This window comes from Anabaena sp. 4-3 (genome assembly GCF_001597745.1).
GTDB lineage: Bacteria > Cyanobacteriota > Cyanobacteriia > Cyanobacteriales > Nostocaceae > Trichormus.
Map to the genome: position 1 here is coordinate 1 of NZ_LUHJ01000012.1, position 57,671 is coordinate 57,671.

The following is a 57,671-nucleotide window of genomic DNA, read 5'->3' on the forward strand; positions in this document are numbered from 1 at the left end:
CCTGTCATTCATCTCATCACTTCCGCTATCGCGGTAAGTGAGAGGCTTCTGTCAGTTCAAGCTAAAAATTAACGGATTTTTCACACCTGACGCACCCTAGTAAATGTCAGTGACGTAAGTTCTGAAAAAGTTCTGTAGAGACGTTGCATGCAACGTCTCTACAACCCCCATTCCCTTGTAATAAGAATTACCCGAACTTGATATTACTACTCAACTACAGGTAATCCCGCTAGTGCCATTGCTACCTCATCAGGATTATATTCGGTATCAATAAGCCGTCCCGCTTGATAATCCATGTAAGCTTGCATATCAAAGTGTCCATGTCCACAAAGATTAAATAGGATAGTTTTACTCACTCCTTCTTCTTGACAACGTAAAGCCTCATCAATCGCTGCTTTAACTGCATGGTTCGCTTCTGGTGCTGGTAAAATTCCTTCGGCGCGTGCAAATGTTAATCCGGCGGCAAAGCAACTGTTTTGATATTCAGCACGGGATTCCACTAATCCTAAATTCACAATATGACTAACTAGGGGAGCCATACCGTGATAGCGCAAACCGCCAGCGTGAATTCCGGCTGGCACAAATGAGCTACCTAAAGTGTGCATTTTAGTCAGTGGAGTTAGGTGAGCAGTATCACCAAAGTCATAAGCATATTTACCACGAGTTAATGACGGACAAGCGGCTGGTTCTACGGCTATGACTTGTATATCTCTTTCTCCTCGCAGTTTAGCACCGATAAATGGAAAGGCAATCCCAGCAAAGTTACTACCGCCACCTGTACAGCCAATGACAATATCTGGATAATCTCCCGCCATCTCTAATTGAGTCAATGCTTCTTGTCCAATCACAGTTTGATGTAGTAGGACGTGATTGAGTACACTACCTAAAGCATACTTAGTCTGTTCATCAGCAGCAGCTACTTCCACCGCTTCACTGATGGCAATGCCTAAACTACCTGTACTATTAGGAGATGCTGCCAAAATTTTACGTCCGGCTTGGGTTTCATTGCTGGGGCTGGCTACTACCCTAGCCCCATAACTTTCCATTAAGGCTCGGCGGTAAGGCTTCTGCTGATAGCTGACATTAACCATGTAAACTAAAACTTCTAGACCAAATAGCGCACCAGCAAAGGCTAAAGATGAACCCCACTGTCCCGCACCTGTTTCAGTGGTTAATTTTTTAACACCAGCTTGTTTGTTGTAATATGCTTGAGCCACAGCAGTATTCGGTTTGTGACTTCCAGAAGGGCTAACACCTTCATATTTGTAGTAAATTTTGGCTGGTGTGTTCAAAGCTTGCTCTAAACGACGGGCGCGATAAAGCGGGGTTGGTCGCCATTGGCAATAAATAGAGCGCACTTCTTCCGGGATTTCAATCCATCTTTGTTGACTAACTTCTTGCTCTATCAGTGCTAAGGGAAACAAAGGTAATAAGTCATCTGGTGTAATTGCTTTCCCTGTGCCTGGATGTAAAACTGGTGGTAATCCTTGCGGTAAGTCAGCTTGTATGTTGTACCAAGCTGTGGGCATTTGCTTTTCAGTCAGAGTGTATTTAATTGTGTCCATATCACGAGTAAATGCAGGTATTTTAGCGTACCTCTCATTTTCCAAGAAAAAGGCAGGACTTAGGCAATTGGCTTATTAGTAGTGGACTAACTTGACTAATAGGTTGGGGTGCGACTGCCGTGCATGGTTTCGCGGCTTGGGGCGAATGACATCCTAGTTGGGTTGCGCTGCGCTTAACCCAACCTACATCTTGGGTTGGGATGAAAAATGTTAAAATCTCTCCAGCACAAATGCTTTCAGGCATCTTTTGATGATTTCTGATTTTGCCGATTCTGTAAGACTAGATACAGCCCTTTCCGTATCTGGGTTAACTGACTATATTCGCTTGCTGTTGGAGCAAGATGAGTCACTGCGACAAGTTTGGGTAACTGGTGAAGTTTCCAGTGCTAATAATCATCGGAGTGGGTTGTTCTTTACGCTACAAGATACTGATGGCACAGCCGCTATTAAGTGTGTGGCTTGGAGTAGTCAAGTGGCAAAACTCGCCCAATTACCTGTGTCTGGGGAACAAATCATCGTTTTGGGTAGTATTCGTCTATACCCACAACGGGGAGAGTATCAATTAACAGTCTGGCAAGTTTTACCTGCTGGTGTGGGTTTGCAAGCTCTACGCTTTCAACAATTACGCAATCGGCTATTAGCTGAGGGTTTATTTGATACTGCAAGAAAGCGATCGCTTCCCTTGCATCCCCAGACTATCGCCGTTGTCACTTCTCCCACTGCTGCGGCTTGGGGTGATATTCAACAAACCCTCAAGCAACGATATCCAGGGTTACAGGTTTTATTTTCTCCGGCTATTGTTCAGGGTGAGCAAGCACCAGACTCTATTGTAAAGGCGATCGCACGAGTAGAAAAAGATGGACGCGCCCAAGTGTTAATCTTATCTCGCGGTGGCGGTGCGGTTGAGGAATTGGCTTGTTTTAATGATGAACGGGTAGTTAGAGCCGTTGCTAATTGTTCTATACCAGTAATTACGGGGATTGGTCATCAAAGAGATGAATCTTTAACTGATTTAGTCGCAGATGTTTGCGTTCATACACCTACGGCAGCAGCAAAAACAGTTGTACCTTCACTGACAGAGCTATATACTCAACATCGGCAACGACTAGCAGCTTTAAATGAGGCGGTGCTGACTTCTCAGACAAAAGCTGTGAACCGACTGCAAACATTACGTAACCGTTTGCGAAATCTGCGGTTAGATAGACAAGTTAGAGAAGAACTGCAAAAATTAACTTGGCAACGTCAACAATTGTTACAACTGACAATGAGGCGATCGCAGCAAGCCGAGCAACATTTAGAAATGTTACGCCAAAAATTAGCCACCCTCGATCCCAAAGCGGTGTTACAGCGTGGTTATGCCGTAGTCAGACAAGAAAATGGTGCGATCGCTCGTACTGCTCATGACTTAATTGTAGGGCAAGAGTTGTCAATTCAATTAGCACAAGGTGAGGTAACAGTAAAAGTTATAGAAGTCAAAAATCAACAACCACCAAAGCGCAAAGGACGGAAAAAAACTCATCATGAAACGTAACAATTCTTCTAATTCTGATGCTGTATTTAATGGTAATTATGAGGAAAAAGTTGCAGAAATAGAAAAAATTATTTCTCGCATAGAATCAGGTAATTTAGAACTAGAGGCTGTGTTTGACCAGTTTGCAATTGCTGTTGAACATTTACGTCAATGTGAAACATTTTTACAGCAGCGACAGCAACAAGTTGATTTATTGATTGAAACTTTGAGCGATGATTGAAGTTTCAGGATGTAGATAAATTTGTTTGAACTTATATTAATGAATGTGAAAATATTATAATTTTGTTCGTAGTAAGCGGCTCTAGCCCTTTTCTTATTACTACGAAGCTTTTATTATTTACACGAGCTTTATTAATTATTAAGATACAAGGGATAAAGACATAATCATGAGTTAGAGTAGTGCGAACATCTCCAGCCCTTAAATACCAGGTTATGCGTCTTTTTTTATGTTCTTTACTACTGCTGCTCACCTTTGCATTTTCGTTCGCACCAGCAGTTAAGTCAACACCACCGACTTCACAAATTGAGCAATATCTAATTAATGCACAATTTCCAGAGGGAAAAGCGGCTCTTGAGGCGAAACTCCAGCAAAATCCTAATGATGATCAAAGTCGATTTGGTTTGGGTGTTGTGCAACTGATGGGGGCAACTGAAAAGTTAATGCAGTCGCTTTATACTTATGGTTTACAGCAAAATGGTATTACTCAATTTTTCCCGATTTTACGGCTTCCTGTTCCGGTAAATCCCCAACCGCAGCCAGTCACCTATCAAGATACTCGTCAAATTCTGCAAGACTTACTGAATAATTTAACTGCTATCGAAACTACTCTCGAACCTATCAAAGATAATACAGTTAAACTGCCTTTGCGAATTGGTTTAACGCGGATGGATTTTAATGCTAATGGCAAGCTAGAAGAAGATGAATCTTTCTGGAAAACTTTCAGCTTATTGACAGGGATACAAGCAACAGAAGAAGCTGCCCAAAATTTTGCGATCGCGTTTGATATGGGCGATGTCGTATGGCTCAAAGGATATTGCAATTTACTCTCAGCAATCATTCAGGTTGTTTTAGCTCATGATGAAAGTAAACTGTTTGATTCTACTGCTCATTTAGTTTTTGCCAATCCACAAACTCCTTATTCCTTTCTCGCTAATGGTACAGGAATATTTAGTTTTGGTAATGTCGATATTAGCGACATTGTGGCATTAATTCATTTGATTAATTTTCCAGTTGTAGAACCACAACGTTTAACTGCGGCTTTGCAAAATTTTCAAACAGTCACAGCCTTAAGTCGTGAATCTTGGAATTTAATTTTAGCGGAAACTGATAATGATCGAGAATGGCTACCCAACCCCCGACAAAAAGCGGTAATTCCGAATGCAGTAGTTACTCAAGCTATGATTGATAGTTGGTTGAATTTTTTAAATGAAGCAGATACCTTGTTCACAGGTAAAAAGTTAATTCCCTTCTGGCGAAAACGGGAAGTAAGAGGGATTAATTTAAATCAAGTCTTTACCCAACCCCGTGGGTTTGATTTAGTGCTGTGGGTGCAAGGAACTGCTGCTGCACCCTATCTAGAGTTTGGTAAGCAAACAGATACAGCTACTTGGCAACAATTATTGCAGGTTTTCCGAGGACAATTCTTTGAGTTCGCTGCTTGGTTCAATTAAAATTAGGAACATTAGGAAAATGTTAAGCTATAGGTGAATTATTCAGATATCGTTGGTTAGTAATTACCCCAGAAAAACTATGACTAGCTTAATCACAACTAGCCCATCTTCAAGTATTCAACTGCAAGAACAGATTGAATATCCCAATGCGGGAGTTCTCAGTAAGGTTATCTTTCAAGACCAAGCTTGTCAATATACTTTATTTTGCTTGGCTGCTAATACAGAAATTTCTGAGCATACATCAACTCGTAATGCCACTATCAACGTGATAGCAGGTAAAGGTTTACTCACTTTATCAGGAAATAATATCACGTTAGAACCGGGAATTTTTGTCTTTATGCCAGCTAATGCACCCCATGCTTTAAAAGCTGAGGAAAATTTAGCATTTCTGCTGACACTTTCTGAGAAAGCAGCAGGTAGTAACTGATAATTTGAGGATTTTTGGCTAATGCAATTATTACAAACAACTTTTGCTCAACATTTAGATTTATCCCCTACTCAGATAGACGCAATTCTGACTAAGCCACTCAATCAGGTTCTAGAATCTCCTGAATTACAGCACGAACTCAACAGTTTAGATACTGATTTACTCAGACAAACCTTACCAACAGCAGGTACAGTTTTAGCGCAGGAATTACCACCTTTTTATAACTGGCTAAAACATGAGTTGCATGTGCAGCGTGTTCCTGATACTCCAGAACACACGACAAAATGGGTAATTGGTTTTCTCAACAATCAAGAAAGTTTAACTAACTTAGTGAATTTACACCGCCCAGTACCCCGTTTAGCTTTGGAAGCTGCTGTTCCTCGCTTAGTTGAGTTATTCGCCGGAGTGGAAGATGATAGAGTTAAGCAGGAATGGCAAAAGGCGATCGCAGCTTTATGCTTAATTTTAGTTGTGGATGCTCGTGAACAACATCCTTAGTCCGTCATTGCTTAACTTTGCCAGTAATAATTAACTTAAGTTTATCACAGTTTGTAATAGTTGATTTACTTAGACTGAAGTTTATTGTAAAATCATACCATTGACAAAATAAATCATACTTAAGACTTAGGTCATTCTCAATGGTTATTGATTGCAATAAATCTTATCCCAAGAGATTAATTTTGTGTTTAGGTGTTTTGTGTGGTGCTGCGGCTGCTGTGATTTCCCAGCCAGTTTATTCACAGCAAAGTAATAATGTACCTGCCCTGAGAATTTTAAGAGTCACTTCTACGGGCGGTACTACTTTTAAGCTCAAAGACAATTGGTTTCTTCAATCTAGCGAAATTAAAGAAAATAATAAAAAGTGTGCTGTTAGAGCAGGTGACAAATTTTTTGTTGCGTCTATTAATGATAATCGCAACAGTAATACACAGTACCGTGAAGGTAATAGCTTAAAAAGTCTCACAGATTACTATACTGTCACTTTTGACAAAACACTGGCTTGTAATCAGCAAAATCAAACATGGTATATATTTAAAAAACATGTTCAACAATTACAAGCCGTGCCGATGCGCTAGCCTAAGATTTATTGCTTACAAGTATAGCTATTAATCTTGCTAACAATTTCTCTGCTAAATCTGAGCTTTCATCGTCGCCTAAAAGACTTTTCACAGCAGTTAACCTGTTGTTTGGGGAAGTAATTCTCCAAATTTCTTCTAGGTTTACTGCTATATCAAAAAGTGAGCGATCGCCTAAATCTTGGCGTAATCTGACAGCCACAGCATCATCACTGACCAAATATTCTTTAATTCTATCAAATACCGCATTGCAAAATAGTTCCTCATGTTCCCAGTTTTCTAACCAATCTCCCTCGACATCTTCAATGTAAAGATGGATAAAATTTACTCCATAACTCAGCCAGTCTTGTTGCATTTGTCTGGCTGTAGCTAAAGCTTCGGTAAATGTGTCCATCTGATTTGTGTAGCTATTGGTTGGGTTATTGTGAGCCATATCAAGCTGTGATGGGCAAAGAAATTATGTATTTTCAGTCAAGACAACAATTCAGAATCTTACATGATTAGGACATTTTTAAATATTTACCCCTAGCCAGATAATCACTGTTATAAAGTGCTATATTTACTAGCTTATGAATAAAATTAGCATCCTGGGGATTATAGCTAAAAAACAATCCTCTTTCTATTTCCCAAGCACGTAGAGTATTTTCCCATGCTAGGTACTTTTGGTGATTTAGTTCGTCACTCACACTGGTAACTTGAATGCAGAGTGGTTGCTCGTGATGATTACTAACAATTAAATCTGTTGCCATAGATAGGTCTGCAATATAACGCTGCCAAAAATTTCCGTTTCGATTGGCAATATTCTGCGCTATAGCTCTAATTATATCATCATCTTCTTGGTTGAATTCACCTGACATTAATTTTTGTTTCCAAATATAAAACTTGGAGTCACTCGCATTAATCCACCTAGGAAACAGATAACCATACCAGTATCTTTCATTCGGTGTCATTTGCTCAAATTTGGCTGTTTGTTCTTCTCTAGATGGCAGTGATTGAATCATCAACCAAATCGTAGAATCTGTAATCACCTGCAACAAAAACGCCAGCACAAAGGGTTTAGCAGTCAGAGAACCAGGCTTAATATCTTTTACCCAACGATTAATCTCATCTAATTTTCTGGCTAAATTAGGATCTATCGAGGAGGCTTGCTCGATCAGTGATTTGATTTTTTCTTTAATCTCTTTTGCTTGCAAGCGATCGCCTACTTCCTATTACTAAAGCTTCTTACCAAAAATATCAATATCTCAGTGAGTAATATTTATTTTCTCCCAAAAATTTAATTAAAATTTTATATTTTTGTATACATGAGCATTAAGTGGTCATCAGGTCAAAAGTCAGGAATTTTACCTTGGGTAGATTTAGTCATTATAACTTCTGATCATACTAGGTGACTAATATTCAGCGTGATTAAAACTGCCATTGAGCAGTATGGCATCAAGTCTCACCCCTAGCCGTGAATAAATTTCCCTGCTTAACGAAACTAAAAGCACTTGTGTATAACTTTGGGTACAAAATAGTTTTCAGTTACAACACCGTTACAAACGATAGTTATGTCTCAGCCAACTATAGAATCAATCCTACAAGAGAAGCGTTTATTTCATCCTCCGGCGGAATTTGCACAGCAAGCCCATATTAAAAGCTTAGAAGATTACCAACATCTCTACGACAAAGCCAAAGCTGATCCGCAAAAATTCTGGGCGGAATTAGCCGAAACTGAGTTACATTGGTTTGAAAAATGGGATACCGTGCTGGATTGGCAACCACCTTTTGCCCAGTGGTTTGTTGGCGGTAAAATTAATATTTCTTACAACTGTCTTGACAGACACCTGACTACATGGCGTAAAAATAAAGCTGCATTGATTTGGGAAGGAGAACCGGGAGATTCGCGGACTCTCACCTATGCCCAACTGCATCGGGAAGTGTGCCAATTTGCTAATGTACTCAAGCAACTGGGAGTCCAAAAAGGCGATCGCGTCGGAATTTATATGCCGATGATACCAGAAGCAGCGATCGCTATGTTAGCCTGTGCCAGAATTGGCGCACCCCACAGCGTTGTCTTTGGTGGTTTCAGTGCCGAGGCGTTACGCGATCGCTTAATAGATGCTCAAGCTAAATTAGTGATTACAGCTGATGGCGGTTGGCGTAAAGATGCAATTGTACCACTAAAAGAACAAGTAGACAAAGCGATCGCTGATGGTGCAGTCCCCAGCGTTAAAGATGTCCTCGTCGTCCAACGTACCGGACAGAAAACCCAGATGGAACCCGGACGTGACCATTGGTGGCATGATTTACAAAAGGGCGTATCGGCTGACTGTCCCGCCGAACCGATGGACAGTGAAGATATGCTATTTATTCTCTACACCTCTGGCAGCACAGGCAAACCCAAAGGCGTTGTCCATACCACAGGCGGTTATAACTTATATAGTCACATCACCACCAAATGGATTTTTGACCTCCAAGACACAGATGTTTATTGGTGTACTGCCGATGTAGGTTGGATTACCGGACACAGTTACATAGTTTACGGCCCCCTGTCCAACGGTGCAACCACATTAATGTATGAAGGTGCGCCTCGTGCTTCTAACCCCGGTTGTTTTTGGGATGTGATCGAAAAATACGGCGTAAGCATTTTCTACACAGCACCAACCGCAATCCGGGCATTTATTAAAATGGGTGAACACCATCCCAAAGCCCGCAATTTGTCATCCTTGCGCTTGTTGGGAACAGTCGGCGAACCCATCAACCCAGAAGCCTGGATGTGGTACTATAAAATTATTGGTGGTGAACGCTGTCCCATCGTTGATACTTGGTGGCAAACAGAAACCGGCGGGATTATGATTACACCGCTACCAGGAGCAATTCCCACCAAACCCGGTTCAGCAACTCTGCCCTTCCCTGGGATTCTTGCTGATATTGTAGATTTAGATGGTCACTCCGTCGGTGAGAACCAAGGCGGTTACTTAGCCGTGCGTCATCCCTGGCCGGGAATGATGCGGACAGTCTACGGCGACCCGGAACGCTTCCGCCGCACCTATTGGGAACACATACCCCCCAAAGATGGCAACTATACTTATTTTGCTGGGGATGGTGCGAGAAAAGATGAAGACGGCTATTTCTGGGTGATGGGGCGTGTGGATGATGTATTGAATGTTTCAGGACACCGCCTGGGTACAATGGAAATTGAATCAGCCTTAGTGTCTCATCCGGCTGTAGCTGAGGCGGCTGTGGTTGGTAAACCAGATGAACTCAAGGGTGAGGAAGTGGTAGCCTTTGTGACATTAGAAGGTACTTATCAAGCCAGTGAGGACTTGAGTAAGGAATTGAAAAAGCACGTAGTTGCAGAAATTGGTGCGATCGCCCGTCCTGGTGAAATTCGCTTTACTGACGCATTACCGAAAACGCGATCGGGTAAAATCATGCGGCGGTTACTGCGAAATCTCGCCGCCGGGCAAGAGGTGGCTGGTGATACTTCCACATTAGAAGATAGAAGCGTCTTGGATAAGTTACGCGAAGGTGCGTAAATCATTCCAGATTCTTCATTATTTGGGGTAGGCGAAACAGCCTACCCTTGATTGTGCTGGTGATCAGGACTAAAGTCCCGACTACAAACTATATACACCTACTACTAAGTAGTTCACCTCGCTGTATCATGGGGATCAAAGCATGATGGAGGGATGGGACGATGCAGCACAGCAGCCAAGTAATATCAGTAATTGTTCGACCTCTTAGCTATGTGTGTTTGAGTGTCATTACTGTAATTAGTGTATTGTCCTATAGTTCCATCACTGTCAAAGCACAGGAACAATTGCCGCATAAGTTAGCTTGTGAAGAAGTTTTAAATAACCAACGGCAAAAATGGCAAGCTAAACCAGTACAAAAACTAGCACAATTTACTGATTCAGTACAAGAGCGATCGCAACTAATTCAACAAGCAAATGATTTATACAGTCGGCGCGACTTCCAAAACGCACAAGTTAGTTTATGTGAGTTAGTTAAGAAATACCCCAAAGATGCTTTTGCACACTTTCAGTTAGGTAATGTATTGTTTCGCCGCAAGCAACCAGAAGCAGCAATTAGTGCCTACAGAGAAGCCATTCGCTTTAATTCCAAATATGCCCTAGCTTATAATGCCATTGGTATGGTTTATGCGAGTCAAAATCGTTGGACAGATGCGATTTCTGAATATGAAAAAGCTTTAAAAATTAACTCCAATTATGGCGATGCAATGATGAATTTTGGTCAGGCGTTGTGGCAAGTAAATAAGAAAGATGAAGCAAAATCTGCATTAGAAAAAGCTTTAAATATATTCAAGTCACAAAGTAGGAACGAGAAAGTTTACCAAGTTGAGCAAATTTTACAGCAGATAAAAACACTAGATAACCCCAGTGTTTCTTAGAGGTTATTTGACAAGCATTGTTATTCACATCAAAATCGATTAAACCTAACCCCCCTTACCCCCTTCCATACAAGGAAATGGGCGAAAATGTAGAGACGTTGCATGCAACGTCTCTACATTTTATGTTCAGAGGTTTGGAGAGGGTTTTCTAGTATAATATGAAGCTTTATAAACATCACCTGAGCCACAGTTTTGCGCTGCGAGTAAGCATCAGCCAAGTGTCATATCTTGCAGCATTCTCAATAAGCTACTGGCGATGCACAGCCAACAACGTAAAACTAAGGCTTTAAGCAACTTGCAAGCAATGCCCACCCTACAAAAATTATCATCAAGGAACAGGTGCAAGATGTGTGAAGTTCAATAATATCACAAAACCTTAAGTAAATATACTGTTAATTATCCTATTATTTCAGGATATTTTTATGATAAGTATGGCACTGGTTAATAAGAGAAACTTGTTTAATCATGCCTAAGCACGAAAATTTGAGAATATAAACCGAGTCCTTATATAGACTTTAATCTATTCTAAATTTTTATGCCGTACCTCAAAGCCAAACATTTAACAGCATCCTCTAAACGCTTTAATGATGAACTAGAGAAAGTCAATCCCCACTTAATATACGTAGGGGGAAAAATCAACTTTCAGTCAGAATCGCATTTGGAAGATTATATTGAAGCTAATTTTGAAAAAATCTTTCCTGAATTAGTTTTAGTCAAGCGTCAGCATAATATTAAAATGCAGCGATGTGATTTACTAGGTTTTACTAAATCAGGCAAACAGCCAGTAATAATTGAGTTAAAGAATGAGGAGGATAGAGGTTTAGTTTCTCAGTTAACTCGTTATCGAAAGGCGATTTTGCAAGAACAACCATTTTCAGATATTATAGATTACTCTTTGCCAGTCAAGTTAATAGCGGTTTCACCTGCTTTTCATGAAGATAACTATACAGACAAAGAGGCTTCAAAATTTGAGGATGATATTTGCTTTTATGAGTTTAGTATTGAAAGAAGTAATAACTCAGCTAAATTCAAACTCTGTAGTCAAACTTATGATATTTCTTACCCTATCTTTGGTTTACCTGATAGTCCAACAAGTCCTGAGTTATCCCAAAGAAGTTTATCAGCTTTTATTATAAATTTTAGAAATAATTTGCCTCAAGAATATTGGGATGATTTTACAGCTTTGCGAACACTGCTAATGGCTCAACCAAAAGTAAAAGAAATGGTTAGCTCTAGCTATAGAAAGGTACTATATGCAACTGGTGAAGGAGAGAATCATAAGAAGTTAGCAGAAATAACAAATACTAGCAAAGAAGTTAGATTATATTTGTGGTTGCCCACAATGGTAAAAACAAATATAAAAATCCCTGTTGCACGATTTGGACTGCTTTTAGCTAAAGATAACAATCCTTTCTCTGAAAATTCTCTTGTTGAATGGTTGGTGTATACTAAAAATACTATTGATATGAAAAATAAACCTATTAAGAATATCTGCCCATCATTTAATAGGGATGGTATGCCAATATGGACTAAACCTAACTTATACCTATATTACGCTTCATTAGGATCACCAAATACATTTCAGTTGTTGATATATCTTTTGAAAGGTATTACACCACCAATTGATGAGGCTACTTTGGCATGGTGGACTTCTTTTGAAAAACAAAGTCCTGAAAATTTAGGTTGGTATATTGATTTAGCGATAAAGACTTGGAACTACAGGTTGAAATAGGGTACTGACATTTTACACCAGTTGCTTTATTGCCATCACAGTGCGGCGATGCACAGCTTACACTTCGCTTAAAACCTGATTTTTACATTGCGTGCATTGCCCACCCTACGATTGATGAAGATGCACTTGATTCTGCAATGTAGAGACTAGCTATGCTTAGTCTCTACATTTTAGGGGAATTATACCTGTTTTCAAATCAGGGTGAATTAAGCAAACGAAGAAAACCCGAAATTGGGGGGAATATCTTGAATGCGTCCAGAGCCGATCGCCTGTAAAGCTTCTCTTAAGTTAATATCACCAGTATATAACGCCCGTCCCACTATTACACCTGTAACACCTTGGGGTTCTAACGCCAACAAACTCAATAAGTCGGTGACAGAACTTACCCCACCTGAAGCAATCACTGGTATAGAAATTGCGTCCGCTAGTTCCCGCAAAGCTTCTAAATTCGGGCCTGACAGAGTACCATCACGGTGAATGTCAGTATAAATAATTGCGGCTGCTCCTAGTTCTTGCATTTGTACTGCAAGTTGGGTTGCTAATACTTGCGAAGTTTCCAACCAACCACGAGTAGCTACCAGTCCATTGCGCGCATCTATCCCGATGATAATTTGTTCTGGGTATTTTTGACACAGTTCTTGTACTAGCTGGGGTTGTTCAACGGCGACAGTACCGAGAATCGCCCACTGTACACCAAGATTAAACACCTGTTCTACACTAGCTTGGTCGCGTAATCCGCCGCCAATCTCAAGTGGTACAGAAACAGCTTGAGCGATCGCTTCTATTGCTCCTAAGTTTACTACCTTACCAGCTTTTGCCCCATCTAAATCTACAATGTGCAGCCTGGTTGCACCTTGCTCTACCCATTGTTTGGCAACATCAGCCGGATTTTCACTAAAAACTTGTGAGCGATCGTAGTCTCCCTGATACAGTCGCACACACCGACCATCTAATAAATCAATCGCTGGAATTACGTCCATAGAAATTTCCCCTGTTTAATTAACATAGTTATTAATCATGGGGCATCAAACAAGTCAAAAGTCAAAAGCAATATTTTTGAATTTTGAATTTTGAATTTTGAATTGATTTGTCCCCAATCCCTTATATTTCGCTTTTACGCTCTTGTAATTTCTTGACAGCTTGGTGAAAACCCAAGACAATCAAAATATTAGAAAGGGTCAAAAAAACTTCCGCACCACCGTGTAGCCAATCTATGTTAGCTAAAGCTTCGCCATAATGGACTTTGGCATAAATCCCGGCGGGAATCGTCACACCTACAAATACGAGAGTGCCGTAAAATCCATATAATGCTAAACGGGGCATTTGTTGACTGCGGCTGATAAACCACAAGAAACCCAAATACGGAAACAGTGACAAAGCAAATAGGGTGTCTTTAGATATCATCGCTCTGATTTGATAGGTTTTGCATCAAAAGAATTAGCGGCTGTTTTGCTGTTGCGGGAATCCAGCCAAATCCACACCGCCGCCGCCCATAAGGTAAAATTACCAACTACAGTCATACTAGCTTGCAGCGTCACTAACCATTCTAAAGCTTGGGAGTTGTCGAAATAATGCCAGGTACAAGCACACATAGCACTCACCAAAGCTGGTAACATCCCAAAGGATAATCCCCACCAACGGCGATTACCAGTGAGTTCGCCATAAGTCCAGATTAACCAAATTGCGACAATCCACTCAATAACGCTAGAAACATGAATAATCCAAGTCGGAATTGAAAGAGGGTGCATAGAAATTCAAAATTCAAAATTCAAAATTCAAAGTTGTTGACTGTTGACTAGGTAAAAATTTTTCTCCTCTGCTTCCTCCGTTTCCTCTACTCCCTCTACTCCCTTGTCCATCTTCCCATAAGCCAATTCAACTTTTTGTAGCAAGATGGCTGACTTGTGATTAACTATTGGGAAAAAGCTGATAAAGTTAAATCCAACATCCACAATTTTTCATGGTGACGATGCGATCGCTCTTATCTGGATATTACGGCAAAGGTAACGGTGGTGATGAAGCTTTACTAGCGACACTGCTACAGATGCTACCACCTGATGTTACTCCTGTGGTGCTGTCTGGTAATCCAGAAGAAACACGCGATCGCTATCATGTAGAAGCATACAATCGGATGGCTCCCTTGGCTGTACTGCAAGCTTTACGTTCCTGTGATGCTTTCATTTGGGGTGGGGGAAGCTTAATCCAGGATGTTACTAGCACCATTAGCCCCTTTTATTATGGTGGGTTGATGGCATTAGCGCAAAGCATGGGCTTAAAAACTATCGCTTGGGCGCAAGGTATCGGCCCTTTGTTGCGTCCTCAAACACGCTTGTTAGCTAGACAAAATTTTGCAGGTTGTACCAAAGTTAGTGTACGCGATCGCGCCAGTGCGGCTTTATTATCTGAGTGGCAAATTCCTCATATCTTAGCACCTGATCCAGTTTGGGCTTTGGCAGCTCAACCAGTACCAGAACTAGAAAACTTACCCGCGCCCAGAGTTGCTGTCACCTTAAGAAAGCACCCCCAATTAACACCAGCCCGGTTAGCTAATTTAACTCATGCTTTAGTAGAATTCCAAAAAACCACACAGACTTTTATTCTCTTGCTGCCATTCCAAAAAAGCGAAGACTTAGAAATTGCTCAAACCATACAACCACACCTGACTGATGTTAGCCAAATATTGTGTCTAGAAGACCCACAACTTTTAAAGGGTGTGTTTCGTGGTGTAGAAATGGCTATTGGAATGCGGTTACACAGTTTAATTATGGCTGCTGCTGAAGGCTGTCGCTGTTTTGCTCTCAGTTATGATCCCAAAGTCAACCGTCTCATGGAAGATTTAGCCATACCTGGCTGGGATTTAGCAACTTTACCAGATGATACCAATTTAATTAGTCAAACTTGGATAGATCATTACACAAATGGTCAGCAGCTTTCAGCAGCAAAAATCCAATCTTTAGTAAATGCAGCGTTGACACATCATGAATTATTAACTCAAGCCCTCATTTAGAGGTTTTTAAGCTAATTCGGTAAATTGTCATCTATCTTTTAGATGATATTTTACTAATTTATCGTCTAATCTTATTTAATGTAATTCATATTACATTTTTGAGGAAAAAGTCTATTTTTGAGGAATCTTTTTTAGTAAGTATAATTTTTACATACAAAGATAGACAATATTACGGTTAATTTTCACCACAAATAAATATTAAAAAAGAATTAAGCAGTTTAAATATTTCATGTAGAAACCGGATTTAGTTCAGCAACAAATACAGTAAAGCATCAGGAAAAATTAGCAATTTCATTCCTGTACTATTGGCATGAATTATTGTCGAAATTGAATCATAAAAGTGAGATAGGGTTTAAAAATGAAAGAAATCCTTGCATTGATTACAACTAAAAAGCAAGAATTTGCCCAGTTACCCTTATTAAAATTCATGCAAGATCAAAGCATAGACCCTAGAAAAAGATTAGCCTGGGGTAAATGTGCTACACCTTTTATCATGGGTTTTTCAGACTTAAATAAATACGGATTTCGTGACTTAAACAGTAATGCTCCTATTCAGGTATTAATTAACAAACATACTGAACAAGATGATTATCACTGGCGATGGTTTTTATCGGATATAGAAAAACTTGGATTTGACTGCTCATTAAAATTCAGCGACACTGTAAAATTTTTATGGGGTGAAGAAACCAAAACCCCACGTTGGGTAATTAATCAGTTATTTCGTTATGCTTTAAATGCAGAACCACTACAAAAGCTACTGATTATTGAAGTTTTAGAGATAACGGGAAATATTGTCTTTGGGAATGCTGCACAAGTGGCTGAAGAATTGCAAGCAATTACAGGAAATAAATACCTGTTTTTTGGTTCATCCCATGAAAATGTAGAAGCTGATCATATCATTGATATAGAAAATTTTCTGCCAACTATCGAACTGACTGAAGAACAAAATCAAGAGGCTTTGAAGTTAGTAGAAAAAATCTTCGAGCTAATCACAGAATTAGTAAATGCTCTGTTTGTATATGCCACAAATTATGATGAGCAACAGGCATTTATGCAAGGCTGAAAAATTGATGATGCTGTCACCGTCGCTTAACTGAATTATTATCCAGGTGTAGCCCATCAAGATTACACCTTCCATAACAGATGTAATAGCAAGGGATTACAGCAAGTTATTACTTGAGAGTAATCTAAATTTCTGTGCCTGAATATAGCAGAATTATTATGTTTAGCATCTACCCCAATTTGCAAATCTAAGGAACAAAATCATGTCTAATATTCAAGAAGAAACCATTCAAATTTTTCACACTTGGACAGAAAACTTAGATATTTCTCACACTTGGACAGAAAACTTAGATATTTCTCACACTTGGACAGAAAACTTAGATATTTCCCACACTTGGACAGAAAACTTGGATATTTCCCATCCCGCTATGGATGCAGAAAAACCCTTAACTGCTAATGCTTAAAAGTTAAAATTGCATACTGAAATTTGATTATGGGTAGGTGCTATTTTCAGTATGCTTTTTTCATGCAGAAAACTCTAATTAATAGTTGTTTGATGATTATCAATAAATGTCAGGCGATGCACAGCCAACAACTTCAAACTAAGGATTTTAGCAACTGGCAAGCAATGCCCACCCTAGAAAAATTTCGCAAATAGAAACTTACGTATTATTCACAATTCCTCAGTCTTATGAATCATTATGATGTTGTAATTGTTGGTGGCGGCCCGGCTGGTAGCACAACCGGGAGTTTATTGAAGAAATATAATCCTCAACTGCGTGTATTGATTTTAGAAAAGGAAAAGTTTCCACGAGATCATGTAGGCGAAAGTCAGCTACCACAAATTGGTGAGATTCTCAATGAAATGGGATGTTGGGATAAAGTAGAAGCTGCTAATTTCCCGATTAAAGTCGGGGGTAACTATCGTTGGGGAAATGATCCAGAACCTTGGGAGTTTAACTTTTTGCGACTAGAGGAGTTTAAAGAAGAACCTCGTCCGGCTAAGTTTGCCGGACAACGCAAACAAACAGCTTTTCAAGTTGACCGTGCAGTTTATGATGAGATTTTACTACGTCACGCCGCAGAATTGGGGTGTGAAGTGCGGGAACAAACAGCAGTAGTGAAAGTAGAGACACAAGGCGATCGCCTCTGGCGGGGCTTTGCCCATCGCATCACAGCCTTACACTTAAATACTGGGGAACAAGTCACCGCAACTTACTATGTCGATGCTTCTGGCCATGTTGGCGTATTACGAAAGGCTTTAGGTGTAGAAACTGAATGTCCGACACAACTGCAAAACATCGCCATTTGGGACTATTGGCATAACGCCGAGTGGGCGGTAGAAATTGGTGTAGGCGGTACACGTGTCCAGGTAATGAGTTTAGCACACGGCTGGATTTGGTTTATCCCTCTAGGCCCAACCCGCACCAGTGTAGGTTTTATTTGTCCGGCTAGCTATTACAAACAAGCGAAAAAACCAGCCGCAGATATATATAATGAAGCACTGCAAGCCGAACCGCACATTGCTAAATTGCTTGCCAATGCTAGCAGAAGAGGTAAAATTGAGACTACCAAAGATTGGTCATTTTTCGCCCAGAGAACTACCGGAGAAAACTGGTTTTTAGTCGGAGAAGCCGCAGGTTTTGCTGATCCTATATTAGCTGCGGGGATGACTTTAACCCATGTTGGCGGTCGGGAACTAGCCTACACTATCTTGGCATTACATCAGGGCAAACATAACGCAGAATGGTTAAAAAACCAATACGACCAAAATCAACGCCGTCGAGTACAACAACATATTCGCTTTGCTGATTATTGGTACGCTGCCAATGGTCAATTTACCGATTTGCAAGCACATTGTCAAACCATAGCCAAAGAAGCCGGGTTAAATCTTAGTCCCACTGAAGCGTTTCGGTGGTTAGCACAAGGCGGTTTTACTAATGATATCCTTGGTCAAGCCGTGATTGGTGGCTTTGACTTAGGCGCAATGAAACAGATGGTACAGCGTTTTTCCCAAGAAGAATTACCTTGGGAAATTAGCGATAACAATGTGTTTGAGTTAAACCTAGAGAACAGCAAAGAGGAATGTGTGGCTGTCTACAACAATGGTGAGATTAGCCAAGTTAAATGTTACGTCCGAGAAAATGGCGATCGCTTGCCGATTACTGGTCTTTATGGTTTACTAATCGATATTCTCAGCCGTACCTCTGACATCGAACACATTTATCATTACTTAGTTAGTTTATTCAAGACGCGCTTTGCACCCGAACACCTCCGCGTCGCCATCCAGCATACAATGTTTTGTTTGGAAGTCATGACTTTGGAAGGTTGGGTAACAGCATCATTGAACCCCGATAAGCCGCCACTAAAAATTTCTATGCCCGTTGAAGGTGAACTACATTACACTAGGCGTAAATAGTTAATCATAAAATGTAGAGACGTTGTATGCAACGTCTCTACATTTTTAGGGTCAAGGTTTGCGTTAGATATCAAGTATCAACTCAAATCTAATTGGCATCAGTAATTGTATTAAAATCATTCAGAGGAATCTCAATAATAAACTCAGTTCCCTCACCAGGAGTAGAATTACAAATTAACTCACCTTTGTGCCTTTCTACAACAACTTGATAACTAATAGATAAACCTAAACCTGTACCACTACCTACAGGCTTAGTAGTAAAAAATGGGTCAAATATTTTTTGCTTGACTTTTGGTGACATACCACAACCATTATCAGCAATCTTAATTCGTACCTGCTGCGAATCTACTAATTCAGTAGAGATAATTATCTCTGGTTGATTAGATAGTTTAGTCTTTGGTTCTTGTGACTGTGAAATATTAACTTTTGACTCCTCCAGCGCATCAATTGCATTACTGATGATATTCATAAATACCTGATTCAGTTGACCAGCATAGCAATTAACTAATGGCAATTTAGCATATTGTTTTGTAACTAAAATTTCGGGAAAATTGCTTTTTTGTTTGAGTCGATGCTGTAAAATCATCAAAGTATTTTCAATACCCTCATGAATATCTACAGGTTTCATTTCTGCTTGATCCAAACGGGAAAAGTTGCGTAAACCAACAACAATATTACGAATTCGTGAACTGCCCATTTTCATGGAATCCAGAACTTTTGGTAAGTCTTCAGCCAGAAAATTTATATCAATTTCTGCTAATTTTTCCGCAATTACATGAGATGGTGAGGGGTATTCTTGTTGATAAATTTCCACCAAATCTAATAAATCTTGGACATAATGACTCGCATGATCAATATTACCATGAATGAAATTAATGGGGTTATTAATCTCATGGGCAATTCCCGCTACCATTTGTCCCAAAGAAGACATTTTTTCACTTTGGACTAAATAAGCTTGAGTACGTTGTAATTCCTCTAAAGTTTGTTGTAAATCTTGATTTTTTTCTTGGAGTTCTTGAGTTCTTTCAGCGACTTTTTTCTCTAGGTTATAGTTGTGTTCTTCTAAGCGTTGATTAGCGGTAGCTAAACTATCGTAGAGTATGGCATTTTCTAGAGAGATGGCGGCTTGGGTGGTGATAAGTTTGAGTAATTCCACGCGATCGCGCGTGAATGCTCCTGTGGTAAGATGATTATCTAGATACAGAATACCTAATAGCTTACCTTGATTAATAATCGGTATGCAGTAGAGGCTTTGAGGTTTTTGCTTGAGAATGTAGCGATCGCTTGCTAAAAATGCCACAGTTTTGGCATCATCACTCACAAAAATCTCCTTGGTGCGTTTAACATAATTAATCAAAGTCACAGGTATATCTTGACTATTTTCTAGACTGATTGATGGGAACTCAGTCAAAATAGCACCATCAGTTGCACTAGAACTAACGGCAGTAACTTTTAAATCACTATCACCCTCACTCAACAGCAAAACTGCTTTTGATGCGCCAGCATTTTCCATCACCACAGCCATTAAAGTAGAAAGTAACTGTTCTAGTTCAATCTCACCAGACAGTACCTGTGAAGCTTTAATCACAGTTCCTAAATCCAGCATATCGGAAATACTGGTGTTAGAACTGCTCAAGGTTTCTTGAGTGCTAGCTGTGCTGAGAGATTTCAGGATAGCAACTCGGCTTGGCTCTATAATTTCGCTGCTATGATTTTGTAATGTATCTGGTTGAGTAATCTGAGTCAGTAATTTGGGATAACGTTGTTCTAAATCTTTAACCTTAGCGACTGCACCCCAACGCTGATAAGCATGATAAGCATCAGTTAAATAAGTTTGTGCTATCTTTTGTTTACCCCAGCCTAGATAAAACTTCCCAGCTAATTCACAAGCTAATGCTTCTTCATGTAGATACTCATTTTCTTGAGCCAGCATCATGGCTTGCTCGTAATTATCTATAGCTGCTAAGTTATTACCTAAAACCCGATCATACTCCGCTTCTACTAAATAAAATTTATGTAGATAATTCATCGGTGCATAATCTGACCAATACTGTAACTTATCTTGATTAGTTTTTACCTTTGTTAAGATTTTTTCTCGTTCAGACTCAGAAGCATGAGGATGTATTGCTAGTCTGACTAAGGAATCATAAAAATGAAACTGGGGAAGAATTAAAGAACCAATTGCAGCGTGTAAATAATTTTCTAATTTTTCAATGTTCTCCTTTGCTTCATGGTAGTTAGCCATCAGATAGCAAAGTTGTGTCTTGCACATATATAAATTTAATAGTCCGATACCATCCTTACCAGCCAAATGATACTTAATGTCTCGTTGCTCATTGTATGCTTCCCCATTTAACCGATAACAATCTTCAGAATCGCTGAGTAAATTTAAAACAACTTGTCTATATAACTGATTCCAGTACAATACCCTTTCTTGCTTAATTTGGCGAATATAATGACTATGGCTAGCAATTTCTTGAGATAGTGTATTTAATTCTTTACCCAGAAAATATGCAGAACAAGAATAGTTCTGTACAGAGATAGCAGCAAATTCTAAATCTCCCATTTCTAAAGCATCATAATAATTGTCTACAAAAGATTGCAGTCGCGAATTATTATGTTCTTTCCAAGGGCTAATATGGTAATTATAGGCAGGGATAATCTTGACTTTAACAGCTTTATTATTAAATTTTTCACTCAGATTTAAAGCGAGTTTACCAAATTGATAACCAGAATTGATGTCTCCCAACATTCCAGTCAAAATAAAACCATAGATAACATACACAAATGCTGATAGGGGACAATTGCCATATTCTAGTGATAGATTAACTTGTTTATAACAAACTAAGGGCATCAATTGGGGTGCAGCTTGAAAGAAAAAAGTAAATGCACTAGATAAAATCCGCATGACAGCTAATGCTTTTGCATCTGTCATTATTGGCAAATTAATTAAATCTTCGATGTGTCTATTCGCAAAATTACTAATAGTTTTTTTCAATTCAAGCTCAAGCACTTCCTGGCTGGGGTTTTCTGGGAAAATTACATCTAATGACTTTAAAAAATCTAGAGCAGTATTAACAGATGCTAAAGCTTGATTTTGTGAGCCATAAGCTTGAATTTTAACTTCATAAACTTTAACTTTATCTAAAGCTGTATGAGCGTTTGCTAAAACTAAATTAGCTAATACTTCCATTTGCTCAAAGTTCCCAGCCAAGTATGATGTTTCGGCAGCAGTTTCATATAAAGCTAGGGTGAGTTGATAGTGAGTGTCCCAACTTTGACTAGATAGTAGTTGAATACCAGTATTTAAATAATTCAGAGCAGATGGATAAGCCGTTGATGTGAAAGCTTTACGTCCAGCAATCAAATTCATCTCGGCTAGTTGAATGCTATCGCTAGGCTCTATAATTAACTTGATTGCCATATTCAACTGATTGACAATCTCAAAAATATTGTCTTCTAGTTCAGTTGAGGGAGTATTACTTAAAAGTAATTTTCCGATTTGCAAATGGATTGATTGCTTTTGCTGTTCGGAAATTAAAGAATAGGCAGCTTGTTGAATACGATCATGGACAAATTGACATTGATGTGAATAATAACTAGAATTTGTAGATTCTTTTTTATCCAAACTGACTTTAATCAAATTTTTGGTAAACTTTTGATATTGCTCATCATTATCTGTTGCTTGTAATTGATAAACCTCAGCTTGTGGTAAAATGAGACCTTCTAAAATAGCAGCCCATAAATCTGCGGCGGTATCTGCCAGAGATTTTTCATAAACAATTGCCAGAGTGTTTAAATCAAATTTATTGCCAATACAAGCAGCTAATTGTAATACTTGCTGAGTAGTCCTCGGCAATTTGCTCAGTTGAATCTGCATAAATTCAACCACATCATCTGTGAGTTTCAATGCTTGGACTTTGGTAAGCTCACAATGCCAATAACCGAGATGAGAGTTAAATGAAATTATTTCTTCTTGATAAAGATATTTCAAAAATTGATGGGTAAAGAAAGGATTTCCTTGAGTTTTAGCAAAAACAATTTGGGTGAGAGAAATAGCAATATTTTCTGGACAATGTAATGTATCTGTAATCAGATTAGTTAAATCGGCAAATGTTAAAGCAGTTAAAATAATAGTTTCTAAGTTACCACCCAATTTAAGAATTTCGTTTATTACTAAATTTAATGGATGAGTCGGTGCAACCTCATGATTACGATAAGCACCAATTAACAATAGACCAGAGTGAACCTTTTCACCCTGTTGAAACTCAGACATCAACAATTGTAAAAACTTTAAAGAAGTAGCATCAGCCCACTGTAAATCATCTAAAAATAAAACTAAAGGACGCTCATTAGCAGTGAACACTTGAATAAATCGTTGGAACAACCAACTAAAGCGATTTTCTGCCGCACTACCCACCAACTCTGTCACCGTTGGCTGTGTACCCAAAATTAGTTCCAACTCTGGAATCACATCCATGATTACCTGGGCTTGTTCACCCAAAGCCAAGAGAATTTGAGTTTTCCACGCCTGAATTTGCTCATCAGACTCACTCAAAATCTGCTTCATTAAATCTCGAAATGCTTGTACAAATCCAAACAGAGGAATATCTCTCTGTAATTGGTCAAACTTACCTTGAATGAAATAACTGCGTTGGCGAACAATAGGTTTATGTACCTCACTCACCACAGCCGTTTTACCCACCCCAGAATGACCTGTAACTAACACCATTTCTATCGCGCCTTGGGTAACTCGCTCAAAAGCTGCTAGCAGGGTTGCTACTTCTTTTTCACGGCCATAGAGTTTTTCTGGAATGAGAAAGCGGTCAGAAATATCTTTTGTTGCTAAATCAAAGGGTGCGATATCTCCTGTAGTTAGCCACTGCTGTTGACAAATTTCTAAGTCATGTTTTATACCATAAGCACTCTGATAGCGGTCTTCGGCATTTTTTGCCATCAGTTTACTGACTATATGCCCTAAAATGGGCGGTATGTCTTTCCTTTTGTGTTCTGGCTGTGGTGGTTGTTTGGCAATATGACAGTAGACTAACTCTATTGGGTCATTGCTGGTAAACGGTAACTCTCCTGCCAGCAGTTCAAAAAATGTCACCCCCAAGGAATAAAAGTCACTGCGGTAGTCAATACCTCGGTTCATCCGTCCGGTTTGTTCAGGAGAGATGTATGCTAGTGTCCCCTCTAGGACGTTGGGATTTGTGAGTAGTTGCACTTCTCTGGGGAGTAAGCTGGCGATGCTGAAGTCTATCACTCTGACTTCTAGTGTGTTGGGGTTAATTAAGATGTTGGCGGGTTTGATGTCTTTGTGAATGATGCGTGCTTTGTGTAGTTCTTCGAGGGTAGACACTATATTGATAGCTATCGAGAAAAATTCCTCCAGGCTGATACTGTGTTGTTGTTTCCATGCTGCTAGGGAGACTCCGCCGATATCTTCCATAACTAAGGCGTAACTGTTTCCGTATTTTTCTAGGCTGATGGGTTTAATTATCCCTGGTATTTGCAGGTTTTTAGTAATAGTGTATTCATTGCCAAATTGGGCGATTTCGTTGAATGTGGGGTATTCATTCCGCATCAGTTTGATTACTACTGCTTTTTGCTCTTCTTCTCTGATGGCTCGATATACGATTGTTTTGCTACCTGTGTAAATTTGTTCTGTGATGCGATAACCAGGAATTGCAAAATTTGTATTGGATGAAACCGTCATAAAGATGTTTACTCACGCACTGATGTTTATGATGTATTATTCCCATTTGCTACCTGTGAACATCAGTAGAAATGTTCATCGGTATGGATTGAGTATAATTGCTATCAATACCATCAGGCGACATTATTTTAGGACTTACCCAAGTGTCAGATGACAAATGTCTGGTATGTCTTGTAGGGTGCATCAGACTGTTTAAATGCTGTCAATAAACTGATGTTTGATATCTGACGCACCTTACCAATATACCAGTTGCGTAAGTCTTGTATTTATATGATGAGTATAAGCATCATAAAGCATGAAATTATGTCATGGTTGTTTTAACCATGACAAGGCGTTTTAAGATACGCTAACAATCCCTGACCATTGAACTTTTTTCTGTTGTTCACGACGGTAGGAAAAGAAATGATCAGGAGTTTGGTAGGTACAATAGGGTGCGATCGCTATCTGCTCTACACTAATACCTATACTTTGCATTTGCAAAGTATTCACTCGTCGCACATCTAGTCTGACTCTCCCCGGTTCTGGGTCAGCTAATAATGGTGAATGGGGTAGCGCGTGTAATGTATTGACTATGTTTTGGTTGTCGTTATGTGATATAATTGTAGACCCAATTTCGGCGGCTACATCTACAGAAACTTGGTAAACCTCCCCAGTAATGGCTGGCCCCATTGCAATCCGCAAGTCAGCGAGATGACTACCTTGGGCTTGCATCCGGGCGATCGCCTGGGGGACAATTTTCTGGGCTGTACCTCTCCAACCTGCGTGGATTGCGGCTACCTGACCAGTTTTCACATCCCCAATCAAAACCGGTGTACAATCAGCACTGGCAACCCAAACCGCTTGTAAAGGTTGCTCACTCACTAAACCATCCGCCGCCGCTAAAGCATCTGCTGAATCTAGCTTGCTGTCTATTTCCGTCGGGGTGAGAACAGTATTGCCATGTACCTGTTTTAAGCGATATGCTGATGCTTCTGGGTGCAGCATCTTTGTTAATTCCTGGGGCGATCGCGGCCAAAACTGCTGGGTAAAAAAACCATGCCGCCAATTGCCTAAGAGACTACAAGTCAAATATGGTAGTCCCTGCCAATTATGCCATTGCCAAGTGTGCATCTTGAACCAAACCTAAACAGAAATTTACCAGCCAATCAATGCTAACTTGAACAACGGAATTTCAGTTAATGGCTGTGGAACTTAATCAGCAAAAATTACTAGCTGCGCTCACCGCCGAGCGTAAGTATGATTATTTACCATTTTCCCTACATATATTTAACAATGTGACATCAACAAACCTAGTAGCCTGGGACTTAATCAACCAAGGCGCAGGTGTAGGTACAGTAGTGATTGCGACAGAACAAACAGCCGGACGCGGACAGTGGGGCCGCCAGTGGGTATCCCAAACAGGCGGACTATATCTTTCTGTGGCGATTACTCCTAATTTAGCAGCTAACCTCAGCTATCAGCTAACTTTAGCCAGTGCTTGGGGTATCGCTGATCAATTGCGTGAATGTGGTATTGATATTGGAATTAAATGGCCTAATGATTTAGTCTTAGATGGTCGCAAATTAGGCGGCATTCTCACAGAAACTAAAGTCAACCAAGGTATGATTACACAAGCTGTAATTGGTGTGGGGATTAACTGGACTAATCCAGTACCAGAAACAGGAATCAATTTACAATCCTGGCAAGCTAATCAACCGCATCAGCCTATTTCCTGTCTGGAAATGCTAATTTGTCAGGTTTTGCTGGGGATAGAGTCCGGTATAACTTGCCTTTGCCAAGAAGGAGTAAGTATACTTTTGTCTCGCTATATAGAATTATTGGTGAACATGGGCGATCGCGTATACGTCAATAATCTTGCAGGAACTATCATTGGCGTAACGCCGCAAGGTGATTTAAGGGTGACTTTCGAGACAGAATCTATAAATGATATAAGAACACAAGAAATTTCTTTAGAACCCGGTAAGATTAGTTTGGGTTATCGTAAGTCTTAAGGTTCGTCTGAGGTTTGTTGATAATTTCGCTCTTTAATCAAAACAAACCACTAGCATCATCTTTTTAGGCAAATAAGACACAACTCAACTCAGAGAAAAAATGACGCAGCGCAATCACTCTGCCCATAATCAAAAAAAACCCCTAGCCTACACTCTACCAGCACAAGGTTTATGTTGGTTAAGTAGCGTTAGTTTCCTCAGTGGCGGCCTGGTGTTTGCCCAAACGGAAACATCGATAGATAACATCGTTCCTACTATTGAAAATTCCCAGCCCACAACCGGGGAAAATTCTGTAAAAAAAGATATTGTTATACCACCAGCATCTCAACCGCAGCCAAAAGTGTCTACAAGACAAGCCGAACTCAGGCAAAGGCTACGTAATTCTGGGGTTTCTCAAACACAAAAGCCAGTTAGATCATCTCAAGCTAAAATTGAGATTGAATCTAACAAGCCAGTTGTGAGCGTTAAAAAATCACAACCGCAAGTACAAACTACGCCCATGACTCCGGCGAAAAACTCACAGGTGAAACCCAAGCTAGAAGTAGCTAACCCTGTGAATGTCAAAAAGTCACCGCCGCAAGTACAAACTACACGGGTGAGTGCTACTGAAAACTCACAGGTGAAACCCAAGCTAGAAGTAGCTAACCCTGTGAATGCCAAAAAGTCACAACCGCAAGTAGAAACTACACGGGTGAGTGCGGCTCAAGATTCAGAGGTAACACCCCAGCTAGAAGTAACTACCCCGACTCGCTCTTTACCTGAGCAAAAGCCAACAGCTGCCCAACCATCCCAGAATTCGGATAGTAATAACAGCGTTAAAGTTGAGCAACCTAAGCGGGATTATAACAACGCTTATATTGACCCTAACGACTATAGTGCCGAGATAGGGACTTATCAAGCACCAAATTCTGTCATCCTCACAGAACGCTCTAGTGGGTGTCGCACAACTTTGGCTTCAGGGCAGAGGGTAGCCGGTAGCTTCTGCGCCAAACCACCAGCTGCTAGCCAAAGTGTTGCCAATTCCACGGGTAAATCAACCCCTACATGGCTCAAGAAAAGTGAAACTGCTAAGTTAGCTACTGTCTCACCAACTGTCTCTGTCTCCCCAGTACGCTCATCGGCTCAGGCTGAGAGTCCTAGGAGATGGCGGAGTTCAACGGTAGCGTCGGGTAGTGTGACTAAAACCTCATATAATCCTAACCGCTTTATTCCTCAGCCCAGCGAATTTGCTACCACCAAAGTTAATGCTACGCCCATTGCTCCCAGTGGTGGAACATTACCCCCACCAATGGCAGAAGGTAATTTTGCCCCGCGTGCTAGCACCGTAGCATACGATATACCCTTGGCATCAGTATTACCACAAATACCCTACACAGGTACGATCGCTTATCGTGGCGGTTCCGGGATGGTGTATCCCTTGGCTGTGGCTGCTCCGATTACTTCGTTATTTGGTTGGCGAATTCACCCGATTACAGGCGATCGCCGTTTCCATGCTGGTACTGACTTAGGTGCGCCTCTGGGTACACCCATTTTGGCAGCCGCTAAGGGTCAAGTACAAACGGCTGATTGGGTGGGTGGTTACGGTTTAACCGTCATCCTCAACCACGCTTCTGCTCAACAAACCCTCTACGGCCACATGTCAGAAATCTTTGTTCGTCCCGGACAGTGGGTAGAACCAGGCACAGTCATCGGTAGAGTAGGTAGTACAGGTAATTCTACAGGACCTCATCTGCACTTTGAAGTCCGTCATTTGACTCCAAACGGCTGGGTAGCAGTTGACCCTGGTGTACAGTTACAAGTCGCCCTCAGCCAGTTATTGCAAGGCGTACAAACAGCGCAAGCAATCCGAGAGTAAGGGAGTGGGGAGTAGGGGAGACAAATCAATTCAAAATTCACGCATACCCTACGGGAAGGCTTACGCCTACAAAATTCAAAATTAAATGAATTTTCCGCAGAATTTTTGACTTTTGACTTGTTTATACCCAGTCCCCAGTCCCCAATCCCCAGTCCCCAATTCCCAATCCCCAATCCCTACAAATATCCATGTTCTGCTAAAAATGCGGGTGTAACTTCACTCAGGCTGTTATCATCTGGGGTTGTGAGGTAGCTTTTGCCAGGGTGAAGCAATTTTTCAACGTATTTGCCGAGAATATCGCCTTCTAAATTTACCAAACTGCCAGATGCAAGATAGTGCAGATTGGTTTCAGCATAAGTAACCGGAATTACGGCCACGGTAAACTGAGATAATTCCGCTTCGTAAGCAGCTATTGTCAGACTAACGCCGTTGACAGCAATACTACCTTTGGGGACAATATAGCGGGCGATCGCCTCCGGTGCGATAAACGTCATTTCCCAAGAACTTTTAGTCTGTTGAGCTTCTACCAATCGACCTACACCGTCTACATGACCCATGACAAAATGACCGCCGACTTTTCCACCTACCCGTAACGAGGTTTCGAGATTCACGTATCCCTGTTGTGCTTGCTCTGTTCCTAGAGTTGTGCGGCGTAAAGTTTCCGGTGAAGCTGAGGCAATAAACCCATTTTTTAAAATTTCTTCCACTGTTAGGCAAACACCGTCTACGGCAACACTATCACCATAAGCCAAATCCTCCATAATTAATGATGACTGACTCACGCAAGTAATTTGCCAAGAATCTCCCCCTAGGGGCTTGATTGTTCCTAATGCTTGGATTAATCCTGTAAACACGGCTTTTTTTTGAAACTAACTCTATTTATTGCCTAAAAATGCCGAAAAACAACTGGTAATTCTGACAAAAATGCCGGAAATTATGAGTATATTTTCTGACTGTTTTTATTATAAGTTTATTAACACAATGGCATCCCGCACAAGGCATACTTGGTTAAGAAGGTTGTTGTCGATCAAGACCAATTTGACTTACTCTGGTGTTCACAACCAGTTGGGAGTTTAATAGAGGCAATTATAGAGAACAATGCCTATGTTTATTTCTCCTTCTACTTACCCAACCGAGGGTAAAATTTATCACTTAAGATTAAGCGAACCCATGATTTTAGAGGCATAGCCAATGATTGAAATGAAAGTCGCTGGTATAGCATTAGATGCCATCACCCGCAGTCCGATAATACTCTTAAAAGATGCCTCAGATCGGCGGGCTTTGCCAATTTATATTGGACAAGAACAAGCTAGGGCAATTATGGGCGCGTTGGAGAATCAAAAGCCTCCTCGACCATTAACCCACGACCTGATTGTGAATATTCTGGAAGCATGGAATATGACTTTAGAAAAAGTCATCATTCATTCTTTGCAGAAAGATACATTTTATGCGGCGTTGATTGTCCAGCAAGGCGAAGTCAAAAAAGAAATTGATGCACGTCCTAGCGATGCGATCGCAGTTGCTTTGCGTACAAATTCCCCAATTTGGGTAATGGAAGAAGTGATTGCAGATGCTTCTATTCCTGTTGATCGTGACGCTGATGAAGCAGAACAACAAGCTTTCCGGGAATTTGTCTCAAATCTTCGTCCTGAAGATTTGATCAAGCGTTTTGATAATGGTGACAGTTAAAAAAGTGCTAAGTATTAAGTGTTGAGTGTTGACTGTTGACTGTTAACGGTTAACAGTTAACAGTGAACGTTCAGGAACTTTAAGCGAAATAATTTATTTTTTAGAGTTCCCTTACTCGCAACTAAACTTATGCAGTATCGACGCTTTGGGAAAACAAATCTACACCTTTCGGTTTTTTCTTTAGGAACAATGCGCTACCTAGCTGATGCTGAAAATGTTCAGCAGACTATCAACAAAGCCATAGCGCAGGGAATCAATCATATAGAAACAGCCAGAGGATACGGTAAAAGTGAGGAGTATCTCGGTAAAGTCATTAAAAGTGGTTTGTCAGTACCTCGTTCCCAACTGTACATCACTACCAAAATCCCACCTACAGCTGATGCTGATAGTATGCGTCGGTATATCCATGAATCCCTAGAAAGATTAAATACAGATTATTTAGATTGTCTGGGAATTCATGGCTTAAACACTTGGGAACATCTAGAGTTGGTACAAGCCAAAGGTGGCTGTATGAAAGCCGTCGCAGAAGCGATTACCGATGGTCGAGTCAGACACGTTGGCTTTTCCTCCCACGGTGCATTAGAATTAATACAAGCAGCTATAAATACAGATTTATTTGAATTTGTCAATCTGCATTATTACTATTTTTTTCAAAGAAACGCGCCAGCAATTCAGTTAGCGACTGAAAAAGACATGGGCGTTTTTATTATTTCCCCAGCCGATAAGGGAGGAAAACTCTACACACCTCCCGAAACCCTTAAAGATTTATGTCAGCCATTTTCACCTTTAGAATTAAACTATCGATTTTTACTGAGTGATCAACGCATTACTACCTTAAGTGTAGGGCCAGCCAACCCAGAAGAATTAACAGAACCTTTAAAAGTTGCTGATAGCATTAGTGAGTTAACATCAGCAGAAAATTTAATTTTTGAACGCTTAGAAATCCATCAAAAAACAGTTTTAGAAACTGATAAGTGTAGCCAATGCTATGCTTGTTTACCTTGCCCAGAAAAGATTCATATTCCAGAGGTTTTACGCTTACGTAATTTAGCTGTGGCTTACGATATGACAGATTACGGGCAGTATCGTTATGGAATGTTTGAAAATGCTGGTCATTGGTTTCCTGGAATGAAAGCCAACCGTTGCACAGAATGCGGTGATTGTTTACCTCTTTGTCCCGAAAAGTTAGATATTCCGGCTTTATTAGCTGATGCTCACAATCGATTAAATGGTAAAGCTGGTAGAAGATTGTGGGGATAAATAAGTAGAACAGCGTAAATAATTAAAGGTTTGTAGTAAGGACTTCAGTCCTTATTTTAGGACTAAAGTCCTTACTACGAACTCGATTTTTATAAGTTTGCATTACTGAACATAGTTATATTTATTCCCGCCGACTTACTTAAGCAATCAAAATTACCAAAAATTACCCATAGACAGCAGTAGCATATCTTGCCAAACAATTGCGTTAAACTATTTCGTAAGATGATGAAAATCTCTTGAGGCTGTCGCTAATTAATAAAACTATGGCAATCACTCAACAGCGATACTACACCCCAGAGGAATATTTAGCACTAGAAGAAACGGCTGAGTACAAAAGTGAATATATTGAGGGGAAAATCATTCCAATCGCGGGTGGAACAGTAAATCATAACCAAATAGCACTCAATTTCAGCACTGAGTTGAATTACGCTTTCAAAAAGCAAAACTATCGAGTTTATATGGGTGATGTTCGTCTATGGATACCCCAAAAGCGCATCTACACATATCCAGATGTGATGATTGTGGCTGGTGAGCCGGAATTTCTTAACAACCGTACAGATATAATTTTAAATCCCCAGGTAATAGTTGAGGTGTTATCAAAATCGACTCAAGGCTATGACAGGGAAGATAAATTTCAGGCTTATCGGACAATTTCTAGCTTACAAGAATATTTGTTAATTAATCAACACCAGGTTTATGTGGAACAGGTTTCTAAAACTGGGAAAAAGCAATGGAATTTGCACGAATATAATCAAGAGGATGAGCAAATATCGCTGGTAAGTTTACCTTTTGATATTAGTTTACAAGATTTATATAATAAGGTGAAGTTTGAGGTTATGGAAGGGGAAGGGGAAATTGATAATTTAGATTAGTTGGGTGTACCCAAGGTTTAATTTTTAAACGCAGAGGAACGCGGAGGGAAACGCGGAGGTACGCGGAGGTTTCAGAAAGGTCTGCTGGTTGGGGTGACAAATAGGTGTAGAATATTTATTGATTAGATGTAGGTGTTAATTACGATAAAAGAAAAGTTTGCTATGCGCTTTTTTTGAGGAATTTGGGCAAAGAAATACTGAAGTTTTATAAGATGAAAAATTGCCAATATTATTTTTGGTTATTGGGGGCGATCGCACTCGGTTCTGTTTTGCGTTTTTGGCATTTAGATTTAAAACCTCTGTGGATGGATGAGGTGATTACTGCTATCTTTAGTTTAGGTAAAAATTATCAGGATTTGCCTTTAGATGTGGTTTTTCCTCTGCATCAGGTACATGAAATTTTTACTTTTAAGTCTGGGGTTAGTTGTCGAGAAATCGCTGATAATCTTGCTAGTCAATCTACCCATCCGCCTTTATTTTTTTGTGGGATGTATGGCTGGTTGGCTTGGTTGACTCCTTTGGGTAATGATTGGGTGACAAAATTGCGATCGCTACCTGCTTTGTTTGGTATTGGTGCTATTTTAGCTATTTACGGTGTCAATTGTATCGCCTTTTCACCCACATCAGGAATTTTAGCCGCTTTTCTGATGGCGGTTTCTCCCTTCGCTGTCTATCTTTCTCAAGAAGCACGACACTATACCTTCCCCATGTTCCTGATTACTCTATCATTGTTGGGATTTATGCAAATTCAGCAAGATATTGTTAAAGGACGCATGAGATTTTGGGTTTGGTGTTTATGGGTTTTTATTAATATTATTGGTTTTTATGTTCACTATTTCTTTATTCTAGCTTTTATCGCGGAAATTGCTACTTTACTGATAGTTATTTATTGGGATAAATCTCAGTTAGTTAGTAAGCGTCAAGTTTGGCTAGCTCTAATTATATCTACTGCTAGTGTAATTATATGTTTTCTACCTTGGATATTGATAACTCTTAGCCACGCTCAACGCTCAGAAACTAATTGGCTACCTAGCACAATCATTATTGCACCTTTTTATCAAACTCTGATTAACTGGATGTTGATGATTATAGCTTTACCTGTAGAAAATCAATCATTAATAATTACTATTGTTTCTGGGTTATTAATGTTGAGTTTCACTATTTGGGCTGGAAGCATAATTCTTAAAGGGTTAAAGCAATTATGCTTACAAGATACAACCCGGTTGGCGACATTAACCCTAATAATTTTCACTGCGTTGGTATTATTACAGTGCTTCACTATTGCTTATGTAGTTGGTAAAGATATTACTGCTATTCCCCGTTATAGTTTTGTCTACTATCCTAGTTTTTGCGCCCTTTTAGCAGCTAGCATAGTTAAAATTCCACCAGTCAAAATTCACCAACAAAAAATTATATTAATTTTTATATTAGTTGGTTTATTAAGTAGTATTTTTGTTGTGTTTAATTTGATGTTTCAAAAGCCATTTCAGCCGGAAAAAGTGGCAGAACATATCAATTTTGAACCATCTATACCTGTGATGTTAGTAGTCACTTATGAAAATTATCAAGATGTGGCTTTAGGGCTGAGTTTTGCTTTAAGACTAGAACAAATCAGAAATCAAAAATCTGAGTTTGATAGTTTTGCAGCTTTAAATAGAACCCCTGATTTTTCTGTTGTTTGGGAAAAACTTTCACAACTGTCTACATCCGTTACATCTCGCCTAAATTTATGGATTGTCGCCCCTGGTTTGAGACGAAGGGATTATCCTGAAATGTTGGCGTTATCTGAGCAAATCAATTGTATCATTGACCCCAAACAACACTACCGCATCGGAATTCCTTATCAGCTTTACCGATGCGGTAAGTAATTATTTGGGCATTGGGCATTGTGCATTGGATTTTCCCCTCTCCAAACCTCTCCCCTGCAACTGTAGAGAAGTTGCATGCAACGTCTCTACATATTCCCCCTCCCTATTCCCTCATTTACTCGTCAATTTGCCAGGAATCTTTAGTTACTTCTTCATCTAAGATTCTGCGAGGACGAACTATGATCATTACTTTTCCTAAGATGGGAAATTCTGGTTCTGTTTCAAACCACTGAAAATCTAATTCGCCATCTTGATCAATTACAAAGTAACTAAAGTCATTCCATTGACGCTGGGAACGATCTACAACTACTAAGACAGGCTCAGTTTGGGTTTGTGTCTGACTCGGAAAGCGATCGCTAGTCGTTAAAATCCCCACAGGATCTTCTGCACTCAACAACACTTGCCAACCCGGTAAGGCTACCCAAGCTTGTTCACCGGCAAATTTGACTATGCGAAATGGTTCAATTTCTTCTATCAAAGGTACTGCTTTGAGTTCTTGGGGTGTTAAAGGTAACTCACCCACCACCGGAACAATGCGGGGTAGTTCTTCTTCAGAATCAAAGCGATAAAAGGGAGCAATGGGTGCAGGACGTTGGGAAACAACGGTAAAATCTGTCAGCAACTGTTCTATTTGTTGCCTAGCAGTTTGTGTATGGGCAAAGCGTAAACCTTTGGCAATTAAACGCGATCGCTCTTGTAAATCTGTCTTTTGCCGTGCTAATTTCCAAGCTTGATAAGCTACTGCGTCCCCTGGATGCTGAGAAAATCCTGTGGGTAAAGTGCGGAAGCGAGAAAAATCTTTGACAGCTTTGGCGACTTCCCGCGCTTCATCTACATCTAGTTTATGTTGAAAAGTCAACTCCGCCGCCGCCGCCCGTTCTTCGTGGGTGAGTAACCGCAATTCATATAAAATATCGCTACCACGCACAGCATAGTGCGATCGCGTCGCTTCTGATGCGCCGGCTTTTTCTAGGGAACTATATACTTGTGCGCCAACAATCACCTGATTTTGTTGAATTGGCTCAAATCCCGTGGCTTCAAAAATTTCTTGAGGATTGTAACCGCTTTTTTGCAAAGTAGCGATCGCCAATCCCCACTCCACCCAATTACCTTGTTTTTGTCTTAACTTTCTTAGTAACTCTTGTGTTGCATCATCAGACGCATTCTCAGTATTGGGAGCGTTGGGTGGTAAGTCAGTCATAATCTTCAAATATCAGCTTCTACTTGAGAGGCAAGTTTTATTGTAATCTTTTACAGCGAAATAGCTCTACCCTCTACCGCTAGAGAAAATTTTAGGTTATGAATATTACTCATTAGTATCACCGCAATCCTATCAGTACATTCCCGCAAGGCTTGACAGTAATAATCTACTAAGCTGGTAAGAAATATATAAATAATTGTTACAGGCAATCTCTTATGGCTCATACCATTTCCGACATCCAGACAACTCGCCGTCAAATATCAACTTTAGAAAGACAAAAAAAACTCAAAATCTTGGTAGTTGACGATGAGCCAGATAATCTTGACTTGCTTTATCGCACGTTTCGCCGGGATTTTCAAGTCCTCAAAGCTGATAGTGGCATGAATGCCTTGGAAGTCTTGGCTGTGGAAGGGGAAGTAGCAGTCATTATCTCTGATCAACGGATGCCAGAAATGAAAGGTACGGAATTTCTCAGTAAGACTGTACCCCAGTTTCCCGATACGGTGAGGATAATTCTCACAGGATTTACTGACATCGAAGACTTGGTAGAAGCCATTAACGCCGGGCAAGTTTATAAATATATTACAAAGCCTTGGGATCCTGCTGAACTTAAGGCAGTTGTGCAACGCGCCGCAGAAACTTATGATTTACTTAAGCAAAGAACTGAGGAATTACGCCGCGCCAATGCTCAAATGTCACTGTTGACTGTTTTGGTACAGGTAACTCAAGCATCCCAAAGTTTAGAAGCAACCCTGACACCAATTGCCACAGCATTTAATCAAAGTTTTGCAGCTGATACCTGTATTTTGCAGCTAGTTGCAGGTAACGCACTGACTGCAACTCAAGGTAGTTACAGTGAACAAGGTACTGTAGAGAATTGGTTAGAGCAAGATCCACTGACGCAAGCAGCAATAGCCACCAATCAAATTCAAGTTTCTTTAAATGTCCCGAAAGACGCTCAATTGGCTGATGTGGCTCATTACCAAGCAAGTGGTATCCAAGCTCATGTAGTTATTCCTGTCACCTATCGGGATGATATTTTAGGGGTGTTGTCCCTGCAATGGCAAGAACCAATCTGCTTACGCGAAGATGAATTAAACCTGATTCATTTATCAGCGCAATTGGTAGCGATCGCCCTAGCCAGTAGTCACCCTTATCAAATAAAATAGTCAACCGTCCATAGTCAACAGTCCACAGTTAATAATTAAATAGCTAACGACCAGTGACTAATGACTAATGACTAACGATATTCGTGCCATTTTTGACCGTATTGCCCCTGTTTACGACCAATTCAACGATTGGTTAAGTTTAGGACAACACCGGATATGGAAAGAAATGGCGATTAAATGGAGTGCGGCTAAACCAGGAGATACCTGCCTAGATTTATGTTGTGGTAGTGGTGATTTAGCCTTCAGTTTAGCCAGACGTGTCAAAACCGGCAAAGTCTACGGGGTGGACTTTTCACCCCGGCTGCTAGCAATGGCTCAAGAACGTTCTCAAACCCATTACCCTCAATTTGACATCTCTTGGGTAGAAGCAGATGTACTAAATTTACCTTTTGATAACAATCAATTTGAGGCGGTGACAATGGGTTACGGTTTAAGAAATGTTACAGATATTCGCCGTAGCCTCGAAGAAATACACCGAGTCCTCAAGCCAGGTGCTAAAGCCGCAATTTTAGACTTTCATCGCCCCAAAAACCAGCAATTTCGCGCTTTTCAGCAGTGGTATTTAGATAATATAGTTGTGCCTATGGCCGAGCGCATGGGGATGAAGGAAGAGTACGCCTACATCACTCCCAGTTTAGATCGCTTTCCTCAAGGACAAGAACAAGTAGAATTAGCCCATCAAGTCGGTTTCGTCTCTGCCACACACTACCCCATTGCAAACGGTATGATGGGAGTATTGGTAGTTAGTCGGTAATCGGTAATTGGGCATTGGGCATTGGCAATAGACAAAGGAGACAAGGGAGACAAGGGAGACAAGGGAAAAATTTTACCCCAGTCCCCATTTCCCAAAAATTCTTTAATTTTGAATTTTGTACGCCTTTGGCGTTCCCGCAGGGTATGCGTGAATTTTGAATTAATTTGTCCCCAATCCCCAATCCCCAATCCCCATTATTAATCCAAAAAAAACTGTGGATTGGTCTCATCTTTTATTGTATGTATCTCCCCCTATACTGGGTGGAATTATTGGCTATTTCACCAATGATATAGCCATCAAAATGTTATTTCGTCCCTACCGAGCAATTTATATTGCTGGGCGGAGATTGCCATTCACCCCTGGCTTGATTCCTCGCAACCAGGAACGTTTGGCGAAGAATATTTCTAGTACAATCATGGGGTCACTATTGACACCAGATGAACTGCAAAAACTGGCGCGCAGGTTATTACAAACCGAACGGGTACAGTCAGCAATTCTCTGGTTGTTACGGCTAGCCATTGACCAAATTAAAACAGATAAAAACCAAAAAAGCACCAAAATTGTCGCCGGGATTCTGCGTGATTTGTTAGGGGAATCCTTACCGCGACTTTTGAAAGTTTTGGCAAGACAAGAAGACTTTTTAGAAGCACAAATTAATCAGATTTTTGACCAGATATTACTAGATTTACAACTGAGTGAAGAACAAGCCACACGCTTGGCTGATTGGTTTTTAGAAGTAGTTTTACCGCCAGATACTTTACGTCAAACAATTGTAGACTTTTTAACGGATAACACAATTCAAATTGTTGACGAAACCTTTCGCGAAAAAACCAGTGGTACTTATTGGGTAGTAGCAAATCTGTTTGGTTTGCGGAACACACTCACCAGGCTGAGAACTTTTTGCTTAGATGAAAAAGAATTAACTAATGCCCGGTTACAGGAATTAATTAAAGATTTGCAGTTGCGCGATCGCCTCAAGAAAATTTTGCAAAACTTATCACTGCAAAATTTACCAGTTGGTACAGTTCGTCAACTGCGAAAAACTACACGCGAAACCGTCCGCCAGTATATTCAAACCAGTGGCGGCGATTTACTACACAACTTAACTGAGTCTGTTAATTGGGATAATATCGCTAAACTACTCCTAAATCGCCTGAGAAATTCCCCGGCACTGATAAACTCTTTAGAAGTTGTCAGTAAAGAATTAGCACTGATTTTAGAGCGATATTTAGAAAAGGATTTAGAAGCTATTGTAGCCCAGGTAATTCCGATTTTATCTATTGATCAAGTAATTGTTGACCGTGTAAAATCAACATCGCCGGCTGATTTAGAAGCGGCAATTGAGGGAATTGTGAAAAATGAATTACAGGCAATTGTCACCTTGGGGGGAATATTAGGTTTTATTGTCGGTTTATTCCAAACAGGTTTCTTATTTTTTACTCAACAGTGGTAAGTAGTTACACAGCAAATTTTTGTAGGGTGGGCATGGCTTGCAAGTTGCTCAACACCTTAATTTTAGGTTGTTGGGTGTGCATCGCCTATTCTCATTGAGAATGGTGCAAGTTAGGAGTTTATTGTTTGAGAGAGTAGGAATTAGCCGTAACGCACCAATAAATAAATACGGTGCATGACGCGCTGCTTTAACGCACCCTACAATTTAAGGTTTACTTGCTAAATCATCTCTTAACAGAATGAAATCTATTTTTCATGATGGAATTAATAGCTGTGTAATTTGTTCTATAATCTGGCAGTATTTCTTGAGCCTGTTTATAAACAAAACTACTGCTAGGAATCGCTTCTAATAGGTTAATTGATTTCTGCAATTTATCTCTTGATTGTTGCCACGCTAATAAAGAATTAGACGAAGTTTCCATAAAGAAATTAGCTTCAGTGGCTAACTTTTTTGCTTTTTCTAAGTTGGCTACAGCTTGCTTTTCCTTGGCGGCTCTTTTTTCGATGGTACGATAATTGAGACGATAAATAATTAGTCTTTCTTGGGCTTGTGCAAATACAGATGTGCCTTCAGGAACACTTTCTAAGAGTGTAGTTGCCTGTTGCCATTTAGATGCTGCTTGTTGCCAAACTGTGAGAGGATGAGGGGGTTTTTGAACTAGAGAAGAAGCTTCCATCCCCAGTTTTAAAGCAGATTTAAAGTTGCTGACAGCGATACTTTCTTGATTGAGATTGAGACTCAATGCTTGATTGTGGATAAATTTATCTTGGATGAGCCAACCACCAACGCCTAAGACAGCCAAACTACAAGCCATCACCAGAATTTTATTAACCATCGCTGCTGCAAAATTATCCTTTCTGCTTTTTGTGCGATAATTGATAACTCTTGATTGCTGGTTTTTAGGCTGCTGCTTTGTCTTCTGACTCTCTTTTATTTGCGCCGCAAGTTCAGCAATTTTCTGTTGCAATTTTTCACAATCATTGAGAATATCTGTCAATTCACTAAATTGATGTTTACTAGAAATAATTAATTCATGAGCATCATCTAACCATTCTATGGCAAAGCCTGATTGACCACAGAATGATGATAATGCTAGCATTATGGTTAAAAAGTTGTGACTATTTTTAATAGTGTCAACAACATAATCAAGTCGCTTTTTTACTTGGGATAATTCTTCATTAAGATGATTAACCTGTTGCTTTAACAAGGGTTTATTGCTGGATATATGATTTACTGTCTCTTGAATTTGAATTAATAAACTGGGATGTTGAATGTTGAAATTAATTTGTTGCACTAAATCAGCATCACCTAAAATATCTGCGGCGATCGCCTGTAACAAATCACCCCATTCCAACCAAGAATTTATTTTTGATTTTAGATGAAATAAAGAGATTTCTGTGGCGGGATTGCCAAACTTTTCGGCAATTAAGTTAGGGTTGCCAGTAATAGCAGGATTGACTGCTAAAATACTGGGTATCATCAACCCTGTCATTTGATGCTGTGCAGGTAGCGTCTTGATAGCAACACTTTTACTAGCTACAAGACTAAAATTTTGAGTAATCGCTTGTTGAATTTGTCGTAGTTGTTCCTGAGCATTATTGATCAGGATAACCTGTTGCATAATTTCTTGAGAAGTGCCAATAGTCAGTTTGAGATTATAAACAATTGTTGGCAGTTGATTAATCAATTTTTCTAAGTCAGACATAAATATCTCGTGAGGATTTAGCGAAAGTTTATGTAATTAACTGGAAAATACAGGGGCTGAGGCTAGAAACTAGATAAGAGAGATTTTCCAGGCTAGGTTGAGAGAAAGACAGATTGAGAAAGCAAACCTGTTATTAATATTCACAAATGACTTGAGAAAACCGGAAAACGCCTGTGTTATAGATAACTTACCCGTGAAAGTCCAAAAAATCACAGCCAGGAAGTCATAAATCAAGCAAACAACAGATTTATAGTTCCCGGACACTTTGCTAAAGTAACAAGTCCTATTTTTCAGAAAATGGGACATGGGTAACAGATATCGGGAAATTACCTTGTCTTCAATCCCCAAACCTTATGAATGAAACTGATTTAGCTTTTACCCCTGCCTTAGAGTTGGCGCAATTAATTCGTCGCCGGGAAATCTCACCGTTAGAATTGGTGGAAATATATTTAAACCGGATTGAGCGTTTAAATCCGCAGTTAGGCAGTTATTTTACAGTTGCAGCAGATTTAGCACTTGCAGATGCTACAGCCAAAACAGAATTACTCACAACGGCGACTGAACTACCACCATTTTTTGGTGTACCAATTTCGGTTAAAGACCTCAACGCTGTAGCGGGTATAACTTGTACCTATGGGAGTCCGGCGTTATTGAACAACATCCCAGACTGTGATGATGGAGTTGTCACACGCATCAAACAAGCTGGATTTATTATTCTCGGTAAAACAGCCACCTCCGAACTAGGTTCATTTCCTTACACAGAACCAACGGGATTTCCCCCAGCCAGAAATCCTTGGAATTTAGAATACACCCCAGGTGGTTCTAGTGGTGGTGCAGCTGCGGCAGTCGCCGCCGGATTATGTGCGATCGCCCAAGGTTCGGACGGTGGTGGTTCAATTCGGGGGCCTGCGGCTTGTTGTGGATTGGTGGGCATTAAGCCATCACGAGGCAGAGTCAGTGACGCACCAGTAGGCGATCGCCTCGCCGGAATTGCTGCCAATGGCCCGATTGCCCGTACTGTTGCTGATGCGGCTGCTATGTTAGACAGTATCTCTGGCTACATCACAGGTGATCCCTACTGGCTACCCAATCCAGAACCGTCATTTTTAACAGCTGCACAAACCCCACCAAATAGTTTGCGAGTTGCCTTTGCTACCGATATACCCCCCTTGGGTCAAGCAGATGCTAACTGTCAGCAAGCTGTTTTGCATACAGTGAAGTTACTAGAAGCGAATGGTCATCAAGTTACAGAAACAAGTCTTGATTTTAGTGCGTTAGTCGAACCATTTCAAATTGTCTGGCAATCTGGAATAGCTGGTTCTGGTATCCCACCAGAGGTATTACAGCCTGTGAACCGTTGGCTATTGGCGCGGGTGGGTAGCGTGGGTGAATACGTCCAAGCAGTGTATAAAATGCAGATAGTTGCTCGGCAAATCTTAGCATTTTTTGATACTGTGGATGTGTTAGTATTACCCGTATATTTACACTCACCGATTCGAGTCGGGGAATGGGCTAATTTAAGTCCTGAAGATACATTCCAACAAATTATTAATTGGGTTGCTCCTTGTCCACCAGCCAACGCTACCGGACAACCAGCGATCGCTTTACCTGTAGGTTTTGATAGCAACGGTTTACCCATGAGTGTACAGCTAATTGGTAAACCCGCCGCAGAAGCCACCATCATCAGCCTCGCCGCCCAGCTAGAAGCCGCTAACCCTTGGATTTATCGCCGTCCAGCCTTGTCCTGATTTAAACACCAATCCCCATAGGTGGGCAATCCTCATAATTTGCTTAAAAGCTTATTTTTAGCTTGTCGGCATTGCCCACCTGATGATGATTGAGTGCAATATATAGTATTGTAATATACTAAAAATACTAATATTACTTAATTTTACAAGTTTTGATTAAAAAAGTTGGATTACTACCCATACTTGTGAACTATAAGCTAGTTAAAGCTTGTTTATATTTTTTGAGTAGTTGAGTGTTAATCGTGACGTATTTGCCACGAATATCCCAGTTTTGGCTTGATTTGGTCTTGATTTTTGTTTAAGTCCCGTTAACTTGTGCATCTTTCCACATTAAGGGTAGATGGCTGACCTGGATGAATTTTACGCAGTCTATGTTAAAAATACTCAAATATCTTAGTATCTGTTTCATTACTACCTGTTTGCTATTCGCTTGTCATGCTTCGACACCAACGAAACTCAAACACCCTCCCTTGAAAATACTAGCTGGATATTTTGTTGGGGAGTATCCAGCCATCATTGCTCAAGAAAAAGGATTCTTCAAAGCCCAAGGCGTAGATGTGGAACTAATTCATAAACAGGATATACAATTGATACAAGCAAATGCCAGTGCGGGTAAGTATGATGGGGGTATAGCTTCTTTGGGAAGTTTTATCATGTTGAGTGCCACAGATCCAGAGATACAAGCCGTGATGGTTGTAAATGAATCAACAGGAGCAGATGTAGTAGTCGCCCAATCAGAAGTTAAAACCATTGCTGACTTGAAAGGTAAAAAGCTGGGTGCAAATCTAGGCGGTTTTAGCGAAGTTTTCGTGACTGAGATGTTGAAAAAAGCTAACTTAACCAGCGACGATGTGAACTTGGTTAAATTAGAGGCTTCAGAAATTCCTCAAAGTCTCAAAAATAATGTTATTCAAGCCGGACACACTTGGCAACCGCATCTTTCTGAAGCTGTGAAATCAGGGGGACGTATTTTATTTACCAGCAAACAAACCCCTGGCTTGATTTTAGATGTGATTGGCTTTCGCAAAGAGATAACCCGCGCTCGCCCCGAAGATGTTCGTGCATTTGTGCGGGCATGGCTGCAAGCAGTAAACTACTGGAAAGCAAATATTCAGGAAGGAAACGCTATCATCAGCAAAGTGTTAAAAATTCCTAGCAATACAATCTCTCTGGAGGGTATAAACCTCACTAATTTAGCAGAAAATCAAAAATTCTTTCAATCTAGTAACCCTAACTCCGTCTACAAAACGGCCAAGATATATGCAGACTTTTTTATTCGCGCTGGAAACATAACGCGCCTTCCTGAGTTAGAAAGTTTGTTCAATTCTTCTTTCTTGAACCCTCCCTCCTAGTATAAAGTTATGCAGCAGACTTTTTTGGGTGGAATTCGTAGCAAGTTGATCGCCTCATTTCTAATTGTTGCTTTAATTCCGTTGCTGTTATTGGCATCTATTAACAAACAGACAACAGAAAACGCACTTACTAAAAATGCAAAACAGGCTTTATCTGCGGCGGCTAAGGAAACAACTAACAAAATAGATGCTTTTATTGATGCCAATCTCAATGCTGTGCGCGTAGAGGCAATTTTACCAGGTTTGGCACGTTACCTTAGCCTCACTCCACAACAGCGAAATGATAGCCCCGAAATGCAATTTGCAACACAAACATTAAGCCGTCTTAGTCGCAAAGATATGCTCAACATTCTCTCATACTCCTTGCTCGATTTAAACGGGAAAAATGTATTGGATACAGAGAAATCGAATATTGGCAAAGACGAATCAGCCGCAGATTATTTTCAACAACCACTGCAAACAGGCTTATCTTTTGTTTCTAGCATGAAGCTATCGTCAACAATTCCTGATCTGGTTACTCTCTTTTTTAGTAGTCCAGTTCGCAATGCCAAGGGCGATATATTGGGTATATTGCGAGTTTCCTATAATGCTACTGTTGTGCAGCAATTAGTAACTAGAGAAACTGAAAAGGTTGGGACTAAATCCTTTGCTATTCTTTTGGATAAAAATAATATTTATTTAGCCCATAGTACAGCACCCGAACTACTTTTTAAATCAATTGTGCCTCTGCCTTTGGCTGTTGTAAATCAACTGCAAAAAGAAGATCGCTTGCCTAATTCTCCTGTTAAAGAATTGGCAACTAACGAGTTTAAACTTAAGCAAGCATTGGATGATAAACAATCATATTTAATTACATCTTTGTCATCAACAGGTAATCAGGTAAATCTGATTGCGATCGCTCGGTTAAAATATAAACCTTGGTCTGTGTTATTTGCACAACCCCTTAGTGTTGCCCTAGCACCTGTAGAAAAGCAAATTCATGATGCAATGTTTCTCTTGGCAATTATCGCTTCAGTAGTGACAATTATCGCTTTTGCTATTGGGCAACTGCTAACAAAGCCAATAATTTACCTTACAAATATAGTGTCCCAGTTTACCGCAGGTAATTTAGATATCCGCGCCAAAGTTGGTTCAAAAGATGAAATAGGTCAACTTGCAAGATCGTTTAACGACATGGCACTTGAATTACAAATATCTTTGGAAACTTTGGAACAAAGGGTACAACAGAGAACAGCAGAGTTAGTAATTGCAAATCAGAAACTAGAACAACTGGTAAATCTCGATGGTTTGACTCAAGTGGCTAACCGTCGCTGCTTCGATGAACGACTGCAAGCAGAATGGACCCGCCTTGCACGAGAACAACAACCCCTAGCACTGATTTTATTTGATGTTGATAAATTTAAAAATTATAACGACTATTATGGTCATCTTGGAGGCGATGATTGTCTAGTCAGAGTAGCTCAAACAGTGCAACAAAAAGTTTATCGTCCTGCTGATCTCGTAGCGCGTTACGGTGGAGAGGAATTTTCCATACTCCTTCCTAATACTGACTTAACAGCAGCAATTAAAGTCGCACAAAATATTCAGCAAGCAATTCACGATCTAGCCCTTCCCCATGCAAAATCTGATGTCAAGGATATCGTTACCGTTAGTATGGGAATTTGCTCACTCATACCTTCTTTGGACATAAAGCCAGATACACTCATTAGTTCAGCAGACCAAGCATTGTACCATGCCAAACAACAGGGGCGCGATCGCTATTGTTACTCATCAGATGAGAATTCAATTAACAGGTGAGGAGCGATCGCTCACCCAAGTCCCATGACTCTACATACGCTGGATGACACACTCCGGTAAACTTCTGATTATTCGGGATATATGGTTTAATCCAGCTTTATGCAAGCAAATTTGTTAACTAATGTGATTCTGCCCCTTTCCTTGGCTATTATCATGCTGGGAATGGGTTTATCTTTGCAGCCAGAGGATTTTCAACGTGTAACTAAGTATCCGAAAGCCGTCTCAGTCGGCTTGGTAAGCCAGTTAATACTTTTACCAATCATTGGTTTGTTAATTGCTAAAACAGTCCCCATGCAGCCAATAATCGCCGTGGGATTAATTATCGTGGCATTATGTCCTGGGGGCGTATCATCAAACGTGGTGACATATCTAGCCGGTGGGGATGTGGCGTTATCAGTAACTCTCACAGTGTTGAGTAGTATCATTACCATATTTACCATTCCCATTTTTGCGAATCTGGCACTGCAACATTTTTTAGGACAAAGTGCAGCGATCGCACTGCCGATAGGTGCGACAATGTTGCAGATATTCCTAATTACAATGGTGCCGATTGGGTTAGGGATGTATATACGCCAGAGGTTTACAGATACGGCTTTACGTTTAGAAAAAGTAACTAATCGCCTAGCGATCGCCTTACTTGCCATCATTATCTTGTTAATCTTGCTCCGAGAATGGCATCGCCTCCCAGAATTTATCTTGCAAGTCGGTATTGGGGTGGTGATGTTGAATTTGCTCTCAATCCTGGCAGGATACTTTTTGAGTAAACTGTTTAAACTGAATATTCGCCAACAAATATGTATTGCTATTGAAGTTGGATTTCAAAATGGCACGCTAGCGATCGCCATCACTGCCGGGTTGCTGAATAATGCGGATATGGCGGTTCCTGGTGCTATTTATGGCTTATTTATGAATCTCACTGGCTTTGTCATCATTAGCTATGGCAGAAAATTAGCTGCAACTAATTCCATTAATCGGAATTTTCTAGGTAAAGTCTAAGGGAGCAAATTCTCCAAAAGCAAACTACCAGCTAGGCGATCGCAGTGATGCTATTTTTGGCATCATGCGATCGCCTAGTGAGAATATACCTTTAGCACGTTAAGCTGGATGAAGTAGCAATTCATTGCAATTTTTCAATTCAATCGCCTATCCTTGTTAATTTTAAATTTTCCCTGCTTGAGAAACCTGGAATGCTAGACCAAATTTTTGACTACCTGCACTTTCATCTCAGCATTGAAGCTGCGATAGTCCTGCTGATATTAGTATTTTTAGAAGCAGTGCTATCTGCTGACAATGCGATCGCCCTTGCCGCCATAGCCCAAGGACTAGACAATAAAAAACTGGAACGTCAGGCACTCAATATTGGTTTAGTCGTTGCCTATGTACTGCGAATTACCCTGCTGCTGACTGCAACTGAGGTACAAAAATTCTGGCAATTTGAACTTTTGGGTGCTGCATACCTACTCTGGTTAGTATTCCAACACTTTACCTCGGACGAAAGCGCAGACGAGCATCACCACGGGCCACGGTTTAATTCTTTGCTACAAGCAATACCAGTAATTGCTTTAACAGACTTAGCCTTTTCTTTGGATAGTGTGACAACTGCGATCGCAGTATCTCAAGAAAGATGGCTAGTATTAACGGGGACAACCATAGGGATTATCACCCTGCGCTTTATGGCTGGCTTATTTATCCGTTGGTTAGATGAATTTGAAAACTTAGAAGATGCGGGATATATCACCGTCGCCTTGGTGGGGTTGCGCCTGTTATTGAAGGTAATAAACGATGATTTCGTGCCACCAGAATGGTTAATGATTACGGCGATCGCCCTAATTTTAACTTGGGGATTTTCCAAACGCCATCTCACAGAAGCACCCCAAGTAGAAGCGGAAAAAACAGAAGTACCAAAGTGAGGGATTGGGGACAAAACAATTCAAAATTCAAAATTCAAAATTAAGAATTAAGAATTAAGAATGTTTGGGGAAAAATCCCCCTCATCCCCCACCCTGCGGGTTCGCGTTAGCGTCTCTGAAAGAGAAGCTAAAGCTACATCTCCCCCCACTCCCTACTCCCAACTAGATTACTCGTGCAACCAAGGTGTTAAATGAGGTTGCCAGCTAACTAATTCTTCATCTTTAAACCACAGGGAAATTTCCCGTTGAGCAGTTTCTAAAGCATCAGAACCGTGGATCAGGTTGCGACCGATATTAATGCCAAAATCTCCCCGAATTGTTCCTGGTTCTGCGGTTAAGGGATTTGTCGCACCAATGATTTTTCTAGCAGAAGCAACAACACCATCGCCTTCCCAGACCATCGCTACCACTGGGCCAGAAGTGATAAATTCGACTAAACTGGGGAAGAAAGGTCTTTCGCGGTGTACATCGTAATGCTTTTCAGCCAATTCCCGGCTGACTTGCAAGAACTTCAAACCAACAAGGGTAAAACCTTTTGTTTCAAAGCGACGGATAATTTCGCCTACCAGTCCACGTTGTACGCCATCAGGCTTAATTGCTAAGAATGTGCGTTCCAAAGCTATCTCCCTAAAGTTAATCAAATTTTTATGTAGTCAAGAGTCAACAGTTGATAGTCAAAAGTCTATAGTCCCCAGCCTCAGAGTTTTTGCTAATGACTCATGACCAATGAGTATTAACTACTGACCAATCAGAGTTTATCTCAGAAGTTATCTCTGAGTGCATATATTTGTCTATAGATTCAGCGAAGTTTTACGATACGTTGCCCAATTAATGCGTTAAATTGTTTATTCGTGGGTGAAACACAGAGGTCAGACATGGGTGTTGAGTCAACTGCTACATCAGAAGAGGTGGTAAAAGTACCGTCTAACAGCAATAAGTTAGAAGGAAAAGGTCACAAACCGAAAAGGCTGCTAGCACCAAGTACAGGAGATGTCTCTCGGACTTGGAAAATTGAGGATAGCGAAGCTTTATACCGGATTGAAGGTTGGGGGCAACCTTACTTTTCGATCAATGCGGCTGGTCATGTGACTGTTTCTCCCAAAGGCGATCGCGGCGGTTCTCTGGATTTGTTTGAGTTAGTCAATGCTTTGAAACAGCGTAATTTGGGGCTACCGCTACTGATTCGGTTTTCGGATATTCTCGAAGACCGGATTGAACGGTTAAATGCTTGTTTTGCCAAAGCGATCGCCCGTTATAATTATCCTGGTGTATATCGTGGTGTGTTTCCTGTCAAGTGCAATCAGCAACGGCATTTGATTGAAGATTTGGTGAAGTTTGGCAAGCCCCATCAGTTTGGTTTAGAAGCCGGTTCTAAACCAGAATTAATGATTGCCTTAGCTTTATTGGACACCCCAGGCGCATTGCTCGTTTGCAACGGCTACAAAGACCAGGAATACATCGAAACAGCAATGTTAGCCCAAAAACTCGGACAAACACCAATTATCGTCTTAGAACAGGTAGAAGAAGTCGATTTGGTAATTGCTGCTAGTCATCAATTGGGAATTAGACCGATTTTGGGTGTCCGCGCTAAATTAAGCACCCAAGGTATGGGACGCTGGGGAACATCTACAGGCGATCGCGCCAAGTTTGGCTTGACAATTCCCGAAATCATCCAAGCAGTTGACAAATTGCGCGACGCTGATTTACTCAGTTCTTTACAGTTGTTGCACTTCCATATTGGTTCGCAAATTTCCGCCATTAATGTGATTAAAGATGCCATTCAAGAGGCAAGCCGCATTTATGTGGAATTAGCAGCCCAAGGTGCAGACATGAAATACCTGGATGTAGGCGGGGGCTTGGGTGTAGATTATGACGGTTCTCAAACCAACTTCTACGCCTCGAAAAACTACAATATGCAGAACTATGCTAACGATATTGTAGCCGAGTTAAAAGATACCTGTGCAGAACGGCAAATACCCGTACCTACCCTGATTAGTGAAAGTGGTCGGGCGATCGCTTCCCATCAATCGGTGCTGATTTTTGATGTTCTCAGTACCAGTGATGTCCCCCTCGATACCCCCGAACCGCCACAAGAAGGCGAATCCCCAGTTATTAAGTACCTGTGGGAAACCTACCAATCCATCAACCCAGAAAACTATCAAGAGTTTTACCACGACGCAACCCAATTCAAAGAAGAAGCCATCAGCCGCTTTAATTTGGGAATTTTGCGTCTGAGAGAACGAGCCAAAGCCGAACGGCTGTACTGGGCTTGTTGTCAGAAAATTCTTAACATCATACGTCATCAAGATTACGTACCTGACGAACTGGAAGACCTAGAAAAAATCATGGCTTCCATCTACTACGTCAATTTATCAGTGTTTCAATCAGCACCAGATTGTTGGGCGATTGATCAGCTGTTCCCGATTATGCCCATCCATCGCCTAGACCAAGAACCGACACAACGCGGAATTTTAGCAGACTTAACCTGTGACAGCGATGGCAAAATCGACCGCTTTATTGACCTGCGGGATGTCAAATCTGTTTTAGAATTGCACCCCTTCCAAGCAGGAGAACCCTACTACCTGGGAATGTTCCTCAATGGTGCTTACCAGGAAATCATGGGCAATTTACATAACCTATTTGGCGACACCAACGCCGTTCACATCCAGTTAACCCCCAAAGGCTACCAAATTGAACACGTAGTCAAAGGCGACACCATGAGCGAAGTAGTCAGCTACGTGCAGTACGATTCTGAGGATATGGTGGAAAACATCCGCCAACGCTGTGAGAAAGCCTTAGAAGAAAGGCGTATTACTCTAGCTGAATCTCAGCGACTACTGCAAACCTATGAACATAGTCTCAGAAGATACACATATCTCAATAGCTAGGGACTAGGGATTGGGGACTGGGGATTGGGGACTGGGGACTGGGGATTGGGGACTGGGTATTAAGAATAAATTCTCCTCTGCTCCTCCGCTCCCTCCGCTCCCTCCGCTTCCTCCGCTCCCTCATCTCCCCTGCCCCCCCTGCTGATTCTCTAGACTCTAACCATTTGTTCCCAGTAATTCCTCAATAGCTTGTCGTTCCACTGGGGTAGTTTCTGGTGGTGCTTGTCTTGCGTCGGTAATCAACCAGTCTAAAGACGCTGCTTGCACATCAATAGCTGCGCCGGTTTTATCGACACAGTAACGTCCAAACACCAACTTATCCACCAGTCTCACACCAGGGCCTAAACGTGACCATTCAAAGATGACGCTGTTATCAACCGTCGCGCCACTGCATATCCAGCAGTTAGGGCCAATCATCGCCGGGCCGACGATTTTCGCACCGTCTTCTATTCTGGTCATGCCACCAATGTAAACAGGGCCTGTAATATCCACTTTGTCCCAATTGACAGCCACATTTAAACCAGTGTAGATACCTGGTGCTACTTCGTGACCAGGAATCTGGACATTTTTGATTTCACCCAACAACACACCGCGAATGGCACGCCAGTAGTCTGGGACTTTACCAATATCAACCCATTCAAAGTCCATCGGAATGGCGTAGAAGGGCGCACCAATTTCTACTAATTTGGGGAATAATTGACTACCAATGTCATATTCCACGCCAGAGGGGATGTATTTAAATACCTCTGGTTCAAAAATATAAATCCCTGTGTTGATGTTAGTGCTAAGGGCTTCTTCTACTGAGGGTTTTTCTTGGAAAGCTTTGACACGACCATCTTCTTCGGTGACGACGACACCGTAACTAGAAACTTCTTCTAAGGGTACAGTTTTAGAAATGATGGTAGCAATTGAACCCTTGGATTTATGCCACTTGACGGCTGCCGTCAAATCTAGGTCAATTAAAGCATCACCGCACAAAACTACAAAGGTGTCATCAAAAAACGGTGAGAAGTCTTGGATGCGGCGCATACCGCCGGCTGATCCAATTGCTTCCCCTACGAGTTTACCGTCATCGTCAATTTTTCCTTCAAAGGAATAGCCAATCTGTACGCCAAACCGTTGACCATCACGGAAATAGTTTTCAATTTCCTCAGCCAAATGGCTGACGTTGACCATAATTTGGTCAAAACCATGTTGACGTAAAAGTTCTAGTAAAAATTCCATCACTGGCTTTTGCAGGATGGGAATCATCGGTTTGGGAATCGTATACGTAATCGGACGGACACGAGTACCTTTACCTGCTGCGAGAATCATCGCTTTCATAAAAGTTTATTCCTCAACCACAAGCCAGTTTACTTTCAATGAGTGATACTTAATCATCAGTTTTTATTTCTGCTCTAAGTTATCCCTGACAACAGGAATAACAGGAATCTACCGATTATTGCAACCAAGAGGTACAGATAATGACAAGCCATCAGTCATCTTTTTAATTTAATCGGATTTTGGCTGGGACTGAAATACAAGCCTGTAAATTCCCCGAATATTTTATCTTGCTTTTGGTGGAATTTCTTTAATCTCTTGGGTTGAGAGCAAGCTAGTTGGGTCGGTGTTATTCTCATCTGTAATTAAGCGAATTTTGATATCTTGGTAAAAATCTTCTTGAAATAATTCGACTTTGGATTGAGCCGATAGCAGCAGTAAAGCCCAAAAAACGCTGACTATGTGACCGTTTTCTGATTCATGATGAGAGGTGTTTTGATGAGCTTGCTTTGTCTGCGTCCACAATTGTACAAGTTGTTCTAAATTGAGATAATTTTGGGCTAAAAGTAATTCTCTGGCGGCACAATGTAATACCTGTTCTAGTTCACCAGCTACTTCCGTCAAATTTTCCTGGTGTGCTAACTCCAGTGCCTCACGCATGGTTTTGATACTGGGCTGACGCTTCATACGAACAGGTTTACTGACTTTCTCCACCTGTTTTAGCTGGTTCGCCATGATTTGTAGTTGCTCGATTAACTCTTGTAGAGTTACACGGCGTTTTGGTGGGGGCATGGCGGCAGGGCGACGGCGCAAATATCGCTCTAACTGTAAACGATGACCTTGTTGTAATAATCCGTTTTCACTGGCGATTAAAGTATCATCTATGACATCTTCTAGTTCATCTGTTGCTGTTGACAATTGCATCAAAGTATTAGCTTTGTATAAAACTAACATTGATGCTGATAAAAATGCTTGTCCAGATTGAGACAAATCAGCTTCGTAGCCTCTGGCTGTTGTCTTTGGTGTCATGAGTTCTAAATAATTGTCAATCACCTCAATTACTTGCACATCCCAAGGGTCTATTTCTCCTTGTTGGGCTTGCTCAATTAAATTTGTGATTGTTTCTAATAGCTCGGAAGCATCCATTCTGATTTCCGATTGTGCCAATTTTCAAATAAAGGTAGACAAATACAAGCTCGATTAGGTTGTGAGTTTGTTTCTAATTATAGCATTATATTTTTATACATTTGTTTAAGTGAATTTTCTATATTAAACATTTTTCTCACTGGGAAACATTGACGATCAAAGTTTTTGGGAGCAACAAAAAGACTGAGTGGGAACAGGTGGGTAATTTCTCTTTCTGAAGAATGGTGTGTATATGGGCTAATTTCTTATCAAAAGAAAGATGTATTTTTTAGTTGGAAGCTTTGCAATAAGACTAGCTCCTTTAATTGATATCTGGCACCATTCTCAATCATTGTCTGGTGAGTAATGCCGACAATGTAAATATTAGGGCTTGAGGGCATTCAGGGCATTGCCCACCCTAGGAAAATTGCTATCAAATAACTGGGGCAAGATGTGACGTAACTTTAATTACCGAGGATAGGCATTTAATAATATGACTCTACTATCTATTGATGAATTAAAAACTTTAGTCACCAATCCTCAGTCGCCTTGTGTTTCTCTGTATATGCCGATGCAAAAAGCCGGGCCTGAGATTCGTCAAAACCCAATTCGCTTTAAAAATTTAATGCGTGAGGCTGAAGAACGGTTAGATGCCATAGGGATGCGCCATACTGAGGCGATCAACTTTCTGCAAGCAGCTAGGGCATTAGATCAGAATGATTTCTGGGAACACCAAGATAAGGGCTTGGCAATCTTTATTTCTCCCCAGGTATTCCGTTATTATTGTTTGCCAACTGTGTTGTCAGAATTGGTAGTTGTGGGGAATCAGTTTCATCTTAAACCTTTGCTGCATTTACTTAATCGCGATCGCAAATTTTATATTCTGGCTCTCAGTCAAAAGGATGTCCGCTTTTTTGCCGCCAGCAGCTATGACATCCACGAGGTGGAAGTGGCAAATATGCCCAAGAATTTACAGCAAGCTCTTCTAGAGGAAGAACTGCAAAAAGGGGTACAGCACCGCATTGCTACATCTAGAGGCGGAACTGCTAATCCTTTTCAGCAACCAGGGACATTTCATGGACAGGGAAGCCCTGATAGAGATAAGCATCAAGCAGATATTCTACAGTTTTGCTATGCCGTTGATCAAGCAGTACATGAAAAACTGCGGGATGAACACGCGCCTCTAATTGTGGCGGGAGTTGAATATCTCCATCCGATTTATCGGGAGGCGAATACATATCCTTATTTGCTGGAAGCGGGTATTACTGGTAATCAGGAAGTTATTAAGCCGGAGGAATTACATGAGCAGGCTTGGTCAATTGTATCTCCTCGGTTGGATGAACAACAACAGGCAGCGATCGCCCTTTATCAACAACTCGCCCCAGAAGATACTGCTCAAGCTTCTGATGATATCAAAGAAATTGTCCCCGCCGCTTATTACCAAAAGGTTGACACTTTGTTGGTGTCTCTCCAGCAGCAAGTTTGGGGTAAGTTTGATCCCGATACTCTGAATGTGGATTTACACTCCCAGCCTGAACCAAATGATGAAGATATGTTAAATTTTGCTGCTGTTTATACCTTGTTGAACGGTGGGCAAGTTTACACGGTTAATCCTGAACAAATGCCTGATAATCAACCAATTGCCGCAATTTTCCGATATTGATTTTTTGGCAGGTGTGGTATGAATTTTGAATTTACCGCAGGGTTTGGCGGGCTGCGGCTAATAATAAACGCTGTTCAGCACGCGCGATCGCCTGATATGTTCGTTCTACGGCTTCTGGTTCGACAGAAATGGCACTAACCCCCCATTTTACCAGTTGATCAATGATTTCTGGATAAATCGCTGGGGCTTGTCCACAGATGCAACAAGGGATACCCGCAGTTTGAGCCATCTGAATCAGTTGGGAAATGGCAGCCATCACTGCCGGATGCTGTTCATTGAGTAGCCTTGTTAATTGTGGTTGTTCACGATCTACTCCTAAAAGTAGTTGTGTGAGGTCGTTTGTACCGATGGAAATCCCAGCCACACCTGCTTTAACATATTCTGGCAATAAAAACAAGACACTGGGAACTTCTGCCATCATCCACAGTTGAAACTGAGGCACTTGGGTGAGTCCGATTTGTTCGACTTTTTGCCGACAAAAGGTAAATTCTGGGACGCTGCGAACAAAGGGCAATAACAGGTGAAGATTAGTGTAGCCAGCCTTGTGAACATTAGCCAGGGCTGTTAATTCTAAATCAAAAATGTCAGAATTCTGAATGTAGCTGAAGGTACCGCGATCGCCTAAAATTGATTTGAGTGATGATTGTGAGTTGTGGGCAGATAACTCATGCGATCGCCAATCTAAGGAGCGATAAAAAATTGGTTTGGGGGCAAAGGCACGAGCAAACTGTATAATCTGCTCGGATAATTTGTCTAACAATTCTGTGTGTCGTCCATCTAACAGCCAAAGCCGAGGATGTTGTCCTTTGAGTAGCGGAATCAGCATCAGTTCTGAACGTAATAATCCCACCCCATCCACAGGTAATTTTTGTACTTGCTCAATTAAACTGGTTTGACTAAGATTAACTAACAGTTGGGTAGCAATCATTGGGGAGTGAGAAGCAACAACAGTTGGCGGTGACAAGCTCAGATGAGGTGCATTCAGGTGTTGTGTGTCCCCTTGATTCGCTTCTTCTGCTCTCATGCGATAAATTTCACCGCGATCGCCATCTATCAGTAACCGTTCACCATTTTGAATCAAAAGTGTAGCATCTGTGGCGTTAACCACTGCTGGAATACCTAATTCTCTCGCCAAAATCGCTGCATGGCTAGTTAATCCGCCTTGTGTTGTCACGATACCGGCGACTTGTTGCAGTAGGGGCAACCAATCAGGTTTTAACTGTGGTATGACTAAAATTACTCCTTTGGGTAGTTGTTCTGGTTGTGACTGCGTATTGACGACTACGTGCGCTGTGGCTGTTACCCTACCTGTGGTGACTCCGATGCCTTGAATCAAGTGTAAGTTGGGAATGCCTAATTGGGGAGTGTTGACTTGGGTGATGTAGAGATGGGGTAGACAATTTTGCTCGGCAATTGTCCACTCAATGGTAAAGTGTCTACCTAGTTCACTGATAAGTTGATGCCCTAAACTCATCAATTCTTGTAGAGATGCTTCTGATAAGGCATATTGTTGTTGCTGGGCTTCCTCTAGTAAGTACGCACTCAGTCCAGTGTGATTTATTGTCAGTATAGTTGGGCGAGAATCTTCAGGTGTATCATGGTTCAGCCGATAAGCCAACATTTTATTGCCTAGATGCCTTGCCAAAACCGTACCTGTTTCCTGTTCAATCTGGTATGTATCTGGTAGCACTTCACCTTGAGCCAGGGCAATTCCTAATCCGTAAGTTGCTTCTATTTTCCATCCGTTAGTGTTAACCTCAAGTGAGCCACTGGCGATCGCATTCTCTACAGGTTGCACTAAAATGGCTAAGTTAACTTGTTGCAGATTAATTCCCATGCGTTGCCAATAAAACAAGCTTCTGGCACGAAACAGTTGACTCCAAACTTGTTTTAAAGTTGTGGCGATCGCTTCTTCGTCACAATGGCAGAAAATTGATTCTAATAATCCAGAGGTATTCCTCAGCTTTGGTATTGCTAAAGTTGGACGGAAAATTAAATGACTAGCTTGCCATTCTTGCGCCGCCGTCACAATTTTACTCACCCACTGGGTAGGTACAGGTGCATTGATAATTTCTCGACGCAACCGCACAGCCACCTGCTGAAGTTGTCGCCAGTTTCCTACATCCAAGTGTAAGGAAGAATCAGTTAAATGCGCGACTAATGAATCTGAATTATTGAGAGTTGCTAAAAATAGTCGCAAAAATTCCTCTGTAATCACAAAACCAGGAACAACCGGGTAGCCACGCTGTTTGATTTTGCTCAAGTAAAATGCTTTGTCACCTACTTTGGTGCGGTCTAGCAGTTTAATTTGGTCAAGCCAGTAGAGTCTATCCACTCAATTTTTTTAATTGCTCAGTTATTATTTTACGCTACAGATATCCGGTTTCCGCTAAATTTTCCGGTCTGATTCCCTAAAACAGAATATGTTGACTGTGCAATTAGTTTTCTTTAGTGTCATTACCCACACAAGTCAACAATTTTTGATTAAAATATTGACAATCACACCAAACTTCAATTCTAGTCTGTGGGAAATTTTAGCAATACTTTCCTTTAAAGTAGATTATTCTTTGTTGACAATATAAAATTGTTGAATTATTGGGATATCATATTTAGACTGGCCCTAGCTGTGCTAATTGGCGCAATTATTGGTATAGAACGTGAATTTAGCCACAAACCAGCAGGTTTCAGAACACATTTGTTGGTAAGTTTGGGTTCGGCTTTATTTACTCTGATTCCTCTCCAAATCACTACATTCCAATCCCACCCTGAAGTTCTCAGCCGGTTAATTCAGGGGATTGCAACTGGTATAGGATTTCTGGGTGCTGGTGAAATTGTCCGTCAATCTTCGGGGCAATCTCCTAATTTGGAACAAAGCCCACCACCACGTCTGGAAGTTCGGGGGTTGACATCAGCCGCCGCTATTTGGGTGTCAGCCGCCTTGGGAATTGCTGCTGGGTGTGGTTTATGGCAATTGGGGTTGATTGGTGCTGTGCTAACTTTTATTATCCTCAACATATTTAAACGGTTTGAAAGTTAGTTATTTCAGGTAAAACAAGAATCCAATCCCGATAATCGCTATTATTACACCGGCGATCGCTCGCCAACTGACTTTTTCTCCCATACATACAGCGATGGGAATGGCAAATAATGGGCTAGTCTGTAACAATGTCGCCGCAATCCCCGCCGCCGTCAATTTAATTGCTGTCTGTTGCAACCAAATTCCTAAGTATGTTCCGCAAAAAGATGCAAAACAGGTTGCTAAAAATACACGCGATGATTGCCAGGAGTTAGGCGAAAATTCGGCTGGCTGACGGTGAGGAAACCAAATCCAGGCTAAAAGCACTACCTCAGCCGCACTTAACCGTAACAAAGCAGCCCACAAAGGGGTAATAGTACCCATAGTAAAGGCGACGCGAGAGATAACGGTGGCGATGGCGTTTGTAATTGCGGCTAAGACACCAAAACCTACACCTGTCCACAGGTGCGTGGGGGAATGATTGCTGGTGTTGGGAACTCGTTCTGTGACTACCCAAGCGACACCTAAAATTGTCAGTAAAATCCCACAC

At 40.9% G+C, this 57,671-nt stretch carries 48 protein-coding genes (1 of these 48 running past the window's edge); 31 read left to right on the forward strand and 17 right to left on the reverse strand.

Features of this window, described 5'->3' with window-relative positions; translation table 11 throughout:
• Positions 1–206: 206 nt before the first annotated feature.
• A complete protein-coding gene (locus A3775_RS01680) occupies positions 207–1,565 on the reverse strand; it encodes a TrpB-like pyridoxal phosphate-dependent enzyme (RefSeq protein ID WP_066382601.1) in 1,359 nt (452 codons plus the stop codon).
• 250 nt (positions 1,566–1,815) lie between these two features.
• Here A3775_RS01680 and xseA point away from each other — a divergent pair, with 250 nt between their 5' ends.
• The 6 genes from xseA (at position 1,816) to A3775_RS01710 (ending at position 6,270) form a co-directional block, all read left to right on the forward strand.
• The gene (xseA, locus tag A3775_RS01685) at positions 1,816–3,096 is read left to right on the forward strand and encodes an exodeoxyribonuclease VII large subunit (RefSeq protein ID WP_066423597.1); all 1,281 of its coding nucleotides are present in this window, start codon (positions 1,816–1,818) and stop codon (positions 3,094–3,096) included.
• Positions 3,083–3,316: an exodeoxyribonuclease VII small subunit gene (xseB, locus tag A3775_RS01690; RefSeq protein ID WP_066423599.1), complete on the forward strand. Its 234-nt coding sequence runs from the start codon at positions 3,083–3,085 to the stop codon at positions 3,314–3,316. The genes xseA and xseB overlap by 14 nt, the downstream gene beginning before the upstream one ends.
• A 212-nt stretch (positions 3,317–3,528) precedes the next feature.
• A complete protein-coding gene (locus A3775_RS01695) occupies positions 3,529–4,767 on the forward strand; it encodes a hypothetical protein (RefSeq protein WP_066423601.1) in 1,239 nt (412 codons plus the stop codon).
• 79 nt (positions 4,768–4,846) lie between these two features.
• Positions 4,847–5,194, forward strand: coding sequence for a cupin domain-containing protein (locus A3775_RS01700; protein WP_066382591.1), 348 nt, complete (start codon positions 4,847–4,849; stop codon positions 5,192–5,194).
• 21 nt (positions 5,195–5,215) lie between these two features.
• Positions 5,216–5,692, forward strand: a complete 477-nt coding sequence (locus tag A3775_RS01705; RefSeq protein ID WP_066382589.1) for a hypothetical protein — start codon at positions 5,216–5,218, stop codon at positions 5,690–5,692.
• A gap of 140 nt (positions 5,693–5,832) precedes the next feature.
• Complete coding sequence (locus A3775_RS01710) at positions 5,833–6,270, forward strand: hypothetical protein (protein WP_066382587.1); 438 nt, start codon at positions 5,833–5,835, stop codon at positions 6,268–6,270.
• Between the two features lies 1 nt (position 6,271).
• Here the strand turns inward: A3775_RS01710 and A3775_RS01715 are convergent, their stop codons facing one another.
• Both A3775_RS01715 and A3775_RS01720 read right to left on the reverse strand, forming a co-directional pair.
• Positions 6,272–6,703 carry a hypothetical protein gene (locus A3775_RS01715; RefSeq protein WP_066382585.1) on the reverse strand — a complete coding sequence of 144 codons (432 nt, stop codon included), beginning with the start codon at positions 6,701–6,703 and terminating at the stop codon, positions 6,272–6,274.
• 67 nt (positions 6,704–6,770) lie between these two features.
• Positions 6,771–7,463, reverse strand: a complete 693-nt coding sequence (locus tag A3775_RS01720) for a hypothetical protein (protein ID WP_066382583.1) — start codon at positions 7,461–7,463, stop codon at positions 6,771–6,773.
• Positions 7,464–7,820: 357 nt separating this feature from the next.
• Between A3775_RS01720 and acs the strand changes: the two genes are divergently transcribed.
• From acs to A3775_RS01735, 3 genes are all read left to right on the forward strand, one after another.
• A complete protein-coding gene (gene acs / locus A3775_RS01725) occupies positions 7,821–9,791 on the forward strand; it encodes an acetate--CoA ligase (protein ID WP_066423603.1) in 1,971 nt (656 codons plus the stop codon).
• Between the two features lie 161 nt (positions 9,792–9,952).
• On the forward strand, positions 9,953–10,666 hold the full coding sequence (locus tag A3775_RS01730; protein ID WP_066423605.1) for a M48 family metallopeptidase: 714 nt from the start codon (positions 9,953–9,955) through the stop codon (positions 10,664–10,666).
• Positions 10,667–11,201: 535 nt separating this feature from the next.
• Positions 11,202–12,398 carry an endonuclease NucS domain-containing protein gene (locus tag A3775_RS01735; protein ID WP_066423607.1) on the forward strand — a complete coding sequence of 399 codons (1,197 nt, stop codon included), beginning with the start codon at positions 11,202–11,204 and terminating at the stop codon, positions 12,396–12,398.
• 206 nt (positions 12,399–12,604) lie between these two features.
• Here the strand turns inward: A3775_RS01735 and hisA are convergent, their stop codons facing one another.
• The 4 genes from hisA to A3775_RS24550 all read right to left on the reverse strand — a co-directional run bounded on the left by hisA (position 12,605) and on the right by A3775_RS24550 (position 14,350).
• Positions 12,605–13,378 carry a 1-(5-phosphoribosyl)-5-[(5-phosphoribosylamino)methylideneamino]imidazole-4-carboxamide isomerase gene (hisA, locus tag A3775_RS01740; RefSeq protein ID WP_066423608.1) on the reverse strand — a complete coding sequence of 258 codons (774 nt, stop codon included), beginning with the start codon at positions 13,376–13,378 and terminating at the stop codon, positions 12,605–12,607.
• 121 nt (positions 13,379–13,499) lie between these two features.
• Positions 13,500–13,802: a DUF3593 domain-containing protein gene (locus A3775_RS01745; RefSeq protein WP_066382573.1), complete on the reverse strand. Its 303-nt coding sequence runs from the start codon at positions 13,800–13,802 to the stop codon at positions 13,500–13,502.
• Positions 13,799–14,146 carry a DUF2499 domain-containing protein gene (locus A3775_RS01750; RefSeq protein ID WP_066382571.1) on the reverse strand — a complete coding sequence of 116 codons (348 nt, stop codon included), beginning with the start codon at positions 14,144–14,146 and terminating at the stop codon, positions 13,799–13,801. Before A3775_RS01750 ends, A3775_RS01745 begins: the two co-directional genes overlap by 4 nt.
• Before the next feature lie 27 nt (positions 14,147–14,173).
• Positions 14,174–14,350, reverse strand: coding sequence for a hypothetical protein (locus A3775_RS24550; RefSeq protein ID WP_197480076.1), 177 nt, complete (start codon positions 14,348–14,350; stop codon positions 14,174–14,176).
• 17 nt (positions 14,351–14,367) lie between these two features.
• On the opposite strand from A3775_RS24550, the gene csaB reads away from it, so the two are divergent.
• From csaB to A3775_RS01770, 5 genes are all read left to right on the forward strand, one after another.
• The gene (gene csaB, locus A3775_RS01755; RefSeq protein WP_066423660.1) at positions 14,368–15,405 is read left to right on the forward strand and encodes a polysaccharide pyruvyl transferase CsaB; all 1,038 of its coding nucleotides are present in this window, start codon (positions 14,368–14,370) and stop codon (positions 15,403–15,405) included.
• Between the two features lie 358 nt (positions 15,406–15,763).
• The gene (locus A3775_RS01760; protein WP_066423610.1) at positions 15,764–16,468 is read left to right on the forward strand and encodes a hypothetical protein; all 705 of its coding nucleotides are present in this window, start codon (positions 15,764–15,766) and stop codon (positions 16,466–16,468) included.
• A 202-nt stretch (positions 16,469–16,670) separates the two neighbouring features.
• Positions 16,671–16,871: a hypothetical protein gene (locus A3775_RS01765; RefSeq protein WP_066423613.1), complete on the forward strand. Its 201-nt coding sequence runs from the start codon at positions 16,671–16,673 to the stop codon at positions 16,869–16,871.
• 62 nt (positions 16,872–16,933) lie between these two features.
• The gene (locus tag A3775_RS25185) at positions 16,934–17,065 is read left to right on the forward strand and encodes a hypothetical protein (protein WP_255363850.1); all 132 of its coding nucleotides are present in this window, start codon (positions 16,934–16,936) and stop codon (positions 17,063–17,065) included.
• Positions 17,066–17,098: 33 nt separating this feature from the next.
• On the forward strand, positions 17,099–18,826 hold the full coding sequence (locus A3775_RS01770; RefSeq protein WP_066423614.1) for an NAD(P)/FAD-dependent oxidoreductase: 1,728 nt from the start codon (positions 17,099–17,101) through the stop codon (positions 18,824–18,826).
• A gap of 88 nt (positions 18,827–18,914) precedes the next feature.
• On the opposite strand, the gene A3775_RS01775 is transcribed toward A3775_RS01770, so the two are convergent.
• On the reverse strand, positions 18,915–24,545 hold the full coding sequence (locus A3775_RS01775; RefSeq protein ID WP_066423620.1) for an ATP-binding sensor histidine kinase: 5,631 nt from the start codon (positions 24,543–24,545) through the stop codon (positions 18,915–18,917).
• Between the two features lie 336 nt (positions 24,546–24,881).
• The gene (gene pgeF / locus A3775_RS01780) at positions 24,882–25,655 is read right to left on the reverse strand and encodes a peptidoglycan editing factor PgeF (RefSeq protein WP_066382563.1); all 774 of its coding nucleotides are present in this window, start codon (positions 25,653–25,655) and stop codon (positions 24,882–24,884) included.
• 68 nt (positions 25,656–25,723) lie between these two features.
• Here pgeF and A3775_RS01785 point away from each other — a divergent pair, with 68 nt between their 5' ends.
• Together A3775_RS01785 and A3775_RS01790 are read left to right on the forward strand one after the other, a co-directional pair.
• Entirely contained in the window at positions 25,724–26,536 is an 813-nt protein-coding gene (locus A3775_RS01785; RefSeq protein WP_066423621.1) for a biotin--[acetyl-CoA-carboxylase] ligase, read from the forward strand.
• A gap of 100 nt (positions 26,537–26,636) precedes the next feature.
• Positions 26,637–28,391 (forward strand): peptidoglycan DD-metalloendopeptidase family protein, encoded by a 1,755-nt coding sequence (locus A3775_RS01790; RefSeq protein WP_066423623.1) that lies wholly within the window; start codon positions 26,637–26,639, stop codon positions 28,389–28,391.
• Between the two features lie 176 nt (positions 28,392–28,567).
• On the opposite strand, the gene A3775_RS01795 is transcribed toward A3775_RS01790, so the two are convergent.
• Positions 28,568–29,245, reverse strand: coding sequence for a riboflavin synthase (locus tag A3775_RS01795; RefSeq protein WP_066382557.1), 678 nt, complete (start codon positions 29,243–29,245; stop codon positions 28,568–28,570).
• A 337-nt stretch (positions 29,246–29,582) separates the two neighbouring features.
• Here A3775_RS01795 and A3775_RS01800 point away from each other — a divergent pair, with 337 nt between their 5' ends.
• The 4 genes from A3775_RS01800 (at position 29,583) to A3775_RS01815 (ending at position 34,080) form a co-directional block, all read left to right on the forward strand.
• Positions 29,583–30,080, forward strand: coding sequence for a bifunctional nuclease family protein (locus A3775_RS01800; RefSeq protein WP_066382555.1), 498 nt, complete (start codon positions 29,583–29,585; stop codon positions 30,078–30,080).
• A 129-nt stretch (positions 30,081–30,209) separates the two neighbouring features.
• Positions 30,210–31,340 carry an aldo/keto reductase gene (locus A3775_RS01805; protein WP_066423624.1) on the forward strand — a complete coding sequence of 377 codons (1,131 nt, stop codon included), beginning with the start codon at positions 30,210–30,212 and terminating at the stop codon, positions 31,338–31,340.
• A gap of 263 nt (positions 31,341–31,603) precedes the next feature.
• Positions 31,604–32,212, forward strand: coding sequence for a Uma2 family endonuclease (locus A3775_RS01810; RefSeq protein WP_066382551.1), 609 nt, complete (start codon positions 31,604–31,606; stop codon positions 32,210–32,212).
• A 212-nt stretch (positions 32,213–32,424) separates the two neighbouring features.
• Positions 32,425–34,080, forward strand: a complete 1,656-nt coding sequence (locus A3775_RS01815) for a glycosyltransferase family 39 protein (RefSeq protein ID WP_066423625.1) — start codon at positions 32,425–32,427, stop codon at positions 34,078–34,080.
• Between the two features lie 115 nt (positions 34,081–34,195).
• Here the strand turns inward: A3775_RS01815 and A3775_RS01820 are convergent, their stop codons facing one another.
• Entirely contained in the window at positions 34,196–35,281 is a 1,086-nt protein-coding gene (locus tag A3775_RS01820) for a RuBisCO accumulation factor 1 (RefSeq protein ID WP_066423631.1), read from the reverse strand.
• A gap of 215 nt (positions 35,282–35,496) precedes the next feature.
• Between A3775_RS01820 and A3775_RS01825 the strand changes: the two genes are divergently transcribed.
• From A3775_RS01825 to A3775_RS01835, 3 genes are all read left to right on the forward strand, one after another.
• On the forward strand, positions 35,497–36,450 hold the full coding sequence (locus A3775_RS01825; RefSeq protein ID WP_066382546.1) for a response regulator: 954 nt from the start codon (positions 35,497–35,499) through the stop codon (positions 36,448–36,450).
• Positions 36,451–36,517: 67 nt separating this feature from the next.
• Positions 36,518–37,204: a bifunctional demethylmenaquinone methyltransferase/2-methoxy-6-polyprenyl-1,4-benzoquinol methylase UbiE gene (gene ubiE / locus A3775_RS01830; protein WP_066382540.1), complete on the forward strand. Its 687-nt coding sequence runs from the start codon at positions 36,518–36,520 to the stop codon at positions 37,202–37,204.
• 214 nt (positions 37,205–37,418) lie between these two features.
• A complete protein-coding gene (locus A3775_RS01835; protein WP_066382535.1) occupies positions 37,419–38,657 on the forward strand; it encodes a DUF445 domain-containing protein in 1,239 nt (412 codons plus the stop codon).
• Between the two features lie 223 nt (positions 38,658–38,880).
• On the opposite strand, the gene A3775_RS01840 is transcribed toward A3775_RS01835, so the two are convergent.
• Complete coding sequence (locus A3775_RS01840; RefSeq protein ID WP_066382534.1) at positions 38,881–40,362, reverse strand: hypothetical protein; 1,482 nt, start codon at positions 40,360–40,362, stop codon at positions 38,881–38,883.
• 353 nt (positions 40,363–40,715) lie between these two features.
• On the opposite strand from A3775_RS01840, the gene A3775_RS01845 reads away from it, so the two are divergent.
• From A3775_RS01845 to A3775_RS01865, 5 genes are all read left to right on the forward strand, one after another.
• The gene (locus A3775_RS01845) at positions 40,716–42,110 is read left to right on the forward strand and encodes an amidase (protein ID WP_066382533.1); all 1,395 of its coding nucleotides are present in this window, start codon (positions 40,716–40,718) and stop codon (positions 42,108–42,110) included.
• Positions 42,111–42,481: 371 nt separating this feature from the next.
• Positions 42,482–43,462 carry an ABC transporter substrate-binding protein gene (locus tag A3775_RS01850; RefSeq protein ID WP_066382526.1) on the forward strand — a complete coding sequence of 327 codons (981 nt, stop codon included), beginning with the start codon at positions 42,482–42,484 and terminating at the stop codon, positions 43,460–43,462.
• 9 nt (positions 43,463–43,471) lie between these two features.
• The gene (locus tag A3775_RS01855) at positions 43,472–45,259 is read left to right on the forward strand and encodes a diguanylate cyclase domain-containing protein (RefSeq protein WP_066382524.1); all 1,788 of its coding nucleotides are present in this window, start codon (positions 43,472–43,474) and stop codon (positions 45,257–45,259) included.
• A gap of 99 nt (positions 45,260–45,358) precedes the next feature.
• Positions 45,359–46,255: a bile acid:sodium symporter family protein gene (locus A3775_RS01860; protein WP_066423634.1), complete on the forward strand. Its 897-nt coding sequence runs from the start codon at positions 45,359–45,361 to the stop codon at positions 46,253–46,255.
• Between the two features lie 191 nt (positions 46,256–46,446).
• On the forward strand, positions 46,447–47,169 hold the full coding sequence (locus A3775_RS01865) for a TerC family protein (protein WP_066382520.1): 723 nt from the start codon (positions 46,447–46,449) through the stop codon (positions 47,167–47,169).
• Positions 47,170–47,336: 167 nt separating this feature from the next.
• Here the strand turns inward: A3775_RS01865 and ndk are convergent, their stop codons facing one another.
• On the reverse strand, positions 47,337–47,786 hold the full coding sequence (gene ndk, locus A3775_RS01870; RefSeq protein ID WP_066382518.1) for a nucleoside-diphosphate kinase: 450 nt from the start codon (positions 47,784–47,786) through the stop codon (positions 47,337–47,339).
• A 258-nt stretch (positions 47,787–48,044) separates the two neighbouring features.
• Between ndk and speA the strand changes: the two genes are divergently transcribed.
• The gene (gene speA, locus A3775_RS01875) at positions 48,045–50,057 is read left to right on the forward strand and encodes a biosynthetic arginine decarboxylase (protein WP_066423635.1); all 2,013 of its coding nucleotides are present in this window, start codon (positions 48,045–48,047) and stop codon (positions 50,055–50,057) included.
• Positions 50,058–50,213: 156 nt separating this feature from the next.
• Here the strand turns inward: speA and A3775_RS01880 are convergent, their stop codons facing one another.
• Both A3775_RS01880 and A3775_RS01885 read right to left on the reverse strand, forming a co-directional pair.
• Positions 50,214–51,380: a sugar phosphate nucleotidyltransferase gene (locus A3775_RS01880; protein WP_066382514.1), complete on the reverse strand. Its 1,167-nt coding sequence runs from the start codon at positions 51,378–51,380 to the stop codon at positions 50,214–50,216.
• A 222-nt stretch (positions 51,381–51,602) separates the two neighbouring features.
• Positions 51,603–52,463, reverse strand: a complete 861-nt coding sequence (locus A3775_RS01885) for a segregation/condensation protein A (protein WP_066382512.1) — start codon at positions 52,461–52,463, stop codon at positions 51,603–51,605.
• Between the two features lie 472 nt (positions 52,464–52,935).
• Here A3775_RS01885 and A3775_RS01890 point away from each other — a divergent pair, with 472 nt between their 5' ends.
• Entirely contained in the window at positions 52,936–54,105 is a 1,170-nt protein-coding gene (locus A3775_RS01890; RefSeq protein WP_066382510.1) for a hypothetical protein, read from the forward strand.
• 31 nt (positions 54,106–54,136) lie between these two features.
• Here the strand turns inward: A3775_RS01890 and A3775_RS01895 are convergent, their stop codons facing one another.
• Positions 54,137–56,440 (reverse strand): putative PEP-binding protein, encoded by a 2,304-nt coding sequence (locus tag A3775_RS01895; protein ID WP_066382505.1) that lies wholly within the window; start codon positions 56,438–56,440, stop codon positions 54,137–54,139.
• 291 nt (positions 56,441–56,731) lie between these two features.
• Between A3775_RS01895 and A3775_RS01900 the strand changes: the two genes are divergently transcribed.
• Entirely contained in the window at positions 56,732–57,142 is a 411-nt protein-coding gene (locus A3775_RS01900) for an MgtC/SapB family protein (protein WP_231866919.1), read from the forward strand.
• Here A3775_RS01900 and A3775_RS01905 read toward each other — a convergent pair whose 3' ends face one another.
• On the reverse strand, positions 57,143–57,671 hold the 3' portion of the coding sequence (locus A3775_RS01905; protein ID WP_066382501.1) for a DMT family transporter. The gene runs 404 nt beyond the window's last position; the window shows 529 of its 933 coding nt (coding positions 405–933); the start codon falls outside the window, past its right edge; the stop codon is at positions 57,143–57,145.

Excerpts from the sequence above, each read along its gene's own strand:
- A3775_RS01680 (WP_066382601.1), bottom strand. The coding sequence starts at position 1,565 with ATGGACACAATTAAATACACTCTGACTGAAAAGCAAATGCCCACAGCT.
- xseA (WP_066423597.1), top strand. The coding sequence starts at position 1,816 with ATGATTTCTGATTTTGCCGATTCTGTAAGACTAGATACAGCCCTTTCC.
- A3775_RS01695 (WP_066423601.1), top strand. The coding sequence starts at position 3,529 with ATGCGTCTTTTTTTATGTTCTTTACTACTGCTGCTCACCTTTGCATTT.
- A3775_RS01700 (WP_066382591.1), top strand. The coding sequence starts at position 4,847 with ATGACTAGCTTAATCACAACTAGCCCATCTTCAAGTATTCAACTGCAA.
- A3775_RS01705 (WP_066382589.1), top strand. The coding sequence starts at position 5,216 with ATGCAATTATTACAAACAACTTTTGCTCAACATTTAGATTTATCCCCT.
- A3775_RS01710 (WP_066382587.1), top strand. The coding sequence starts at position 5,833 with ATGGTTATTGATTGCAATAAATCTTATCCCAAGAGATTAATTTTGTGT.
- A3775_RS01715 (WP_066382585.1), bottom strand. The coding sequence starts at position 6,703 with ATGGCTCACAATAACCCAACCAATAGCTACACAAATCAGATGGACACA.
- acs (WP_066423603.1), top strand. The coding sequence starts at position 7,821 with ATGTCTCAGCCAACTATAGAATCAATCCTACAAGAGAAGCGTTTATTT.
- A3775_RS01730 (WP_066423605.1), top strand. The coding sequence starts at position 9,953 with ATGCAGCACAGCAGCCAAGTAATATCAGTAATTGTTCGACCTCTTAGC.
- A3775_RS01735 (WP_066423607.1), top strand. The coding sequence starts at position 11,202 with ATGCCGTACCTCAAAGCCAAACATTTAACAGCATCCTCTAAACGCTTT.
- hisA (WP_066423608.1), bottom strand. The coding sequence starts at position 13,378 with ATGGACGTAATTCCAGCGATTGATTTATTAGATGGTCGGTGTGTGCGA.
- A3775_RS01745 (WP_066382573.1), bottom strand. The coding sequence starts at position 13,802 with ATGATATCTAAAGACACCCTATTTGCTTTGTCACTGTTTCCGTATTTG.
- A3775_RS01750 (WP_066382571.1), bottom strand. The coding sequence starts at position 14,146 with ATGCACCCTCTTTCAATTCCGACTTGGATTATTCATGTTTCTAGCGTT.
- csaB (WP_066423660.1), top strand. The coding sequence starts at position 14,368 with ATGCGATCGCTCTTATCTGGATATTACGGCAAAGGTAACGGTGGTGAT.
- A3775_RS01760 (WP_066423610.1), top strand. The coding sequence starts at position 15,764 with ATGAAAGAAATCCTTGCATTGATTACAACTAAAAAGCAAGAATTTGCC.
- A3775_RS01765 (WP_066423613.1), top strand. The coding sequence starts at position 16,671 with ATGTCTAATATTCAAGAAGAAACCATTCAAATTTTTCACACTTGGACA.
- A3775_RS25185 (WP_255363850.1), top strand. The coding sequence starts at position 16,934 with ATGCAGAAAACTCTAATTAATAGTTGTTTGATGATTATCAATAAATGT.
- A3775_RS01770 (WP_066423614.1), top strand. The coding sequence starts at position 17,099 with ATGAATCATTATGATGTTGTAATTGTTGGTGGCGGCCCGGCTGGTAGC.
- A3775_RS01775 (WP_066423620.1), bottom strand. The coding sequence starts at position 24,545 with ATGACGGTTTCATCCAATACAAATTTTGCAATTCCTGGTTATCGCATC.
- pgeF (WP_066382563.1), bottom strand. The coding sequence starts at position 25,655 with ATGCACACTTGGCAATGGCATAATTGGCAGGGACTACCATATTTGACT.
- A3775_RS01785 (WP_066423621.1), top strand. The coding sequence starts at position 25,724 with ATGGCTGTGGAACTTAATCAGCAAAAATTACTAGCTGCGCTCACCGCC.
- A3775_RS01790 (WP_066423623.1), top strand. The coding sequence starts at position 26,637 with ATGACGCAGCGCAATCACTCTGCCCATAATCAAAAAAAACCCCTAGCC.
- A3775_RS01800 (WP_066382555.1), top strand. The coding sequence starts at position 29,583 with ATGATTGAAATGAAAGTCGCTGGTATAGCATTAGATGCCATCACCCGC.
- A3775_RS01805 (WP_066423624.1), top strand. The coding sequence starts at position 30,210 with ATGCAGTATCGACGCTTTGGGAAAACAAATCTACACCTTTCGGTTTTT.
- A3775_RS01810 (WP_066382551.1), top strand. The coding sequence starts at position 31,604 with ATGGCAATCACTCAACAGCGATACTACACCCCAGAGGAATATTTAGCA.
- A3775_RS01815 (WP_066423625.1), top strand. The coding sequence starts at position 32,425 with ATGAAAAATTGCCAATATTATTTTTGGTTATTGGGGGCGATCGCACTC.
- A3775_RS01820 (WP_066423631.1), bottom strand. The coding sequence starts at position 35,281 with ATGACTGACTTACCACCCAACGCTCCCAATACTGAGAATGCGTCTGAT.
- A3775_RS01825 (WP_066382546.1), top strand. The coding sequence starts at position 35,497 with ATGGCTCATACCATTTCCGACATCCAGACAACTCGCCGTCAAATATCA.
- ubiE (WP_066382540.1), top strand. The coding sequence starts at position 36,518 with ATGACTAACGATATTCGTGCCATTTTTGACCGTATTGCCCCTGTTTAC.
- A3775_RS01840 (WP_066382534.1), bottom strand. The coding sequence starts at position 40,362 with ATGTCTGACTTAGAAAAATTGATTAATCAACTGCCAACAATTGTTTAT.
- A3775_RS01845 (WP_066382533.1), top strand. The coding sequence starts at position 40,716 with ATGAATGAAACTGATTTAGCTTTTACCCCTGCCTTAGAGTTGGCGCAA.
- A3775_RS01850 (WP_066382526.1), top strand. The coding sequence starts at position 42,482 with ATGTTAAAAATACTCAAATATCTTAGTATCTGTTTCATTACTACCTGT.
- A3775_RS01855 (WP_066382524.1), top strand. The coding sequence starts at position 43,472 with ATGCAGCAGACTTTTTTGGGTGGAATTCGTAGCAAGTTGATCGCCTCA.
- A3775_RS01860 (WP_066423634.1), top strand. The coding sequence starts at position 45,359 with ATGCAAGCAAATTTGTTAACTAATGTGATTCTGCCCCTTTCCTTGGCT.
- A3775_RS01865 (WP_066382520.1), top strand. The coding sequence starts at position 46,447 with ATGCTAGACCAAATTTTTGACTACCTGCACTTTCATCTCAGCATTGAA.
- speA (WP_066423635.1), top strand. The coding sequence starts at position 48,045 with ATGGGTGTTGAGTCAACTGCTACATCAGAAGAGGTGGTAAAAGTACCG.
- A3775_RS01880 (WP_066382514.1), bottom strand. The coding sequence starts at position 51,380 with ATGAAAGCGATGATTCTCGCAGCAGGTAAAGGTACTCGTGTCCGTCCG.
- A3775_RS01885 (WP_066382512.1), bottom strand. The coding sequence starts at position 52,463 with ATGGATGCTTCCGAGCTATTAGAAACAATCACAAATTTAATTGAGCAA.
- A3775_RS01890 (WP_066382510.1), top strand. The coding sequence starts at position 52,936 with ATGACTCTACTATCTATTGATGAATTAAAAACTTTAGTCACCAATCCT.